This is a genomic window from Hymenobacter coccineus (assembly GCF_001816125.1).
GTDB lineage: Bacteria > Bacteroidota > Bacteroidia > Cytophagales > Hymenobacteraceae > Hymenobacter > Hymenobacter coccineus.
This window is the reverse complement of sequence record NZ_MDZA01000221.1, coordinates 1-43,401: the sequence shown is the minus strand read 5'-3', so window position 1 is coordinate 43,401 and position 43,401 is coordinate 1. Positions and strand designations below refer to the sequence as shown.

Sequence of the window (43,401 nt, the reverse complement as noted above, 5' to 3'; positions counted from 1 at the left end):
CCAGGTGCCGGCCGTGCCCGGGGCCCCGCTCACCGAGCAGCCTGGGGCCCCATCCACCGAGCAGCCCGAAGATTCGCTTGCCTTTGCCCCGCCCGACACGGTGCAAGACGACCCGCCCGCTGTGCGCCAGAAGCTGTTCGACGCCGTGCGGCTCGTTAACCGCTACAAGGATTCGGAAGCGCTGGCCGTGTACCAGGACGTGCTTAAAATCAGCCCGGCGCACTACCTGGCCCTGTGGCAGGCGGCCGTGCTGAGCGTGAAAATAGGGGCCCGGTACACCGACGAGACCCGCAAGGCGGCCTACTTCACCGCCGCCACTCGCTACGCCGATCGGGCCCTGGCCCTGCGCCCCGAGGGCGGCGAGAGCAACTACGCCGCCGCGCTGGCCCTGTTCAGCCAGGCCGGGCTGTACCGCTCCGAAAACCGCCTGGTGGCTTTCCGCGACCTGCGCTCCTACGTGTTTCTGGCCGTGGCCCAGCGCCCCGACTTGCCCGAGGCCTGGCAGCTGCTGGGCCGCTGGCAGTACCGCGTGGGCCACTACAACGTGCTGGAGCGCATTTACAGCAAAATCCTCTTGGGCGGGGTGCCGCCCGGCGGCAGCGTGGCCGACGCCATGCGCAGCCTTGAAACGGCCATCGGGCTGGATTCCACGCGGGCTTCGTTCTACTACGACCTCGCCCGGATGTACCGCTACCAGGGCCGCCGCCGCCGCGCCGTGGCCCTGCTGCAAAAAGCTGTGCGCCTGCCCACCTTCACCAGCGAAGACTTGACCATCAACCGCCTGTGCCAGCAACTGCTGGAGCCTTTGCAGCGGGCCACCACCCGCGGGGCCCGGCGGCAGCAGCGGATTCGGCAGCGGGCCGCCGCCGCCGCCGGGGCCCCGCCCGCGGTGCCGGTGCCCTGAGGGCGCGGCGGGCCGTACTTTTGAGTATGCGTTGCGCGCCGATTCTATTGCTTGCCGGGTTGCTAGCCGTGGCCTTGGGGCTGCCGGGCTGCCAATCGGCTCCCGCCGAGCGGCCCGATACCCTCGTGGACCTGGCCACCGTGCAGAGCGGGCCCCGCGTGCAGGCCGACGAGCTGAACGGGGCCCTGCGCCAGCAGCCCGGCAACGTGGCCTTGCTCTCGCGCAGGGCCGCCTTGCGCCTGGCCGCCGGCCAGCCTACGGCCGCCCTGCGCGACGCCGCCACTGCCCTCGACCTGGGCGATGGCGACAACGAGGGGCCCCTGTACTTCCTGCAAGCCCGCGCCCTGCGCATGCTGGGCCGCCTGCCCGAAGCCCTGGCCGCCGCCCGCCTGGCCGCCGACAACGGCTTCACGGGGCCCGAGCTGCCACTGCTGGTGGGCGAAACTCACCTGGCCGCCCACGACTACCCCGCCGCCCTCGACAACCTCGACCGGGCCCTGCGCCTCGACCCCGACCAGCCGGCGGCGCTCTTCTACAAAGGGCTGGCCTACGCCGCGTCGGCCGATACGGCCCAGGCCCTCGATTACCTGCGGGCGGCGCTGGCCCGCGAGCCGCGCCAGCCCGAGATTTTGCACCAGCTGGCTTTCCTCTACAACGCCCAGCGCAACCCCGAGCAGGCCGTGCGCTACGCCACCCGCGGCCTGCGCCTTGATACCGCCTCCGGGGCCCTGCACTACGACTACGGCCGCCAGCTGGAGCTAAAAGGCGTGGCAGATAGCGCCGCCTGGTACTACCGCCGCGCCCTCGTGCTCGACACCACGCAGTACCGGGCCGATTACCGGCTGGCGCTGGCCGCCGGAGCCTTGGGCCAGCGCCCGGCCACCATCATTCCGCACCTGGCCCGCGCCCTGCGCCGCAACCCGCGCCTGCCCGAAGCCCGCGCCCTGCTGGCTGAAGCCCTCGAAGCGCACAACCAGTTGCCCGCCGCCCTGGCCCAGTACCGCCTGCTGGTGGCCGAAAACCCCGGCAACGCGCACTGGACCTTCAAGGTGTGGAAGGTGGGCAACCGCGCCCGCCTGCTGCTGCCCGACAGCCTGCGCCCGGCCCTGCTCTATTACCCGGGGCCCCCGCGGGCCCGGCCCCCGGCTGTAGAGTCTCTGCCGCCATTGGGCGGCCTGCCACCCAGTTAGTTGGAGGTAGGGTGCCTGCGGTGCACGAAGCGGCTTTTGGTGGGCCTGCCACCCGGCAGATGGGCGCAACGGCCCGCATACACGTGGGGCGGGCGTAACTTGCACCTGCTTTGCGCTCATCGCGGGCACCAAGTACCTGGCCCAACTTAATTATCCGTTACTTCAGGGCAATAGTTTAACGACCAACAAGAAAGCGAGCAGCTGTTAGCTAAAGGCTAGTGGCTCAATACTTAGTATGCTGCACATCACCCTGCCCGACGGCTCGCCTCGCGAGCTGCCCGACCACGCCACCGGCTACGACCTGGCCGCTTCCATCTCCGAGGGCCTGGCCCGCAATGCGCTGGCCGTTACCGTCAACGGTGAAGTGCGCGACCTCCACCGCCCCCTGCCCGACAATGCCAGCGTGGCTATTCTCACTTGGAACGACGAAGCTGGCAAAGCCACCTACTGGCACTCCTCGGCCCACTTGATGGCGGAAGCGTTGGAGGCCCTGTACCCCGGCGTGAAGCTGGCCATCGGCCCGGCCGTCGAAAACGGCTTCTACTACGACGTGGATCTTGGTGAAGGCCGCACTATCAGCAGCACCGACTTCCCCGAAATCGAGAAGAAGATGGTGGAGCTGGCCAAGGCCAAAAGCCAGTATGTGCGCCGCGAAGTGCCCAAGGCCGAGGCCATTGCCTACTTCACCGAGAAGCAGGACCCCTACAAGCTGGAGCTGATTGACGGCCTCGAAGACGGCCAGATTACGTTCTACACCCAGGGCAATTTCACTGACCTCTGCCGGGGCCCCCACATCCCCGACACTTCCACCATTAAGGCCGCCAAGCTCATGAACGTGGCCGGGGCTTACTGGCGCGGCGATGAGAAAAACAAGCAGCTCACCCGCCTCTACGGCATCACCTTCCCCAAGGCCAAGGAGCTCACCGAGTACCTCGAGCGCTTGAAGGAAGCCAAGCGCCGCGACCACCGCAAGCTAGGTAAGGAGCTGAAGCTCTTTGCCTTCAGCGAGCGGGTGGGGGCGGGCCTGCCGCTGTGGCTGCCCAAGGGCACGGCCCTGCGCGAGCGGCTGGAGCAGTTCCTACGCAAGGCCCAGGTGAAGGCCGGCTACCAGCCGGTCGTCACGCCCCACATCGGGGCCAAGGAGCTGTACGTCACCAGTGGCCACTACGAAAAGTATGGCGCCGACTCGTTCCAGCCTATTCGCACGCCCAATCCCGGCGAGGAGTTTTTCCTCAAGCCGATGAACTGCCCCCACCACTGCGAAATCTACAAAACGGAGCCCCGCAGCTACCGCGACCTGCCCGTGCGCTACGCCGAATTCGGCACCGTGTACCGCTACGAGCAGTCGGGCGAGCTGCACGGCCTGACCCGCGTGCGCGGCTTTACCCAGGACGACGCCCACATCTTCTGCCGCCCCGACCAGGTGAAGGACGAGTTTAAGAAGGTGATTGACTTGGTGTTGTACGTGTTCAAAGCCCTGGGTTTTGAGGATTATACCGCCCAAATCAGCCTGCGCGACCCCGAGAACAAGACCAAGTACATCGGCTCCGACGAGAACTGGGCCCTGGCCGAAAGCGCCATTCAGGAAGCTGCCGCCGAGAAAGGCCTCACTACCGTCACGGAACTGGGCGAGGCGGCCTTCTACGGCCCCAAGCTTGACTTTATGGTGCGCGACGCCCTGGGCCGCCGCTGGCAGCTGGGCACCATTCAGGTCGATTACAACCTGCCAGAGCGGTTTGATCTGGAGTACGTGGCGCCCGACAACACCAAGCAGCGCCCCGTGATGCTGCACCGGGCCCCCTTCGGCTCGTTGGAGCGCTTCGTGGCCGTGCTCATCGAGCACTGCGCCGGCAACTTCCCGCTCTGGCTCACCCCCGAGCAGTTCATCGTGCTGCCCATTTCCGACAAATTCATTGACTACGCCCACGAGGTGAAAGCCCAGCTGGAAGCCGCCGACCTACGCGGCACTGTAGACGCCCGCGACGAGCGCATTGGCCGCAAAATCCGCGACGCGGAATTAGCCAAAACGCCGTACCTGCTGGTGGTAGGGGAGAAGGAGGCTGAAGCCGGGGCCGTGGGCGTGCGCCGCCACGGCGAAGGTGACTTGGGGGCCCTGTCGGTGGCCGAGTTCATCGCCAGTGTGCAAAGCCAGGTAGCCGCCGCCATTTAAGCAGCCGCCCGCGCTGGGACCTAAATTTTCACGAATGAGCCGCTGGGGCCCCAACAACTGGGTCGCCAGCGGCTTCATTTGTTGAAACATAACCGCGCTGGTTTGCCTTTACGAATAAAAATAACGATATTTGCCCCCTGATTGCCTGGGTTCACCCGGGCTAATCGCCTTAAAATCTATTCTCAGCCACTTTTTTCGCAGGAGGACCAAACCATAGCAACTCCGAATCGTCGGTACGTGCCCCGCCAGCAGGTGGAAGAGCCGTTCAAAATCAACCAGAAGATCCTGGCCCGCGAAGTTCGCCTAGTTGGCGACAACGTGCCCCAGGGTGTATACACTACAGACCAGGCCCGCAAAATGGCCCAGGAGCAAAACCTCGACCTCGTTGAGATTTCGCCCACGGCCACGCCGCCCGTTTGCCGCGTCATCGACTACTCGAAATTTAAGTACGAGCAGAAGAAGAAAACCCGCGAGCTGAAGGCCAAGCAGACCAAGGTCGTTCTCAAGGAAATCCGTTTCGGCCCCAACACCGATGAGCACGACTTCGCTTTCAAAGTGAAGCACGCGCAGGAGTTTTTGCGCGAAGGCGCAAAAATCAAAAGCTACGTGCACTTCGTCGGCCGGAGCATCGTGTTCAAAGAGCGCGGTGAAATCCTGTTGCTCAAGTTCGCCCAGGCCCTCGAGGACCTCGCCAAAGTGGAGCAGTTGCCCAAGCTCGAAGGCAAGCGTATGTTCCTCTACCTCGCGCCCAAAGCCGCCATCGTAGCCAAACCTGTGGCGAAACCCGCCGCAGCCGGCGATAAGCCCGAGAAAAAAGCTCCGAAGCCGGCCGTCGGCCAAGATGCTGCGCCTCAGCAAGCTGAAGCTGCGGCCCCTGCGGCTACCGATACCGAATAGCATATCCGGTTGCGGATGGCTTCCCGGCCCACGGTCGGTCAGCAATCAACAAACAATCAACAACCACCCCCAAACCCACTACAATGCCGAAAGTAAAAACGAAATCCGGTGCTAAGAAGCGGTTCACGCTCACCGGCTCGGGCAAGGTAAAGCGTAAGCACGCCTACAAATCGCACATTCTGACCAAGAAGAGCACGAAGCGCAAGCGCAACCTCACCCATGCCGGCCTTGTGAGCAGCGCCGACATGAACCGGGTGCAGCAGATGTTAAATATTTAATTTCCCCACCAGGCTTCCGGCCGCAATTCCAAGCCACTGCCACCGTGCAGTGACGCCGGCTGCCAAAAACAATCTAGGTTATGCCAAGAAGTGTCAACCATGTGGCCTCGCGCCACCGCCGCAAAAAAATCATGCGTTTGGCGAAAGGCTACTACGGCCGTCGCAAAAATGTGTGGACCGTTGCCAAAAACGCCGTTGAGAAAGGCCTGCTCTACGCCTACCGCGACCGCAAAGTAAAGAAGCGCGAATTCCGGGCCCTCTGGATTCAGCGTATCAACGCTGGTGCTCGCATGCATGGCCTATCGTACTCGCAATTGATGGGTGGCCTGAAAAAGGCCGGCATCGAGCTGAACCGCAAAGTATTGGCCGACCTCGCCCTAAATAGCCCGGCTGCCTTCCAAGGCATTGTGGAGAAAATTAAGTAATCCACACCCGGCCATTACACTGAGAAAACGCCGGTGCCGTAAGGCGCGGCGTTTTCTTGTTTTTGGGAAAGTTCTGGCCCTGTTTCCTGGTGATAACTGTTTCCCGGGTTACTAAAACGGCAGGTCATAAAAAAACCGTCCTGGCTCGAAGCCAACACGGTTTTTAAACGTAGCGGGAGGCGGGTACGATCCGCCGACCTCAGGGTTATGAATCCTGTGCTCTAACCAACTGAGCTACCCCGCCGGGTTTTGTGGGTGCAAAGGTAATGAAAAAAACGGCCTTCCTGCAAGTAGGGCCCCAAAATCATGGATTTTTATGTGCCACGGGCCTTTTGTCAGGCTAGGCCGCTCGTTCTTAATCGATAAGCCCTATGGATTTGCATGATACCCAAACAAAAACGCAGTTTACGGTGGATTACTCCATCAATGCGTCGCCCAAAATACTGTTTCCATACTTAGCTACGGCCTCGGGCCTGGCCCGGTGGTTTTGCGACGATGTGAACCACGTGGCGGGCGGGGGGCTGAACTTTGTGTGGGACCGCGAGAACCATTACGCGGAAGTAGGGCCCCAGCGTCTCAACCGCGCAGCCCGCTACGTTTTTTCGGGCCCCGAGCACGCCGACCCTAGCTACGTAGAGTTTACCCTGCATTCGTCGGCCGTGACGGACGAGGTGTTTTTGCACATTGTGGATTATTCTTCGGCCCAGGCCGCCGAGCAGCGCGAGCTCTGGGACGGGCTCGTGGCCAAGCTGCGCGGACAAGTAGGGGGTTAGGGGCCCAACGCACGATTTGGCCACCGGCCCCGTTGGTGGGGCATGGCCGCATTATTGTCTGGCCCTGCGCATGATCAAAAAACTCGACAAGCTTATTCTGAAGGCCTTTGCCGGGCCGTTTCTGCTCACGTTCGCGGTGGTGCAGTTTATCCTGCTCACCCAAACGCTGCTCAAGTACCTCGACGACATCATCGGCAAAGACCTAGGCCTGCCGGTTATCGGCAAGCTGCTGTTTTACCTGAGTGTGCTGATTGTGCCCACCTCGCTGCCGCTGGCTGTGCTGCTCTCTTCGCTGATGACGTACGGCAGCATGGGCGAGCACCACGAACTGACCGCCATTAAGGCTTCCGGCATTGCCCTTACGCGCATTCTGCGGCCAGTGCTGGTGGTGAGCGTGGGACTGCTGATGGCCTCGTTTTGGTTTAATAAGACCATCGTTCCTAAAGCCAATCTTAAAGCCTACAGCTTACTATGGGATGTGCGTCAACAAAAGCTGGCGTTGGATATTCGGGAAGGTGTATTCTATGGCGGCATTCCGGGCTACACCATTAAGGTGGACCACAAAACGGGCCCCAACAAGGACCGCCTGCACGGGGTGATGATTTATGACCATACCCAGCGCACTGGCAACGCCACGGTGATGCTGGCCGACTCCGGCCGCATGTTCACCCGTTTCAACGGGGCCTACTTGGGCCTGGAACTGTTTCACGGCCACAATTACGTGGAGCAACCCGATGCCCAGAACCGCGCCGGGGCCAGCTTTATCCGCCAGGGGTTTGACCACAATGTGGTAACGTTTTCGCTGGCCTCCTTTGATCTGAACCGCACGAAGGAGGAGCTGTTCCAGACCAACCGGATGATGCTCACCATTCCGCAGCTGCGCGCCGGCACCGATTCCCTCCAGCATAGCTTGGACCTGGCGCGCCAGCAAATGCCCCGCCAGCTCGACGCCTATTACACGTACCTGCGCTTCGACACGCTGGGGGCGGCGGCCAACCGCCGGGTGGCGCACTGGCAAGTGCCGGTGCGCCGCATGCCCAAGCTGACGGCCCCCATGGCAGAACAGGCGGCTAACCGAGCCCGCAATTTGCGCGAGTCGTTTAAGGTCACCGCCAACAAGCTTGATGATCTGGCCCGCAACTCGGCCCAGTACCGCGTCGAGATTTACAATAAGTACGCCCAGTCGGTGGCCGTGCTGCTCATGTTCCTCATTGGGGCCCCCCTGGGCTCCATCATCAAGAAGGGGGGGCTGGGCGTACCCATTCTGGTGTCCATTCTGTTCTTTATTGTGTACTACGTGCTCACTATTACGGGTACCAAGTACGCCAAGGAATTTGTGCTGCCTGTGGGTTTGGGCGTGTGGATGGCCAACCTGGTGCTACTGCCTGTGGGTTTGTTTTTGCTATTTCAGGCCTACAACGACTCGGGCTTACTGGAGGTGGACTTTTGGCGGCGCCTGCCTCGGCGCCTGGGCTTTCCGGGCCTGCGCCGGCTCACGAAGCCAAAGGGCGAAGAATAGGGCCCCAGTGCAATTTTTGTTGCTGTTTATTAATTAAACGGCGTACCTTTGCAGCACCCCGAAATGCGGGGTGCATTTTTTCATTTTTTAAATCCAAGACGGGGCCTGGCCCTATCCGCCGATGAAGCTTACCACCGAAGCAAAGCAGAATATTTTCGAGAAGAATAGCCTGCAACACGTTAAAACTGATACCGGCTCGGCCGAGGCCCAGATTGGCCTCTTCACCCACCGCATCAACCACCTGACGGAGCACCTGAAGGTGAACAAAAAAGACCACAGCACCCGCCTGGGCCTGCTGAAACTGGTAGGCAAGCGCCGCCGCATGTTGGACTACCTCCAGCACCGCGAAATTAACCGCTACCGCGCCATCATCAAAGAGCTGGGCATCCGTAAGTAAGTCCAATGCTTGAGAGTAGGGAGCCTTCCAGTGGGAGGTTCCCTACTCTTTTTTTGTCCTTTATTCTCCTTTGGAACTTAGAGCGAAGAACCAAGAGCTTAGACTTTTTTGGTCAAGCTTGCTGCTATTCATGGGTTTCGCTCGGAATATTTGCCTTCCCCATCCGGGCTCTAAGTTCTTGGCTCTAAAGTTCTAACTGTCCCTACTAAATGCCCGCCCCCCACGCCATTACCAAAACCCTGGCCCTGCCCGACGGCCGCCAGATTTCCATCGAAACTGGCAAGCTGGCCAAATTTGCCGACGGGGCCGTAGTGGTGCGCCTCGGCGATACCATGCTGCTGGCCACGGTGGTATCGGCCCCCAGCCAGCGCGACGGCGTTGACTTTCTGCCCTTGTCGGTTGACTATCAGGAAAAATTCGGTTCGGCCGGCAAAATTCCCGGCTCGTTTCAGCGCCGCGAAGGCCGCCTATCGGATTACGAAATCCTAATTTGCCGCCTTGTGGACCGCATCCTGCGGCCCATGTTCCCCAAAGACTACCACTACGAGGTACAGGTGATGATCACCCTTATCTCGGCCGATAAAGAAGTGCAGCCCGACGCCTTGGCTGCCCTGGCTGCTTCGGCTGCTCTCTCGATTTCGGATATTCCGTTTGCTGGCCCGATTTCGGAAGTACGCGTGGCTCGCATCGATGGCCAGTTCCAGATTAACCCCAAAACCTCCGACTTGGCCCGCGCCGATATGGACCTGATGGTGGGCGCTACTGCTGACTCCGTGGCCATGGTGGAAGGCGCCATGAAGGAAGTGAGCGAGGAAGAGATGGTTGCCGCCATCGCCTTCGGCCATGAAGCCATCAAGGCCCAGTGCCAGCTACAGAAGGACCTAGCCGAGGCCGTGGGGCGTACGCCCGAGTCGCAGCCCCGCGAGTACCCCAAATACGAGGAAAACGAGACGCTGAAAAAACTCATCAGCGATGGCGTGTACCAAGGGGCCTACGACGTGGCCCGCACCGGCAATACCAGCAAGGGCGGCCGCAAAGAAGGCTTCTCGGGGGTGAAAAAAGCCTTCCTGGACAAGCTGGTGGCGGAGCAGCCCGAGCTGGATATGAAGATGTTCAGCCGCTATTATTCATCGGCTGAGAAGAAGGCTATCCGTGACATGATGGTGAAGGAGCGGGTGCGCCTCGACGGCCGCCAGCTCACCGAAATTCGCCCCATCTGGTCGGAAATCAATTACTTGCCCGGGGCCCACGGCTCGGCCATCTTCACCCGCGGCGAAACCCAGAGCCTGACCACGGCCACGCTCGGCACCAAGCTCGATGAGCAAATCGTTGATCAGCCGCTGGCAAAGGGTTACTCCAAGTTTCTGCTGCACTACAACTTCCCCGGTTTCTCGACCGGCGAGGTGAAGCCGAACCGCGGCGCTGGCCGCCGCGAAATTGGCCACGGCAACTTGGCCCTGCGTTCGCTGCGCCAGGTGCTGCCCCCGGACGATGAGAACCCCTACACTATTCGCATCGTGTCGGACATCCTGGAGTCGAACGGCTCCAGCTCGATGGCTACGGTGTGTGCCGGTTCGCTGGCGCTGATGGACGCTGGCGTGAAGATCTCGGCCGCCGTGGCCGGCATCGCCATGGGCCTTGTGCAGGACAAGGAAACCGGTGAGTACGCCGTGCTTTCGGACATCCTGGGCGATGAGGACCACCTCGGCGACATGGACTTTAAGGTAACCGGCACGGAGAAAGGTATTTGTGCTTGCCAGATGGATATTAAGATCCAGGGCCTGAGCAATGAGATTTTGACCGCCGCGCTGCACCAGGCCCGCGAAGGCCGCCTGCACATCCTGCGCGAAATGGCCAAAACCATCAGCGCTCCTGCTGCTGAGTTGAAGGCCCACACGCCCCGCTCGCACAAAATGCTGATCGATAAAGAGTTTATCGGGGCCATCATCGGGCCAGGCGGCAAGGTTATCCAGCAGATCCAGAAGGATACCAACGCCACGGTCATCATCGAGGAGAAGGACGAAAAAGGCCACGTGAGCATCTACGCGGCCAACCAGACGGACATGCAGGGCGCCATCGACCGCATCCGGGCCATTGCGGCCCAGCCGGAAATCGGCGAAACCTACAAAGGCAAAGTGCGCAGCATTCAGCCCTACGGCGCGTTTGTGGAGATCATGCCGGGCAAAGACGGCTTGTTGCACATTTCGGAAGTGACGCACGAGCGCATCCAGAGCCTCGAAGGCTTGCTGGAAGTAGGCCAGGAAATTGACGTGAAACTGGTGGATATTGACAAGAAGACCGGCAAGTACCGCCTCTCGCGGAAAGTGCTGCTGCCAAAGCCTGAGGGCGCAGCCGCAGACAACGGCCAAGCGTAACACTAAGGCCCGAACTTTCGTCAAAGGAAGCCTGTTGGCTTCCTTTGACTCTCGGCCTATCGTTAGCTGTTATTCTTTGTCAACTATCAACCTAGTTATCGTCTTTACCTCTTTCCATGAGACAGTTAAAAATCAGCAAGCAGATTACCAACCGCGAAAGCCAATCGCTGGATAAGTACCTCCAGGAGATTGGCCGGGTGGATTTGCTCACCCCCGATGAGGAGGTGACCCTGGCCCAGCGCATCCGCGACGGGGACCAGCAGGCGCTGGAAAAGCTTACCAAAGCCAACCTGCGCTTTGTAGTATCGGTAGCAAAACAGTATCAGAATCAGGGCCTTAGCCTTGGTGATCTAATCAACGAGGGTAACTTAGGTTTGATTAAAGCGGCCAAGCGTTTCGACGAAACCCGCGGCTTTAAATTCATTTCTTATGCTGTGTGGTGGATTCGCCAATCCATCCTTCAGGCCTTGGCCGAGCAAAGTCGCATCGTGCGTTTGCCCCTCAATCGAGTGGGCTCGCTGAATAAAATCAGCAAGTCGTTCTCGGAACTGGAGCAGAAGTTCGAGCGCGAGCCTTCGCCCGAGGAAATCGCTGAAGTGCTGGAGCTGACTACCTCGGAAGTGGTGGACACGCTAAAGATTTCGGGCCGACACGTGTCGGTGGATGCGCCGTTTGTGCAAGGCGAGGAAAACCGCCTGCTCGACGTACTCGAAAATGAGGACGAGGAATCGCCCGACATGGCGTTGATGAACGACTCGCTCCGCAAGGAGGTGCAGCGCGCCTTGAGCACGCTCACCAAGCGCGAAGCTGACGTTATCACGCTGTACTTCGGACTGAACGGCGAAGCTGCTCTGACGCTTGAAGAGATCGGCGAGAAGTTCAACCTCACTCGCGAGCGAGTGCGCCAGATTAAAGAGAAGGCCATTCGCCGCCTGCGCCACACTTCGCGCTCAAAGGCGCTGAAACCTTATTTGGGTTAATTCTGCCTAATTTTGTACTGCATTAAAAACCCCGGCTGTAAGGTTGGGGTTTTTTGCTAGCGGCGGGGCTGCTGGCCCCGCTTTTTCATTTATCAGTCTTGGGGCCCCGGCCCCGCGCTATGGCCCCTGGGGCCCCTATTGCAACATGTCTGAACACCACAAGTGCCTGATCATTGGGTCGGGTCCCGCGGGCTATACCGCCGCTATTTACGCGGCCCGGGCCAACATGGCGCCCGTCATGTACATGGGCTTGCAGCCCGGTGGGCAGCTTACTATCACGAATGACGTGGAGAACTTCCCCGGCTACCCGGACGGCGTGATGGGCCCCGAGATGATGGAGGACCTGAAAAAGCAGGCTACCCGCTTCGGCACCGATATCCGTTACGGCATCGCCACGAAGGTGGATTTTTCGGGCCATCCGCACAAAATTACCATCGACGAAACCACGGAACTGACGGCCGACGCTGTGATTATTGCCACCGGGGCCTCGGCCAAGTGGCTGGGGCTGCCATCGGAAGCTCGGCTTAACGGTTCAGGCGTATCAGCCTGCGCCGTGTGCGACGGATTTTTCTACCGGGGCCAGGAAGTGGCCATCGTGGGCGCCGGCGATACGGCGGCTGAGGAAGCCACGTACCTGGCTAACCTGGCCAGTAAGGTGACCATGATTGTGCGAAAAGGCGAAATGAAAGCCTCGAAAATCATGCAAAAGCGGGTGCTCGATAACCCCAAGATTGAGGTACTGTTTGACACGGCAACCGATGAGATTTTGGGCGAGCACGCGGTGGAAGGCGTGCGGGTGAAGAACCTGCTGACCCACGAAATGCGGGAAATTGCGCTAACGGGCTTTTTCGTGGCCATTGGGCACGAGCCGAACTCCAAGATTTTCCAGCCTTACCTGCATCATGACGAGCAGGGCTACCTAAAAACGCTGCCTGGCACGAGCAAAACCAATGTGGACGGTGTATTTGCCTGCGGCGATGTGCAGGACTTCACCTACCGCCAAGCCGTGACGGCTGCTGGCACTGGCTGCATGGCCGCTCTCGACGCCGAGCGGTATTTGGCAACCATGGGCCTGCATTAATCCTGGTTTTCGCTTTGCCCCCTTGCTTTTGCTGAGTTTTAAATTAAATTTTCTGCGCTCCGTGGCGCTGCTCATGCTGCTGGCCGGCCTTGGCGCTGCTCCGGCAGGGGCCCAAACCCGGCGGCCCGCGCACCCCAAGAACGAGCGTACGGGCCGCCGGTCGGACTTTTTCCGGGTGAAAACCCCGCGCATGAAGTACGTGCGGCCCGACACCACGACCATCATCGAAACCGAGGAGATTCACGACGAAAACTCCGACGCGGCCAAATCGTTGCGCTTCAACCCGGCCAGGAAGCTGAGCATTGTGAGCGAGGATACGACCACGCTCAACGAGGGCGGGCAGGAGATTGTGGAGATGTCGGAGGAGGTGCTCATCGACTCGTCGTGGGTGAAGGTGGCGGGCTACTATTCCATCTGGGACACGCACAGCATCAACCCGTACCACGTGGACGGCCGCCGCTTCCGCGACTCGCTGAACCTGAAGCTGACCGACGCCAGCCGTGAGCGGTTCAGCCAGATGCCGATGGCGGCAACGCCCATCACGTCGGGCTTCGGCTTCAGGGGCTACCGCTGGCACTTCGGGGTGGACCTGGACCTGGAAACCGGCGACTCGGTGAAAGCCGTGTTTGACGGGGTAGTGCGCATTAGCAAATGGGACGGTGCGGGCTACGGCAACTACTTGCTGGTGCGCCACTACAACGGCCTGGAGACGCTGTACGGCCACCTTAGCAAGGCATTGGTGCCGGTGGGTACTTTCGTGAAGGCGGGCCAGCTCATTGCCTTGGGCGGGAGCACGGGCCACAGCTCGGGCTCGCACCTGCACTTTGAGGTGCGCTACCAAGGCAACCCCATCAACCCGATTCAGCTCTACGACTTCCCCGACAATAAGCTGCGCAAGGACAACTTCACCATCACCTCGGCGCTGTTTGACTACTACAGCCGGGCCTTGCAGCGTGGTGGGGGCAGCCTCACCGGCGGCCGGCGCAGCAGTGGCGGCAGTAGCCGCCGCAGCGAACCTAAGGCCGCTCGCGTGGTGGTAACGCACCGCGTGCGCTCCGGCGACACGCTCTCGGAGGTGGCCGAAAAGTACGGGGTGGGCCTGAGCACGCTCAAGCGCTTGAACCCGGGCGTCAAAAAACTGCAACCCGGTAAGAAGCTGCGCATCAAATAGAATCGCAGATTTTGCGGATTAACCGTGATTGCGCTGATTGCTGAGGTTGTGTTCTGCCTCCCTGGTCTACCCGTATTAGCACATTGACTCATTGTGCTTATTTCAATCAATTTCGTGATTGGGTGCGCAATGGATACGTAACGTGAAGGAATATCAACCTACAGCCGCGCACAAGATGCCTAGCACTGAGCACCAAATACCAAGCACCAAATTGGATATTCTGGCCCTGGGGGCCCATCCCGACGACGTGGAGATGTCGTGCGCCGGCACGTTGCTGGCGGCCCGCGCCGCGGGCAAAACCGTGGGCGTGGTTGACTTCACCCGTGGCGAGCTGGGCACCCGCGGCAGTGTAGAGATTCGGGCCGCCGAGGCTGCGGCGGCCAGCCAAATCCTGGGCCTGAGCGTGCGCGAAAACCTGGGCCTGCCCGACGGCTTCTTCCGCAACGACCGGGAGCACCAGCTGCCGCTCATCGCCGCGCTGCGCCGCTACCAGCCCGACGTTGTGCTGTGCAACGCCGTGGCCGACCGCCACCCCGACCACGGCAAGGGGGCCCAACTGGCCATCGACGCCTGCTTTTTGAGTGGCCTGCGCATGATTGAGACGCGGGACGAAAACGGCCAGCCCCAGGCCCCCTGGCGGCCCCGCAAGGTGTATCACTACATCCAGGACCAGCAACTGGTGCCTACGTTTGTGGTGGATATTACGCCGTACTGGCAGGGCAAGTGGGACGCCATCCACGCCTTCGGCAGCCAGTTCTTCAACCCCAATGCCGACCCCGGGGCCCCCGCCACGTACCTGTCGGGCCAGCAGTTCGAGCGCTTCATGGAAGCGCGGGCCCGCGAATTCGGTCACATCATCGGGGTAGAATTTGGGGAAGGCTTCACATCTGCCCGGCCGGTGGGCGTGCGCGAGGTGACGGAGTTGGTGTAGTTGTGGAAGCGGAGCTAGATACGAGTGGACTGTTTTTAATAAGAATTCACGTCCACTAGAAATAATAATTTAGTGGCAATCGTAGATTTAGAAACGCATAACGGTAATGAGCTGTTTTATAGCTTATCTAGTTATTTTTTTAAATTAAATCTTGATATGGAACCTACGATCGAAAAACCTCAAATTGATTTAGATAAGCTGTATCATTATTCTACACCAGGTGGATTCAATGGAATACTGCGAAGCAGATCTTTGTGGATGACTAATATTCAATATCAGAATGATATTGAAGAGTATAAATATGCTACTAAATTAGCTTTTGAAGTAATTAAGGAAGACTATCCGGGAATTAATCAGACAGCACTTTTTATAGATTCTAATATAGTGCATATTTATACATTCTCTTTAACAGAGCAAAATGATCTACTGTCTCAATGGCGAGGATATAGCCCTAACGGAGGTTTTGCTTTCGCCTTCAATAAAGAATTATTGGAAAGTGTTGTGAAAGATAATAACTTAGAATTGGTCAGGTGTATTTATGATAAAGATGAACAGAAGGAATATATTCGTTCTAAAGTAATAGGTATGCAACCTGCTGACTTTTTAGAGATGCAAGCGAAATCTGCTCAAGTATCACATGATAATAATACAGGCGAAGGTTATCGATATAATATGTTTATTCGTGGAATGCGAGCTTTAACTATATCATACCATGCAGCACGCCTTAAGCATCCAAAATTTGCAGAAGAGAAAGAATGGCGGCTGATAAAAAGACTTTCTGAGTCTGAAATAGATAATGTGAAATTGAGGGAAGGAAAAGATATACTTATTCCTTATGTAGAAATTCCGTTAGTAGATAAAGACAAGCAAATTAAGTTTTCATCCATAATAGTTGGTCCAGGGTCACGACAAGATTTAGCAAAGCAAGCTTGTAGCTTAATTCTGTGTGATGACATAATAGCCTCAGATATTCCTTACAGAAATTGGTAAAATTAAAAAGATATGTAAGAAAAAAGGATTAATTAATGTAAACAATTAGGGCCCCGACATATTTGGCGGGGCCCTAATTGTTTACGCAGATTTCAATACCCTATTCCCATTCCCGCGGGCCAGCTTTGCCAAGTCGGCGTGGCCATTTGTAGACCGTTGAGGAAGGCTTTGCCGGGGGCATTGGGAGATGGAAAACAGCCCGCAGCCGAAACCGCAAGTAGCCACAGCGGCTTCGAGCGGCGAAGCGTGAACCCTACCCCAGGGCCCCTACACGGACCTATTTCCCTCCCTCAATGCCCCACTGCTCGTTGGGCTGGGGCCCCATGGTGAGCACCAGCGAACCGCCGCGCAGCAGTTCGGTAGCGGGGAAGTGGAAGGATTGCAGGGGCTTGCCGTTTAGCGTGGCGGCTTGCACGTAGAGGTTGCGGCGGGAAGCGCCTTTGGCTTCGATGGTAAACTGCTGGCCGCGCCCGAAGCGCTGGCCTAAGTCAATTTCGATTTTTGGGTAGAGTGGGCTGCCAATCTCGTACTGGGGGGCGGCGCTGGTACCGCCGTCGGTTTGGAACAAGCCCAGGGCGGCCATCACCAGCCAGGCGCTCATTTGGCCCTGGTCCTCGTCGCCGAGGTAGGCGTTGCCCACGCCGTAGCCGTAGTAGCGCGCCAGGATGGAGCGGCTCCACTTTTGGGTAGACCACGGCTTGCCGGCCCAGTTGAATAAAAAGGCGAAGTGCATGGATTGCTGGTTGCCCTGCACCACGGGGTAGTTCCAGTACTGGTCGTTCAGGCCGTTGTAGCGCCACGGCTCGCTTTCGCGGAAGCCCCATTCCAGCCGGTCGGTAAAGGCTTGCCGGCCCACCCGGCCGACCAGCGCGGGAACGTCCTGGGGCACGAAAAATGTGAGCTGCCAGGCGTTGCCCTCTACGTACTGCTCGTTGGCGCCGCTGCGGAACGGGTCGAAGTTCTTCGTCCAGGCGCCGCTGCTGAGGCGGGTGTGGCTGTAGCCGGCGCTGTCCAGGGTGTTCTGCCACCAGTAGCCGCGGGCGTTGAACTGCTGGTACACGTCGGCCTGGCCCAGCGATTTGGCCAACTGCCCCACCGTCCAGTCGTCGAACGAGTATTCCAGGGAATTGGAAAACCGGCCTTTGTCGGCGGGGACGTAGTGGTATTGCTGGTAGGCCAGCAGGTCGCGGTTGCCGGCAAAGCCGGTGAATACTTTTTGCGCCGGGGTGGTCTGCATTTTGACGGCGGCGGCCAGCACTTTGTCGGCGTCGAAGTCGCGGATGCCCATCTGGTAGGCCCCCACCATTTGCGGGATTTCGTGCTCGGCCACCATCACCGGCACGTAGTTCAGGCCGGCGGGGCCCTTGGCCAGCCAGCCGTAGGCGTCGTAGAGCGCCAGTTGCGAGCGCACCCAGCGGCTGCTCCACTCCGGCGTCAGCAGGTTCCACACCTGGTTCAGGTTCCAGAAGGTGTTCCAAAAAGCATCGCAGCCCAGGGCCACGTCGTCGGGCTGGGGCAGGCGGTGGGCCTGGCCATCAGTGCCGCGCCAGTCGCCGTTGGTGTCGCTCCAGGTGTTGCGGCTGCACAGCGAGCGGTACAGAGCGTTGTAGAAGCGTACTTTTTCCAGGCGGTTGGTGCTCGTGATGCGCACGCGGTTGAACAGCTCGTTCCAGGCGTCGAGCTGGTGCTGGCGCACGGCTTCGAAGCGCCAGCCGAAGGGCCCCGTTACCTCCGTTTGCAGGTTTTGGGCGGCGTTGGCAATGCTGACCAGCGACAGGCCGGAGCGCACCTGCACCACCGGGTGCGCGGCGGCGTCAAACTCGGCAAACAAGCCGGCTTCCTTTAAGTCTTTCGCGCTGAAGGTGGTGCCGTACTGAACGCGGCCGTCGAGCCAGCCGCCGAGCCGCTTGATGGGCTGGTCGAACTCCACCACAAAGTGCAGCGTGTAGTCCTGCGACGCATCGTTGCTCCACACGCCCGCCGAAAACTGGTGGACGGCGCCCTCCAGGCGGTACGCACTCACCTGCTTGACCTGTACTTCTTTAAGCTGGTAGTCGTACTCGGCCGGAATGTGAAAATCGAGCAACACGCGGGCGCTGTCGCGGTTGGCGGGGAAGGTGAAGCGCTCCATGCCGCAGCGGGTGGTGGCGGTAACTTCCGCCCGAATGCCGTAGTCGGCCAGCTGCACCTTGTAGTAGCCGATGGGGGCCTCTTCCGTCCGCTTATCAATGCGCGAGCGGTAGCCCGGCCCCGGCCGCAGCTCGTCGCCGATGGTGGTTTGGAGCTTGCCATTGGTGGCAAACACGCCCAGGCCAGCCATCGTCCACTCGTGCACGTGGCTGAAGGTGCCCACGCTCTCGTAGGTGGGCTGGTAGCCGGCCTGCCAGCCGGCGTTCTGGTTGTCGGGACTCATCTTCACCATGCCGAAGGGCATCCAGGGGCCCGGCGCAATCATCCAGCGGGAGTGGGCCGTGCCCAGGCGGGTATCCACGTAGTTGGCCAGGGTTTGGGCCGGCTGGGGCCCCCGGCGCACCGTGCCTTCCTCGATGAGCTTCCCATTTTCCAGGACCCGGTACTGGCTACGGGTAGGGGCGGCCACCGCGGGCATCGGGGCTTCAAACTCGTAGCTGCCCTGCTCCACGGTTTCGCTGAAAATCGTGCGGCCGTCCAGCTGCACGCTCAGGGTGGGGGCCCCCCGGATGTGCTCCACGCCCACCAGCAAGGGCTGCTGCCGTTGGCCCGGGGCCCCCAGCTCGTAGGCCGCCGGGGCCACGCGGCGCACGAACAGTTGCCGGGGCGGCTGCACGGCCACCGGCGCGGTGCTCAGCAAGCTCACCTGGTCGAAGAGAATCCACGAGCCCTCCGTCACGGTGATGACCACGCTGTTGCCGCCCGGTCGGAGCACCCCCGCGCCGATGGGAATTTCGACGATTTTGGGGGTGGCTGCGGCCAGGTTGCCACTGAGGGCGGCGGTGTCAACGGCGGGTTCGGTGAGGGTGGGGCGGCGCTGCTGGCGCACGTCGTAGCCGGCCGCGCTCAGCTGGAGGCGTTCCTCCTGGCCGTTGATGCTGACTTTGAGCAGCGGCAAAAACGTTTTAGCATAATCAGCCAGCCGAATGACGAGCTTGTATTTGGCCGCGGCGGGCAGCTGTGGTAGAGTAAAGAGCAGGTTCACCTGGTTGGTGCGCCAGCCAGCGGTGTTCCAGGTGCCGCCCCACGTGTCCACGGGGCCCGGCAGCACGTAGGGGAAGTCCTGCCGCGCCCGGGAAGCGCTGATGAAAAAACACTTGTCCTCGTAGCCAAAGTCGCGGCCCACAAACTGGCGAAAGCCAGCGGGGGCCAGCGCAAATTCGGCCCCCGACTGATCGGCCCGGCCCACTTGCCACACCACGCGCTCCTGGGCTTGCGATGTGCCGATGCTGCCCGAAAGCATCAGGAGCAGCCAGAAAAGATTTTTTTTCATGCGTGGCTCCTCGGGAATGCGTTGGTGACCGGACAAAGTAAAAGGCTTCGGTAGCGTGGGAGCGTTTGGGAGGGGTGTTTTTTAAAGGGGGTGAAGGTAAGTTACTTAGGTAATTTAGCAGGGCAGGACTGGGGCCATATTCACAGCACCAGCTTCAGTACCCGGTCGGCGTTGCCGTGGGCCAGCTTTTCCAAGTCGGCGGGGGGCATTTGCAGGCCGTCGAGGAAGGCTTTGCCGGGGGCGTTGGGGGCGAAGGGGTAATCGATGGAAAACAGGATGCGGTCGAGGCCGAAGGTGGCCAGGGCGGCTTCGAGCGGCGGGCTGGTGAAAATGCCGCTGGTGGTGAGGTACACCTGGTCGCGCAGGGTTTGGGACACGGTGCGCGGGAGCTGGGTTTCGGCCTGGGGCATCACCTGGTCGCAGCGGGCCATCATCACGGGCAGGGTTTCGCCCATGTGGCCGATGATGAGCTGGAGGCGCGGGTACCGGTCGAGCGTGCCCGAGAGGACGAGGCGCAGCACGTGCACGGCGGTTTCGGCGTGCCAGCCGAAGCCGGCCATGGCCAGGCGCTGGTCGAGGCCGTGGGGCAGGTGGCTGTAGTAGGCGTCGCGCACGGCCTGGGGCGGGATGCCGGGGTGCAGGTACAGCGGCACGCCCAGGGCCTCGGCCCGGGCCAACAACGGGGCAAACTGCGGGTCGTCGAGAAACAAGCCGTTGATGGTGCCGCTCAGCAGGGCCCCCACGAAACCGTGGGTTCCACGGTGCGGGCCAGCTCGTCGGCGGCCGCGGCGGGGCGGTGGTGGGCAGGTGCGCAAAGCCGGCGAAGCGGCTGGGGTGCGCGGCAATGGCCTGGGCCAGGCGGTCGTTGTATTCGCGGGCGAAGGCGGGGCTCTCGGTGGGCGGCAGCAGCTCGGCGCCGGGCCCCGCCACCGACAGCACTTGCACCGTGACGCCGGCCTCGTCCATCAGGCGCAGGCGCAGGGGCCCTATTTCTGCTAGTTTTTCCTGCTGCGCGTGCACCGGCGAGTTGGGGGCATCGGCGGTGGGCCAGCCCGCTTGCGCCCGCACGGCGGGGCTGATGCGGTCGACCAAGTCGGGAAAGGAAACGTGTTCTTCGAGGGCAACGATGCGCATGGCCGGGAGGGGGGTTGGTAGACGAAGGGATGCTTCGGTTGAACGGCCGGCCGGGCGGCGGGTTGGGGCCCTGCGCCGGGCCCTGAGGGCCCAACTTCATCAAGCCCGACGGTTGGGCCGAGTACCTTGCGGCCTCCCCCTTAACTTGAAATTTGAGCCCCGCATGGAAAAACTTGTGCTGCTGCGCCACGGCGAAAGCGTATGGAACCAGGAAAACCGCTTCACGGGCTGGACCGACGTGGACCTGACGGAAGCCGGCCGCCAGCAGGCCGTGCACGCCGGCCAGCTGCTGAAAGCCAACGGCTACGCCTTCGACCTCGGCTTCACGTCGGTGTTGAAGCGGGCCATCAAAACGCTCAACATCGCGCTCGAAGAGATGGACCAGCTCTGGGTGCCGGTGCAGAAATCGTGGCGCCTGAACGAGCGGTTCTACGGGGCCCTGCAAGGCCTCAACAAGGCCGAAACCGCCGTCCAGTACGGCGACGAGCAGGTGCAGCAGTGGCGCCGCGACCCCCACGCGCACCCGCCGGCCATCACCCCCGACGACCCACGCTTCCCCGGCCACGACCTGCGCTACCAGCACCTCACCAACCGCGAGCTGCCCCTGACGGAAAACCTGGCCGAGACGATGGCGCGCGTCATGCCCTTCTGGACCGAGAAAATTATGGGGGCCCTGCGCCGCAACCAGAAGGTGATTGTGTGCGCCCACGGCAACAGCCTGCGCGCCCTGGTGCAGTATATCGACCACCTCTCGGACGAGGAAGTGACCAACCTGGACATCCCCACCGGCGTGCCGCTGGTGTATGAGCTGGACGATAATCTGGACCGGATTCGGCACTACTATTTGCAATAACGAGCAAGCAAACGCCCCCGGCCGATTCGGCCGGGGGCGTTTGCTTTTGGGTAAATGCGGGCCGTGCTTACCGCACGCCCAGGCGGTTGCGCCGCCAGCCGGAGGCGGCTGGGGCCCCCGCGGCGTCGGCGGCGCCGGGGCCTGGGGTTGCTTGGTTTCGAGCAGCATGGCCACCAGGGCGGCGGCTACCTGGGCGGTGGCCTCGTCGGGGGCGGGCGGGGTGAGGGCCCCGGCGGGGAAATGGTCGCGGATGAAGTTGGTGTCGAACTGCCCGCTCACGAAAGCGGGGTGGCGCAGCACGTAGGCCCCGAAGCCCAGCGTGGTTTCGATGCCCGTAATCTGGTACTCGTCGATGGCGCGCAGCATCCGGGCAATGGCCTCGGCGCGGTCGGCCCCAAAAGTCACCAGTTTGGCAATCATCGGGTCGTAGTAAATCGGGATTTCCATGCCCTGCTCGAAGCCGTCGTCGACGCGCACGCCGGGGCCCTGGGGGCGCACGTAGGTCGTGAGGGTGCCGATGTCGGGCAGGAAGTTGTTCTGCGGGTCTTCGGCGTACACGCGCAGCTCCAGGGCGTGGCCCTGGATGGTCAAATCTTCCTGGCGGAAGGGCAGGGGCTGGCCCTCCGCGATGCGGATTTGCTCCTTCACCAGGTCGAGGCCCGTGATTTGCTCTGTCACGGGGTGCTCCACTTGCAGGCGCGTGTTCATCTCCAGGAAGTAAAACTTGTGGTTTTCGTCGAGCAAAAACTCTACTGTGCCGGCCCCGGTGTAGTTGCAGGCGCGGGCCACGTCCACGGCCGCGCGGCCCATTTCGGCGCGTAGCTCCGGCGTGAGCACCGACGACGGCGCTTCCTCAATCACCTTCTGGTGGCGGCGCTGGATGCTGCACTCGCGCTCGAAGAGGTGCACAATGTTGCCGTGCTCGTCGCCGAGTACCTGGATTTCGATGTGGCGCGGCGAGCCGATGTACTTCTCGATGAACACCGCCCCGTCGCCGAACGCCGACGTGGCCTCCGACACCGCCAGCTGCATTTGCTCCACAAATTCGGCCGCGTGGTTCACCACGCGCATGCCCTTGCCGCCGCCACCAGCCGAAGCCTTGATGAGGATCGGGAAGCCGACTTGTTCGGCAATGGCCTGGGCGGCGGGCACGTCGGTAATGGCCTCCTCGGTGCCCGGCACCAGCGGAATGTCAAAATCGGCCACCGCAGCCTTGGCGGCCAACTTGCTGCCCATCAGCTCCATGGCCTCGGGCGAGGGCCCCACGAAAATGAGGCCCGCCGCGCGCACGGCGCGGGCAAAGCCGGCGTTTTCGCTCAGGAAGCCGTAGCCGGGGTGGATGGCGTCGACGCCTAATTCCTTACAAATTTCGATGATTTTGTCGCCCCGCAGGTAGCTGTCTTTGGAGGCTGGGGGCCCCACGCACACGGCCTCGTCGGCGTAGCGCACGTGCAAGGCGTTGCGGTCGGCTTCGGAGTAGATGGCGACCGTCTGGAGGCCCATTTCCTTGGCCGAGCGCAGCACGCGCAGGGCAATTTCGCCGCGGTTGGCAACAAGCAGTTTGGTGATTTTTTTCATGCGGCGGGTGGGAGAGCGGGCAGTGTAGGCGCAAAGAAAGCGGCAAACCGCGCCGCCGCCGCTAAACCCTGGCGGGCCGAGCGGGTTGTTAAGCCTAAATTATGTACAACCCCGGCCCGGGGTTATCTTTGTAATTGGCCTTATTATAAGACAGCGCTTCAAGTTGGCCCGCCGGGCCTCCCCTTCCTTTTACCATCCATTTTACCACCCGTTTTTCTGTGGATATTTTTGACCGCATCGCCGCCAACCGGGGCCCGCTGGGCTCGCACTCGCACTACGCCGACGGCTATTTCGCATTTCCGAAGCTGGAAGGTGAAATTCAGCCCCGCATGATGTTCCGCGGCAAGGAAGTGCTCACCTGGAGCCTGAACAACTACCTCGGCCTGGCCAACCACCCCGAAGTGCGGCAGGCCGACATCGACGGCGCCGCCGCCTACGGCATGGCCTACCCCATGGGGGCCCGCATCATGAGCGGCAACTCGACGCTGCACGAGCAGCTCGAAATCGAGCTGGCCGACTTCGTGCACAAGCCCGCCGCGCTGCTGCTCAACTTCGGTTACCAGGGCGTGGTGAGCATCATCGATGCGCTGGTGAGCCGCCACGACGCCATTGTGTACGACGCCGAGTCGCACGCCTGCATCATCGACGGGGTGCGCCTGCACCAGGGCAAGCGGTTTGTGTTTACCCACAACGACATGGCCAGCCTCGAAAAGCAGCTCGAGCGCGCCAAGCGCCTGACCGACGAAACCGGCGGCGGCATTCTGGTCATCACCGAGGGCATGTTTGGCATGTCGGGCAACCTGGGCAAGCTGCCCGAAATTGTGGCCCTGAAGGCTAAATTCGACTTCCGCATCTTCGTCGACGACGCCCACGGCTTCGGCACGCTGGGGCCCACCGGAGCCGGCACGGCCGAGCATTTGGGCGCCATCGAGGGCGTGGACCTAATCTTTTACACCTTCGCCAAGAGCATGGCCAGCATCGGCGCATTCGTGGCAGGCACCAAAACGGTTATTGAATATTTGCGATACAACATGCGCAGCCAGATTTTCGCCAAATCGCTGCCCATGCCGCTCGTAATAGGGGCCCTGAAGCGCTTGGAGCTAATTCGCAGCCACCCCGAGTACCGCGAAAAGCTCTGGACCGTGGTGCGGGCCTTGCAAAGCGGCTTGCGCGAAAAAGGCTTCAACATCGGCACCACCGAATCGCCGGTAACGCCGGTGTTCCTGAACGGGGAAATATCTGATGCAACGGCTCTTACCTTCGATCTACGCGAGAATCACGGCATTTTCTGCTCCATCGTGGTGTACCCCGTGGTGCCCAAGGGCGTGATTATGCTGCGCCTGATTCCCACGGCCATGCACTCGCTGGCCGACGTGGAGGAAACCATCCGGGCCTTCGAAATCATGGCCGCCAAGCTCGACAAGGGTTTGTACAGCAATGCCGCTCTGCCGGTCTAATTCGCCATTGCCTTGCGCTGCGCGCCGGCTGCCCGAGGGGTAGCCGGCGCGTTTGTTTTAGCACTATGCCAAGATGGACGAGCGGAGAAGAATTCGCTGCGTTGGCGGTTTTTCAACTAAAAACTGCTTTTCTGCGTAATGCGGGGACATTGAAAAAATAACTAAAAGTTGCTTGCATTTGAAATCCCTGTATATTAGGGCCGTCTAAATACTTCAACCTGTTTCTTTCCCCCATTCCAACCCCCCAAATCTCCATGAACAACTTTGCAAAACTGAAAGACCTGGTACTCTCGCTGGAAGGCGATTTCGACAAGTTTTACGATAAGCACAACGCTGCCGCCGGCACCCGCGTCCGCAAGGGCATGCAGGAGCTGAAGACGATGGCCCAGGAGTTCCGCACCGAGGTGCAGAACATGAAGAACACCACTGAAGCCCCCGCTGCAGCTCCCAAGGCCGCTGCTAAGAAGGCTGCTCCGGCCGCTGCCGCCAAAAAGGCAGCCCCCGCTGCCGCCAAGAAAGCCGCTCCGGCCAAAAAGAAGTAAGCACTCGGCCACTTCGGCCCCAAAAAAGGGTCCCACCATCCGGTGGGGCCCTTTTTTTGGAGCCTGTTCCGTCTGGGCGGGGCCCTAGGTCAGCTCAACGAGGTAGTAGTTTTTCTTGCCGCGCTGCACCACCAGGTACTTGCCGTGCAGCAGGGGCAGCTCGGCCACCGGCGCGTCGGGCGAGGTGGCTTTCTGGCCGTTCAGGCTGAGGCCGTTGGCCTGGATGAGCTTGCGCACTTCGCCGCGCGAAGGAAAGATTTGCTGGCCCGTGGCTTCGCTCAGCAGCACGGCTATGTTTAGGGCCCCAGCGTCGGCGCGGGGCACGCGCAGGTGGGGCACGCCGGCAAACACGTCGCGCAGGGTGGCCTCGTCCAGGGCCCCCAGGTCGCCGCCGCCGAAGAGCACCTGCGAGGCGGCCAGTGCCGCTTCGTAGGCCGCCGCGGAGTGCACGCGGATGGTGACGTCCTGGGCCAGGGCCTTTTGCAGCGTTTTCGCGCCGGGGTTTTGGGCGTGTTGGGCCTCCAGGGCGTTGATTTCCTCTTCGTTCAGCAGCGTGAACACGCGGATGAGGCGGGGCGCGTCGGCGTCGTCGGCGCGCAGGAAAAACTGGTAGAACTGGTAGGGCGACGTCAGGGCCGGGTCGAGGAACACGGCCCCGCTCTCCGACTTGCCGTACTTGGTGCCGTCGGCCTTGGTGATGAGCTGGCCGGTGAGGGCGTAGGCCTTGGCCTCGGGGCCCCCGAGGCGCCGAATCAGCTCGGTGCCGGTGGTAATGTTGCCCCACTGGTCGCTGCCGCCCATTTGCAGGGTGCAGTTCAGTGACTTATACAGGTGGAAAAAGTCGTAGCCTTGCAGCAGTTGGTAGCTGAACTCGGTGTAGCTGATGCCCTCGCTGCCCCCGGCGGCGGCGCCGTCCTCGGGGCCCCCAATGCGGCGCTTCACCGAATCCTTGGCCATCATGTAGTTCACGGTGAGGTGCTTGCCCACGTCGCGCAGGAAATCCAGGAAGCTGAACGCCTTGAACCAGTCGTAGTTGTTGACCACCAGGGCCCCGGTGGGCGAGTCGTTGAAGTCCAAGAACTTCTCCAGCTGGCCTGGATGCCGGCCTGGTTGGCGCGCAGCGTGGCCTCGTCGAGCAGGTTGCGCTCGGCCGACTTGCCACTGGGGTCGCCGATCATGCCGGTGGCGCCGCCCACCAGGGCCACGGGGCGGTGGCCGGCGCGCTGCAAGTGCATGAGCAGCATGATGCTGGCCAGGTTGCCGATGTGCAGCGAGGCCGCCGTGGGGTCGAAGCCGATGTAGCCCGACACGGGCGCGGCGCTGGCCAAGTGCTCGGCGGTGCCGGGCATGGCGTCGTGCAGCATGCCGCGCCAGGTCAGTTCGTCAATGAGGTTCAATTGGTAAATGAGTGAATGAGTGAATGAGTGAATAAGCCGGGGGCCCTACTCGGAAAAATGTGCGTCGGAAACGCCGCGCCAAAGGTACTAGGCGGCTTTACCTTTGCCGATAGGGAATGAGCGGGCCGCCTATTCATTCACCCATTCACCCATTCACTTATTCACCCTTGGTACAAGACGCCGACGCCATTTTTAAGCAGCTGCGGCAGCGGCAGTACCAGCCCGTGTACTTTTTGCAGGGCGAGGAGCCGTACTACATCGACGTGGTGGCCGATTTGATTGAGAAAATGGCCCTGCCCGAGGCCGACCGCAGCTTCAACCAGGCCATCATTTACGGCAAGGATGTGGACGTGGCGGGCGTGCTGGGCCAGGCCAAGCGTTTCCCGATGATGGCCGAGCGCACGGTCGTCATCGTAAAGGAGGCCCAAACCATTGCCGACCTGGAGCAGGACCGGAGCTGGCCCTTCCTGGAAGCCTACCTCAAAAACCCGCTCGCCAGCACCGTACTGGTGCTCTGCTACAAGCACAAAACCCTCGACAGCCGCAAGAAGCTTGGCAAGCTGCTGGCCGGCAAAGACGCCCCCGGCGCGGTGCTGATGACCAGCAAGAAGCTCTACGACAGCCAGGTGCCGGCCTGGCTCACGGCCCACGTGCGGGGCCTGGGCCAGCAGATAACCGGGCAAGCCACGGCCCTGCTGGCCGAGTACATCGGGGCCGATTTGAGCCGGTTGGCCAACGAAATCGACAAGCTGGTGCTCAACCTCCAGCCCGGCCAGGCCATCGACGAGGACCTGGTGCAGCGGCTGGTGGGCATCAGCAAGGAGTACAACATCTTTGAGCTGCAAAAGGCCCTCGTGCAGCGCGACGTGCTGAAGGCCAACCGCATCCTGGGCTACTTCGCCGCCAACCCCAAAGCCAACCCGCTCATCCCCAACCTCACGCTGCTCTTCGGCTTTTTCAGCAAGCTGATGGTGCTGCACCAGGCCGGCCCCAACCCCACGGACGGCGTTTTTAAGGGTCTGGGCATCATGAACGGCTTCGCTCAAAAGGAGTACCAGCACGCCTTGAAAGCCTACCCCGCAGCGCGGGTCGTGGACATCATCCACCTCATCCGCCGGGCCGATGCCCAGAGCAAAGGCATCGAAAGCGGCAGCATGGACGACGGCGAAATCCTGCGCGAGCTGGTCTGGCTGATTCTCCACGCCGTGCCGGCCGGCGTGGTAGCGTAGCAAGAGGGGTAGCGTGGACGCTGCAAGTCGCGCGTTTCGTCCCGCCGTGCAGCGACCGTTCAAACGCGCGGACTTGCAGCGTCCACGCTACAGCTTACGAGCCGTTTTGGGGCCCTGGCACGGCCGCCCGGGCCCCGTCAGCAGGGCCAGCGGGTAGGCAAACATGACGGGCAGAGGCGAAGAAAGCACGTCGAGCACCCGGTGGCCGGTGAGCGCGGCGAAGGGTAGGCTGGCCCGCTGCCCCAGCCACAGCAGGCCCGCGCCGGCCACGTAGCCCGCGGCGTAGCCCAGCACGGCGGCCACTGTGTAGCGGCCGCGCAGCAGCAGGTGCAGCAGGGCCACGTTCAGCACGGCGTAGAGCAGGCGGTAGCTGATGGCCACAGCCCAGCCGTGGGTGGTGAGGCCGGGCACAGCTACCGGGGCCCCACCGGGGTGCCAGAGGTGGCCCAGCGCGGCAAAAACTTCTTCTTCAAACAGGCCCAATCCCAGCAGCAAGGCTACCAATACGGACACCAATAGGCGGTAGGGCCCCGGTGGGCAGGCGGTGCTAGCGGGCACCTTGCAGGGCAGGCGTGGCCGCCAGCAAGCCGCCGGCGTTGCGCCGCGCCCACAGCATCCACAGGGCCCCGATGGCCCCGTACACCACGAAGGTGAAGGTGTAGTGGTGGTTGAAATCGACGGAATGGTACCAGTAGGCGTGGTTGAGGGCCAGCAGGGCCACGCGCCCCACGTTGAGGGCGTAGATGGCCAGAATGCCCACCGGCACAAACCAGAGCTTGTGCCGCCAGGGCCCCGGAAACGCCACTACGAAGCCGGCAAACAGCGCGTACATCAGCAGCCCGTTGCACGGGTTGCCGACGGATACCACCGGCTGGCCGTTGAGCACCACCAGCATGGGGTGGGCGGGGGCGGTACCAGCGGCGAAGCCCAGGCCCCGCAGCAGGGCCCCGGCGGTGGCCGCCAGGTTGGCCGACAGGGCGTGGTCGAGGCGGCCGTCGGGGCCCGCCAGGCCGTCGTAGCCCAGCGCCCAGAGGGCGTAGAGGGCGGCAAATACCAGCAAGAAGCGCAGCACAGGTCGAACTGGCTGCGCAGGGAAGGGTAGCGGAGGGTTCATGAGCGCGCAATTATCAGTTGTTAGTCAACAAGCCTGGTTCCTCTAAAAGGGAGTGGTGAATTGGGCCGTCGTGCTCATCCGGTATGGCCGGCAAGCCTGAAGGAAACACCGGCCATAAATACCAAGGCCCGACAGGGGCCCTACCGAATGCAGTGGGGCCCCGCCGGGCTCGGGGCAACGTAGCGGTGGCTATTTTTTGCGGCGGCGGCGCAGCTCCCGCACGCCGTAGGCCACACCGCTGGCCAGCAGCAGCGAGGCACCCCCGTCGAGGGGCACGGCCGTGGGCGGGGTAACGGGCGGATCGGTAGGCGTAGTGGGGTCGGTAGGAGTGGGGCCGGTGGAGCCCTGGGCCCGGGCTTGCAGGGAAGCACCAGCGGCGAGTGCCAGCACGGCACCAACGGTGATAGTGCGGAACGAAAGGGAGAATAAACTTTTCATTATCAGGGATAAAGCAAACAGGAGAGAAAGAATGACTTGAGCCCGGACCCTGGGGGCCCGGGCTCGTAGCCAATGGCAATTTACTCGACGATGAGGCGCTTGTTAACCGTGCCTTCGGCCGTGAGCAGGCGCAGCGTGTACACGCCGCGGGCAACGCTGGGCAACGCCAGCTGCGAGGTGGCGCCGGCGGGCAGCGTGGCGCGCAGCACCGTTTGGCCCAGGGCATTCACCAGCGTGGCGTCGATGTTTTGGCGCGCCAACGAAGCGGGCAGGCCCACCGACACCGTGCCGCGGGCCGGGTTCGGGAATACGTTCACTTGCTTGCTGAGGGCCGCGGGGGCCGTGGCCAGCACGGCCTGCGTGGTGAGCAGCAGGCTAAAGCGGCCGGTAGCCGATGCGCCGGCCGTTACCGCAAACGGGTAGCTGGGCTGCTGGGCCAGGTCCGTCACGCTGCCGGTGAGGGCGTCGCGCAGGAAGGCCTTCGTGCCCGTGGGCAGGCGCAGTAACTCGGCGGCGGCGAGGGTGTAGCTGCCGGCTTCGGCCTGCACCGACAGCGGCACCAGCACGTCGGCGGGGCCGAGGGCGGGGCGGGCGTCGATGGACAGCGCCTCGGTGCCGGCGGTGGCCAGGCCCATCGTGGCCCCGGCGGGGTCCAGCTTGTAAGCGTCAAGGGCGGCGTCGAAGCCGGCGGTGGCAGTGGCGTCGAAGTACACCACGGCCTCATCGGCACGGCCGGCGGCGTTGCGCAAAGCCAGGCGCACGAGCGGCGCCGTGGTGGCATCGCCGCGCTGGAAGGCCGGGCTGGCGTAGGTGGTCAGGCGGCCGCTGTTCTTGAAGGTGAGGGCCCCGGGGGCGCCGGCGGCGGCTACCCGCACGAAGAAACCCTGGCCGGTGGCAATGTTGTCCATGCCGCCGTTGGCACCCACACCGTTCACGTAGCTGGCGTAGCCGCCGGCGTACTGGCCGGTCGATTTCACCACGTACACGGCGTTGTTCAGGCCGGTGGCACCGTCGTTATAGGTCGTGGTCCAGCTGATGGGCGAAGGGTAGGGGTTGCCCAGCAACTGCCAGCCTGACTCGGTTTGGCTGCCGCGGCTGAGGCCGGTGCGGGCCACGTCGCCGTTGTTGAGCGTACCCACAAAGTCCACCGTTTCTGCGGCGTTGATGTTCACCACGTAGCCTTGGCCGGGGGTGAGGGCATCCGTCAGGGCCCCGGGCGAGAAGAAGCCCTTGTCGAAATCCTGCGGCGAGGGATTGCCGCTGGTGTTGATGCGGGCTTCGTCGAAGCCGAATACCGTGGGGAAGGGCCGCACCTGGCTGGGGATGGCCGCCGAGTTGTAGGCGGGGTTTACGACGGGCGCGAAGCCGGGGGTGGCCAGGTCGGCCACCGTGGAGCCCGCCACCGGCGAAGCGTAGTGGCGGTAGCCCGGGCCGCTGTTGATACTACCGTCGATGTAGCGCTGCACCGTGACGGGGCCCGTGACGGTACCGGCGGCGTTCACCACGTGGGCCGAGTTGGCGGCGTTGGAGAGCAGCGTGAGCGACTGGCCGGTGGTGGTCAGGTTGCCGTTGAGCAGCAGTACGCGCTGCACCGCGGCGGGGCCCGCCAGGCTGGTGGCGGCCGTGCCCACGGTCAGGTTCTGGAAGGCCGAGGTGCTGGTGCCGCCGATGACCTGGGCGGCGGTGCCGGCCAGGGCAATGGTGCCGGACCCGGTGCCCGCCAGCGTGCCGCCGTTGTTGGTGAAGTTGCCGCCCACGGCCAGGGTCGAGCCGTCGTTACTCTTCAGCGAAGCGCCAGTGTTTAGCACCACGTAGCGGGCCGCCTGGCTGCCGGTCACGGCGGGCTGGTTGGGCGTGCCGCCGGGGATGGTCACGTCGTCCACGTTAGTGGGCACGCGGTTGGGCGTCCAGTTCGCGGCCGTGGCCCAGTCGGTGCTGGCCGAGCCGTTCCAGGTGAGGCCCGTGCCGGTTTCGATGAAGGCGGTGAGGCCGCTCACGTTGCTGCCCAGGCCGATGCGGCCGGCCGAGGCCGTGGTGCCCGCAGCCAGGTCCACGGTGTAGAGGTTGTCGAAGTTGGGGGCCCCGGCCGCGCCGCCGGGCGCCAGGGCCAGGAAGGCTGCGTTGGTGGTGGTGCCGCGGGTATTGAAGATGTCAAAGTCGGCCCCGTCGGTGCTCATGGGGCCCCCGGCGCCGCCCACGGCCACGAGGGTGCCGTTGTTGGGTGGGTTCTGGAGGTAGAGCTGGCCGGTGGTGGTGTCGTAATCGTAAAGGGAGGTGCTGTTGGCGGCGCTGCTGCTATTGGTGTAGGCGGCGGCGCTTCCCGCGGTCGCAACCGTCAGGTTGCCGTCGGTGAAGGCAAGAGCCCCGTTGTTGGGGTTGAGGCGGTAGTCGTTGCCGTTGGTGGCCAACACGCGAATGCGGTCCACGGTGGGGTTGAAGTCGAAGCCTACCCGGTCGGTGGCCGCGCCCAGGGCCAGGGCAATGGCCGGGCCGGCGGCGGTGAAGCCCCCGGTGGTCAGGTTGACAGCGTACACCGTGGCGGTGCCGGCCGTCGCGTTGTAGCCCAGGGCGTAGAGCTGGCCGGTGGCGGGGCGGAAATCAATGCCTACCGTGGTTTCGCCAGGGGTAATGCCGCCGGCGAAGTTTACCGCCGAGCGGATGTTCCCCGGAGCCCCCGAATCAAAAGAAATCAGGTTGCCGCCGGCCACCGCGTACAGCAGTTGCCCCACCAGTGCCGGCTGGGTGGGCGCGGCGATGGCCACCGCAATGTCGCGGATGTCGAAGGGGGTGGACGTGGAGGCGGGTACTGTGTTGCGCTTGTTAGTGGCGGCGCCGGTGGCCACGTCAAAATTATAGAAGTTGCTGCTCGACACGCCGTCGCCGTTGCGGGCGGTTACCTCCGTGAGGTAGCCCTCGTTGAGACCGGTAGCGGGGTTGAAGTACACGTCTACGCCCACAGCCACGGGGTCGCCGAATGCGTCGCCATCCAGCGTCACCGCCTTGGAGGTGGTGAGGGTGCCGTTGTTGGGCGGGTTTTGCAGCGACAGCAAGCCGTTGTTGACCGTGGTGAGGTCTAGTTGACCGGTACCCGCGCCGGGCGCGTCGAGGGCGTAGAGGGCGGTGCTGGTGCTGCCTGCGTAGGAGTTAGTGTAGGCTACCGCGGCAATGAGCGGGGTGGCGCTGAGCGCGGCATAGCTCACGTTGCCGTCGGTGAAGGCAATGGCCCCGTTGTTGGGGTTGAGGCGGTAGTTGGCCTGGGTGGTGCCGCCCTCCACCCGGATGCGGTCCACGGTGGGGTTGAAGTCAAACCCGATGCGGGTCGCTACCATCCCCAGGTTCAGTGTGATGGGGCCCGCGCCTACCGGCGTGGCCACCGCCGAGGCGGGGTCCAGGGTGTAGAGGCGGGCGTTGCTGGTCGTCAGTGTGGGGTCGTAGCCCAGGGCGAAGAGCTGCCCGGTGTTGGGCCGGAAGTCCATGCCCACCAGCGTTTGCCCAGCGGCCACGCCAGTTACAACAACGGGAAAGCCGACGGCAAAGCCTGAGGTTGCGTCAATAGCAAGCAACCCTTGCGTTCCCGCCGGGAGCCCCTGAAGGCTTGGTGGAACCAAGGCGTTGCTTGGTGCATCCTGGCTCAGCGTGCCCAGGCCGTAGATGGTGGGGGTTTGGGCGAGGGCGGGGGTGGCGGCCAGCAGGCCCAATCCGAGGCCGAGGGTGGCGAGCCAGGGCCGACTCGAAAAATTGTGCGACGGTGTAAACAGTACGGATGCTTTCATGAAAAAAAAATGGGGAGTGGGAATTAACAACTGCCTGATATAGGCAAAGTCCTGTATTTTAAATCCTGGATGCAACCGCACCCAGGATTTTACTGCGCTAAAAGCGTACAACTGTACGAGGTGCAGCAATATACGGATGTGCTGTTAATCACCTACTCCTGGCTTTTTTCATTAAATTTTCATTAAAGAAATTAACTGCCCGGGTCGCTTCCCCGGCGGTGTGGGGCCCCTAGGCGCGCCCCGCTTTGTACAACTTTATCCCGTATATAAACACTACCACGTAGCAGATGATGGGCAAGTAGTAGGCGTGGGCCACGCTGGCGTTGGCCACGGGCCCCATCACGAAGCGCGGAAACAGCGCCGCGCCCACCACGCCCATCACGATGAACGACGAGGCCAACTGCTTGTGGCGGCCCACATCCTTTAGGCCCAGGCTGTAAATGATGGGGAACATGACGCTGAAGAAGAAGTTGAGCCCGATGAGGGCCCCGAACGACACCCAGCCCCAGTGCTGGGCCACGACGAGGCACATGACAATGTTGGCCGCCGCCGCGAAGGCCAGCAGGCGGTTAGGGGCAATGTACTGCATGAGGTAAGTGCCCAGAAAGCGTCCCAGCATCATGCCCACCAGGCTGAGGGAGAAGAAGTAAGCCGCCACTTCGCCCGCCAGGTGGGGCAGGCCGGGCGCCAGGCCCACGGTGCGGCTCAGGAGCGTGCCCACCTGCCAGAACCCGTGGATTTCCGGCCCCGGCTTCAGGGCCATGTAGTCGGTGCCGTAGTTGATGAAATAGGCCCAGGTGCCGCCCTGCGCCGCCGTGTTGAAGAGCTGCGCCACGCAGGCCCACACGAAATGCTTGTGCTGGAACAGGCTCTTGTCGGCCACCAGGTTGGTGGGGGTTTCGTTGGGGGCCCCCAGGCGCGTTTCGGGGGTGTGCTCGGCGTTGAGCTGGGGCACCTTCACGAAGGCAAACAGCAGCCCGATGCTGCCCACCACCGTGCCGATGATGGTGTAAAGGGTTTTCACGGAAGATAAGTCGCCGGCCGCGTGGGTGCCGCGCAGCACGAAGTAGCCCCCGATGAGGGGCCCCGACACCGCCCCGATGCCGTTGATGGCGTGCGAGAACGTGATGCGCCGGTCAGAGCTGGCCGGGTCGCCGAGGCCGTCCAGGAACGGGTGCGCCACGGCTTCGAGCGTGCCCAGGCCGCAGGCCAGCACAAACAAAGCCATGAGCAGCAGCGTGAACGAGGCGGCGTTGGCGGCCGGCACCATCAAGAAGGCCCCGGCGGCGTACAGCCCCAGGCCCAGAATCACGCCCTTCTGGTAGCCGAAGCGCTTCATGAACCAGCCCGCGGGCAGGCCCATTATGAAGTAGGCCCCGAAGGTGGCGGCCTGCACGTAGGCCGAGTTGGCCTTGCTCACGTGCAGCACCTGCTGGAAGTGCTTATTAAGGATGTCGGCCATCGTGACGCCCAAGCCCCAGAGCATGAACAGCGACACGACGAAAATGAGGGTGACGACGTAGCGCCGCTCGGTGAACGGCGGCGGCGCCAGGGTAGGAGTAGCGGTAGGAAGCGCCATAGAAGCGGAAAGGGGGCAAAAAATGAAATGAGGTCCCGGTGAAGGTACCGGGCTGGCGGCAAACAAGCGGCAACCCCCCAAATGGTTTTCGGCCGGCCCACCCCAGGGCCCCTGCACCCGGTTCGGCCCCGCGCAACCGGCCGCAAAAAGCCCCGGCCCAACATGGGACGGGGCTTCGGAAAGCAACGCCGGGCGGGCCCCGGGGCAATGCACGTTTTCAAAGAAGTTAAAAATTGAGGGTTAAAAGTTAAAAATCTGTCTTGCAGCAGTTTTAGCTTTTAACCCTCAATTTTTAACTGAACCCATATTAACCGATTCCATTAACTAAATCACCGCGCCAAAAGGGCCCCCGCGGCCCCCGGCTAGCCGATGGGGACAAGCCGCTTCTCCAGCTGCGGCCGCAGGTGCTCGTGCTTGGTGGGCAGCATGAGGTGGGTGCCAAGCTCGGCCAGCGGCTCGTCCACGGTGAAGCCGGGGTTTTCGGTGGCAATCTCGAAGAGCACGCCGCCCGGCTCGCGGAAGTACACCGAGTGGAAGTAGTCGCGGTCAATCTGCGGGGTGGGCTGCAAGCCGCGCTCCAGCAGCTTCTTGCGGATGTAGAGCTCAGCTTCGTCGTCCTTCACCCGGAAGGCGATGTGGTGCACCGAGCCGCCGGCCGTGACGCTGCGCGCCTCGCCGGGCACTTCCACTAGGTCGATGTACGCGGCGTCTGGCACCGCATCGGTCACGTAGCGGCTGCGGTTGACGTGCTTTTCCAGCAACGCGTAGCCGAACACGTCGGTCAGGATTTCGGCCGTGGCCGCGGCGCTGGCCAGCGTGAGCGTGACGGTGTGGAAGCCGCGGGTGGCCACGGCGGCCCCCACTTCGGGCGTGGTCCAGGGTGTGCGCGCGTCGGGCGTTTTCGACTCAATCAGCTCAAACTTCAGGCCGTCGGGGTCGAGGAAGGTGAGGTATTTCTCGCCGAATTTTTCGCTCGGCTTGTTGTAGGTGATGCCGTTGGCGTCGAAGCGCTGCATCCAGAAATCGAAGCTGCCGGCCGGCACCGAGTAGCCAATTTCGGTGGCCTGCCCAGTGCCGCGCCGCCCGGGATTGACGTGCTCCCAGGGGAAAAACGTGAGGATGGTGCCCGCCGAGCCGGTTTCATCGCCGAAATAGAAGTGATAAGTGCCGGGGTCGTCGAAGTTGACGGTTTTCTTGAGGAAGCGCAGGCCCATCACCCGCGTGTAAAAATCGTAGTTGCGCTGCGCACCGCCGGCAATGGCCGTGACGTGGTGCAGGCCCAAAATGCGTGGTTCCATGGATAGGAAAGGGTTAAAGTGAAAGGTTTGTGGCTTAAAAAGCGGTTGCGAACCGATGGCTAAGCCAGCGGTTGCGCGAAAATGAGCTGGTTCGCCAGGTCGATTTCGGCTTGTGAAATGGTGTGGCCCAGGTTGGGGTAAATCTTCTCCGTGACTTGGGCCCCCAGGCGGCCGAGCAGCGCCGTGGAAGCGCGCACCCGCTCGACGGGCACGTGGAAATCGGGGTCGCTGGTGCCAATGAAAACGGGCGTGCCAGCGAAGTCGCCGGCGTAGTTTTCCGCTTGCACTTGGTCGCCGATGAGGCCCCCGGTGAAAGCCACCACGCCGCCGTAGCGGGCCGCGTGCCGGGCCACGTACTCCAACGTAAGGCAAGCGCCCTGCGAGAAGCCTAGGAAGTAGATGTTTTCCGGCGCCAGGCCCGCGCCCTCGGCGGCGGCCACGGCGCGGCCCACCGCGGCCAGCGCGTCCGACAGGCCGGGCTCGTTTTGGGCCGGCGGGGCCAGGAAGGAGTGGGGGTACCAGGTGCCCTGGGTGGCTTGGGGGGCCAGCAGCGCAAAGCCTGGCACGTGCAGGTGGGTGGCCAGCGAAAGGATGTCGGCGGCGCTGGCGCCCCGGCCGTGCAGCATAATGAGGGCCCTGGTTGCCGTGGCCAGCGGCTGGCCGGCGGTACGAAACGGTTCTTGGTGCATAAAATAAATTGTTAGGGGCTTAGGCAAGCCGGGCGCGCTGCGCCGCCCCCGGGGTTGGTTGCCGGGGCAAAGTAAGCGCCTCTTACGACGCGGCGCCAGGTGCATAACCAGCAAACGCGGGTGTATGGCCTGCAGCTGGGGCCCCGGAGGCCGGGCGCCTGCACCAGTCATAACCTCGGCGGTGCCTGCCGCCGCCAGGGCCCCCGGGGCTACTGGTCGGAGGCCGCAGCCAGCGGTTTCAGCTCGCCGAACACGGTCGGAATCAGCTCGGCCACGGTGGGGTGGATGAAGACGTTGCGGCGCATAAAAGCGGCCGTTTGCCGGGCGTACATGGCCGTGATGACGCAGTGGATGGCCTCGTCGCCGCCCACGCCCACGATGCTGGCGCCCAGAATCTGGTCGGTTTCGGCGTGCACCAGCACTTTCATAAAGCCTTGGGTTTCGCCTTTTTCCACGGCCCGGCCCACCTTCGTCATCGGGCGCTTGCCCACCAGGGCGGGCGTGCCGGCGGCGCGCACCTCGGCCTCCGTAAGGCCAACTTTGGCGAAGGGCGGGTCGACGTAGATGGCCGACACGGGCAGCCGGTCGCTAACGCGGCGCGGGTCGTGGTCGAGCAGGTTGGCGGCCACGATTTCGAAGTCGTTGTAGGCTGTGTGCGTGAAGGCGCCGCGGCCGTTGCAGTCGCCCAGGGCCCAAATGCCCGGCACGGCCGTTTGCAGCTGCTCATCAACCGGGATGAAGCCGCGGGCGTTGGCGCGCAGGCCGGCTTTGGCCAGGTCCAGGTCGTCGGTGTTGGGCTGGCGGCCCATGGCCAGCAGCAAGTGCGAGCCGCGGGCCGGGGAGGCGTCGTGTTCGCAACTTACCTGCACCACCGGCTGCCCTTCTTCCTGGCTCAGGCTGATGCACTCGGCCCCGAGGCGCAGCGTAATGCCTTCACTGGTAAGAATATCGTGCACGGCGGCGGCCACGTCCTCGTCGTCGTGCGGGAGCAGGCGCGGGCTGCGCTCCACGATGGTGACCTGCGCGCCTAGCCGCCGGAACAGCTGCCCAAACTCCATCCCCACGGCCCCCGCGCCCACGATAATTAGGTGCGCCGGCAACTCCTTCAGCGCCAAAATGCTGCTGCTGGTGAGGTGCGGCACCTGCGCCAGGCCGGGCAGCGGCGGGCTGACGGGCCGGCCTCCCACGTTCAGGAAAATGTGCTTGGCCTCCAGCACGTCGTCGCCCACCCGCATGGCGGTGGCCGACTCAAACCGGGCGGTGCCCCGGAACACCGTGCAGCCGGCCATGTGCGTCAGCCACTTTTCGAGTCCGTCGCGCGAGGCCCCCACCACGGCGTCTTTGCGGGCCTGCACCAAGGCCAGGTCCACGGCAAAGTCGCCCACCGGCGGCAGGCCGTAGGCCGCGGCCTGGCGCAGCGTATGCGCGGCCTTGGCGCTGGCGATGAGGGCCTTGGTGGGCGTGCAGCCGGTGTTGACGCAGGTGCCGCCGAAGTCCTGGCGCTCCACCAGGGCCACCGTCCAGCCCGCGGCCGTGAGCCGGCCGGCCAGCGAGGGGCCCGCCTGGCCAGCCCCAATGATCAGCGCATCGAAGGAATGATTCATGGCTAGCAGCTTTGGTTAAGCGAGGACAACAGACGGCCCGCGGGTTCGGGCCGACGAGCTTCGCAAAGTAGAAAATTGCGCGCCGGGGCCCCAGCCGCGCCGGTGCCCCGCAAAAAAGCCCACCCGGTTATACCGGGCGGGCTTTTTCAACAAAAAACGAACGGGCTATTTGGCCAGCTTCGCCTTAAGGTTCTCGTCAATGGCCTCCAAAAACTCCTCGGTGTAGAGGAAGTCCTTGCCGTGCTGCACCTTGTTGCCGTGGATGCAGACGGCGAGGTCCTTGGTCATTTTGCCGCTTTCCACCGTCTCTACGCACACGGCCTCCAGGGCCTTGCAGAAGTCGATGAGCTCCTGGTTGCCGTCGAGAATGCCGCGGAACTCCAGGCCGCGCGTCCAGGCGAAGATGCTGGCGATGGGGTTGGTGGAGGTGGGCTTGCCGTTCTGGTGGTCGCGGTAGTGGCGCGTCACGGTGCCGTGGGCGGCTTCGGCCTCCATGGTTTTGCCGTCGGGCGTCACCAGCACGGAGGTCATCAGGCCCAGCGAGCCGAAGCCCTGGGCCACGGTGTCGCTCTGCACGTCGCCGTCGTAGTTTTTGCAGGCCCACACAAAGTTGCCGTGCCACTTCAGGGCCGAGGCCACCATGTCGTCGATCAGCCGGTGCTCGTAGGTGATGCCCGCGGCCTGGAACTTCGCGGTGTAGTCCTGCTCGTAAATCTCCTGGAAGATGTCCTTAAACCGGCCGTCGTACTTCTTCAGGATCGTGTTTTTGGTGCTCAAATACAGCGGCCAGCCCTTCATCAGGGCCTGGTTGAAGCAGGCGTGGGCAAAGCCCCGGATGCTCTCGTCGGTGTTGTACATGGCCAGGGCCACGCCGTCGCTCTTGAAGTTGAACACCTCGAACGACTGCGTTTCGCCGCCGTCTTCGGGCTCGAAGGTGATGGTGAGCTTGCCCTTGCCCTTGGTGAGGAAATCGGTGGCGCGGTACTGGTCGCCGAAGGCGTGGCGGCCGATGCAAATCGGGGCCGTCCAGTTGGGCACCAGGCGGGGCACGTTGCCCATCACGATGGGCTCGCGGAACACGGTGCCGTCCAGGATGTTGCGGATGGTGCCGTTCGGCGACTTCCACATCTGCTTGAGGTTGAACTCCTTCACCCGGTCCTCGTCGGGCGTGATGGTGGCGCACTTGATGCCCACGCCATATTGCTTAATAGCGTTGGCCGAGTCGATGGTCACCTGGTCGTTGGTCTCGTCGCGGTACTCGATGCCCAGGTCGTAGTACTTGATGTCGAGGTCGAGGTACGGGGTAATGAGCTTGTCCTTGATGAATTTCCAGATGATGCGCGTCATCTCGTCGCCGTCAAGCTCGACGACGGGGTTGGCTACTTTGATTTTGGTCATTGCCTTGGGAATGTGGCTGGTAAGGGTGGGAGAATGGGGCCTCACGCGGAGTGGGGCAGCGCGGGGAACAGCGCAGCGCGCCATTCCCCGCGCCAATATTAAGCAAGGTTTGGTGCCAAAAAATAACCGCGGCCACCCGCTGCCGCCCTACCAGGGGCCCCAGAGCAGTTTTCAAACTAGTGTGCAACGTGCGGAAGGCGTGTAGCACGGAGTGGCACTCCGTTCGGCGGCCGCACGGCAACGGAGTGCCACTCCGTGCTACGCTAATACCGACAGGGCTTCCGGGGCCCTAGCGCCGCAGGTAGCCGCCCAAATCGGAGATACTGGCGATGCCCAGGGCTCCGGCCTGCTGCCGCCGCATTAGTAGGCAGTAGGCGTTGTTGAAGCCCAGCGGGGCGCGCCACTCCAGGCCGTAGCGGCGCCGGAACTCGGCCCGCACGTACTGGAACACCGCCGCCGGCCGGCCCCCCAGCGAGTCGAGCACCGCCGCCGAGGGCTGGAGCAGCACTTGCAGGCCGGTGCCGGTGTACTCGGGGTAAAGGTCGATTTCGCCCCCGCGCAGCGCCTCGAAGCAGATGGTGGTGCCCCCCAGGCCAGTTTTGGTGGCCACGCCCAAATCGGTATTGCCGCGGATGAGGGCGGCGTACATCTCCACCAGAATGTACTGCTCGGCAAAAATCTTCGAGCCCAGGCGCACCACCGGGGCCCCGGGCGGCAGCGGGCGCGGCGCTTTCCAGAGGCCCTGGCGGCGCAGCCAGGCCAGGGCCACGGCCCGCGGCTCGCGGTGCAGGTAGTCCACCTGGTAGTTCAGGTTCGTCATGGTCGAGTCGGAGAGCTGGCCGCTGAGCTGGTCGAGCACGGGGCCCAGCTCGGGGTGGGCGCGCAGCAGGGCGGGGCGCACCACGGGCGCGGCAAAGTAGGGCGGCAGGGCGTGGCGGTCGTCGCGCAGCACCTGCAGGCCGTAGGCCCGGATGCGCCCGTCGGTCGAGTAGCCGTCGATGACGTCCACGTTGGCGGCGCGGGCGGCCTCGTACACCAGGGCCGGGGCCAGCACCACATTGGGCAAGTGCGTGAGGCCATAGGCGTGGGTGAGGCCCGGCAGGCAGTCGGCTCGCCCGATGAACTCCGGGCTGAAGCCCGCCCGCAGCCGGCCCGCGGCCTGGGGCAGCCAGTAGCCGGCGGCCAGCACCGGTAGGGCCAGTAGCAGGGCCCCGCCCACCGCCCGCAGCCGCCGGGCCGAGAGCTTTTCCAGGGCCCCCAGGCCGGCGTCGAAGGCCAGGGCCAGGGCGGCGGCCGGAATGGCGCCGGCCAAAATCATGGCCGGGTTGTTCAGCGCAATGCCGCCGAAGATGAACTCGCCCAGGCCGCCGGCCGCCACGTAGGCCGCCAGCGTGGCCACCCCCACGTTGATGACCGTGGCCGTGCGGATGCCGGCCATCAGCACGGGCAGGGCCAGCGGCAGCTCTACGCGCCGCAGAATCTGGCCGTCGGTAAAGCCCAGGCCCCGAGCCGCTTCCACCACGGCCGGCGGCACGCCCTGCACCCCGGCCACCGTGTTGCGGATGATGGGCAGCAGCGAGTACAGCAGCAGCGCCAGGATGGCCGGCGCCGCCCCGATGCCCATGAGCGGAATCAGAAAACCGAGCAGGGCGATGCTGGGCACGGTTTGCAGCACGCCGGCCGCGCCCAGCACCGCCGGGGCCCAGCGCGGCCGCCGCGTGAGCCACAGGCCCACGGGCACGCCCACGGCCACGCCCAGCAGCAGGGCCGCGGCCGTCAGGGCCACGTGCTGGAGAGTTTGCTGGCCCAGCTTGCCGGCTTGTTCGTGCCAAAAGGCAAAGAGTTCGGTCAGGGTGTTCATGGGTGAATGGGCGAATGCAGGAATGAGCGAATGCAGGAATGGAAGAATGGGTGAACGTCATGCAGAGCGCAGCGAAGCATCTTTTTCGCGTAACTAATTCTGATTACTGGCGCCAGAAAGATGCTTCGCTGCGCTCTGCATGACGTTCACCCATTCCTTGATTCACTAACTCACCCGCCGCCCAGCCGCTGCTGAAACGCGTCGAGGAACTGCCCCACGTGGTAGCCGTCGGCCAGGCCGTGGTGCACGGCCACGGCCACGGCCATGCGCAGGCCGGTGCCGTGCGCGTAGGCCTGGCCAAAGGAAAGCTTCGGGCAGCTGTCGGGGTGCTGGAAGCTGCGCGCGTGGGTGAGGCCCGTGAAGCGCGCCCACGGCACGGCCGAGCAGTGCAGCACGTCGGGCCGGCCGGTGCGCTCGGTTAGGTTGAGGCCCCGCGTGGCCTGCACGGCCGCAATTTCGCGCTGGGCCCCGGCCACGAACTCGGCCAGGTCGGGTTGCTGCTCGATGAAGGAAAAGCCGAACGTGTGGTCGGGCCGGCCGATGGTGGCCGAGGCGTGCACCCGGTCGTAGGCCACCACCTGGCCCGGCTCGATGCGGTGCCGGAACTCAGGTACCGCGTTGGCGGCTTCTATGGCGTGGTGGAGGTAGTAGAGGAAAAACGACACGCCCAGCCGCCGGGCCTCGGCGCGGGCGGCGGTGACGTCCACGTCGGCCACGAGCCCAAAAAACGGCTCGTCAAACTTTGAAAAGAACTCAAAATGCTCGCGGCGGGGCCAGGTGGCCAGGTCAATCGGCTGCTTCATGGGGCGCAAGTTCGGTACTTTTGGGCCCTGGCTGGCCCGTGGGGGCCGGTTTGTCCGCTCACGCTTCCCCTATATGCCCCGGCCCCAGCTCATTGCCTTCGACGCCGACGACACGCTCTGGCCCAACCAGCCGCACTTCGACCACGTGGAAACCCAGCTGGCGGCCATCCTGGCCCGGTGCGGCGCGGCCGATGCCATAGGGGCCCGCCTCTACGCGGTGCAGCGCGCCAACATGCACCTGTTCGGCTACGGCGCCAAATCGCTGATGCTGACCATGATCGAAACGGCCATCCAGCTCACCGACGGGGCCGTGACGGGGCGCGAGATTCAGCTGCTGCTCGACTTGGGCAAGCGCCTGCTCGACTTCCCCATCGAGCCGCTGCCCGGCGTGGTGGAGGTATTGAGCGAGCTGCGGCGGCGCGGCGAGCGGCTGATGGTGCTCACCAAGGGCGACCTGTTCGACCAGGAAAGCAAGCTGGCGCGCTCGGGCCTGGGCGATTTTTTCGACCACGTGGAGATTGTGAGCGAGAAGGACGAGGCCACCTACCGGCGCATTCTGGCTCGGCACGGCGTGGCCCCGGCCGATTTCCTGATGATCGGCAACTCCCTCAAGTCGGATATTCTGCCGGTGCTGGCCTTGGGGGCCCCCGCCATCCACGTGCCCTACCACACCACCTGGATCCACGAGGAAGTGCCCGCCGAGCGCCTGGCCGGCCTCAACTTCCACCGCGTCGAGCATTTGGTGGACGTGTTGGCCTACCTGGATTTGCTGGCGGGCTAACGGCCCCTAGCGGAGGCTACCTGAGCAGGAATTGTCATGCTGAGTTTGCGAAGCGCCTCATCGCCGCTGAACGGCCTGTTCTACGCTGATAGGATGCTTCACTTCGTCAGCATGACAGCGCTTATGCAAATAGCTTCTTGGTGAGGTCCCCCCCGGGCTACCCCAGAGCCCGCCCGAAGGCGGCCAGCAGCTGCCCCAGCGTCAGGGGCTGCGGGGCCCCGGCGATGCGCAGGTGGGCCGGTGCCGGTGTCGCCGAGTAGCGCCACGGCGGCCTGCACGCTGGCGGTGCCGGGCAGCTCGGGGGCCCCAGCGGCGGGCGGCCGCGGGGC

31 protein-coding genes, 1 tRNA gene and 4 pseudogenes are annotated in these 43,401 nt (G+C 63.1%); 20 read left to right on the top strand and 16 right to left on the bottom strand.

Translation table 11 applies throughout. The features are described 5' to 3' along the window. The 6 genes and pseudogenes from BEN49_RS27985 to rplT form a co-directional block, all read left to right on the top strand. Positions 1-904: tetratricopeptide repeat protein (locus BEN49_RS27985; RefSeq protein WP_158022909.1), on the top strand; the 904-nt coding region annotated here is incomplete at its 5' end. A gap of 68 nt (positions 905-972) precedes the next feature. After that, positions 973-2,094, top strand: coding sequence for a tetratricopeptide repeat protein (locus BEN49_RS13210; protein ID WP_158022907.1), 1,122 nt, complete (start codon positions 973-975; stop codon positions 2,092-2,094). A 235-nt stretch (positions 2,095-2,329) separates the two neighbouring features. After that, on the top strand, positions 2,330-4,264 hold the full coding sequence (gene thrS / locus BEN49_RS13205; RefSeq protein ID WP_070744134.1) for a threonine--tRNA ligase: 1,935 nt from the start codon (positions 2,330-2,332) through the stop codon (positions 4,262-4,264). Positions 4,265-4,477: 213 nt separating this feature from the next. Beyond that, a pseudogene (gene infC, locus BEN49_RS13200) lies at positions 4,478-5,035 on the top strand (translation initiation factor IF-3); the annotation flags it as partial. Between the two features lie 209 nt (positions 5,036-5,244). Next, positions 5,245-5,439: a 50S ribosomal protein L35 gene (gene rpmI, locus BEN49_RS13195; RefSeq protein ID WP_070744131.1), complete on the top strand. Its 195-nt coding sequence runs from the start codon at positions 5,245-5,247 to the stop codon at positions 5,437-5,439. Between the two features lie 80 nt (positions 5,440-5,519). Further along, positions 5,520-5,864: a 50S ribosomal protein L20 gene (gene rplT, locus BEN49_RS13190; protein WP_070744129.1), complete on the top strand. Its 345-nt coding sequence runs from the start codon at positions 5,520-5,522 to the stop codon at positions 5,862-5,864. A gap of 170 nt (positions 5,865-6,034) precedes the next feature. Here rplT and BEN49_RS13185 read toward each other — a convergent pair. Beyond that, positions 6,035-6,108 (bottom strand) — tRNA-Met (locus tag BEN49_RS13185). Positions 6,109-6,235: 127 nt separating this feature from the next. Between BEN49_RS13185 and BEN49_RS13180 the strand changes: the two genes are divergently transcribed. The 9 genes from BEN49_RS13180 (at position 6,236) to BEN49_RS25710 (ending at position 16,081) form a co-directional block, all read left to right on the top strand. After that, complete coding sequence (locus tag BEN49_RS13180; RefSeq protein ID WP_070744127.1) at positions 6,236-6,637, top strand: START-like domain-containing protein; 402 nt, start codon at positions 6,236-6,238, stop codon at positions 6,635-6,637. Positions 6,638-6,707: 70 nt separating this feature from the next. Further along, a complete protein-coding gene (locus BEN49_RS13175) occupies positions 6,708-8,156 on the top strand; it encodes an LptF/LptG family permease (RefSeq protein WP_239691928.1) in 1,449 nt (482 codons plus the stop codon). 121 nt (positions 8,157-8,277) lie between these two features. Continuing rightward, the gene (rpsO, locus tag BEN49_RS13170; RefSeq protein ID WP_070744125.1) at positions 8,278-8,553 is read left to right on the top strand and encodes a 30S ribosomal protein S15; all 276 of its coding nucleotides are present in this window, start codon (positions 8,278-8,280) and stop codon (positions 8,551-8,553) included. A 209-nt stretch (positions 8,554-8,762) separates the two neighbouring features. Next, a complete protein-coding gene (gene pnp, locus BEN49_RS13165; RefSeq protein ID WP_070744123.1) occupies positions 8,763-10,928 on the top strand; it encodes a polyribonucleotide nucleotidyltransferase in 2,166 nt (721 codons plus the stop codon). A gap of 116 nt (positions 10,929-11,044) precedes the next feature. Then, a complete protein-coding gene (locus BEN49_RS13160; protein WP_068231931.1) occupies positions 11,045-11,908 on the top strand; it encodes a sigma-70 family RNA polymerase sigma factor in 864 nt (287 codons plus the stop codon). 145 nt (positions 11,909-12,053) lie between these two features. Continuing rightward, positions 12,054-12,989 carry a thioredoxin-disulfide reductase gene (gene trxB / locus BEN49_RS13155; RefSeq protein ID WP_070744143.1) on the top strand — a complete coding sequence of 312 codons (936 nt, stop codon included), beginning with the start codon at positions 12,054-12,056 and terminating at the stop codon, positions 12,987-12,989. 61 nt (positions 12,990-13,050) lie between these two features. Next, positions 13,051-14,160, top strand: a complete 1,110-nt coding sequence (locus BEN49_RS13150) for a peptidoglycan DD-metalloendopeptidase family protein (RefSeq protein WP_239691927.1) — start codon at positions 13,051-13,053, stop codon at positions 14,158-14,160. A gap of 175 nt (positions 14,161-14,335) precedes the next feature. Then, positions 14,336-15,091 (top strand): bacillithiol biosynthesis deacetylase BshB1, encoded by a 756-nt coding sequence (gene bshB1 / locus BEN49_RS13145; protein ID WP_070744121.1) that lies wholly within the window; start codon positions 14,336-14,338, stop codon positions 15,089-15,091. Positions 15,092-15,163: 72 nt separating this feature from the next. After that, positions 15,164-16,081, top strand: coding sequence for a DUF2971 domain-containing protein (locus tag BEN49_RS25710; RefSeq protein ID WP_125916850.1), 918 nt, complete (start codon positions 15,164-15,166; stop codon positions 16,079-16,081). A gap of 277 nt (positions 16,082-16,358) precedes the next feature. On the opposite strand, the gene BEN49_RS13140 is transcribed toward BEN49_RS25710, so the two are convergent. Next, a complete protein-coding gene (locus BEN49_RS13140; protein WP_070744120.1) occupies positions 16,359-19,544 on the bottom strand; it encodes a GH92 family glycosyl hydrolase in 3,186 nt (1,061 codons plus the stop codon). Between the two features lie 140 nt (positions 19,545-19,684). Then, complete coding sequence (locus BEN49_RS13135) at positions 19,685-20,359, bottom strand: amidohydrolase family protein (protein ID WP_204376109.1); 675 nt, start codon at positions 20,357-20,359, stop codon at positions 19,685-19,687. Positions 20,360-20,388: 29 nt separating this feature from the next. Here BEN49_RS13135 and gpmA point away from each other — a divergent pair, with 29 nt between their 5' ends. After that, positions 20,389-21,531, top strand: coding sequence for a 2,3-diphosphoglycerate-dependent phosphoglycerate mutase (gene gpmA / locus BEN49_RS30570; RefSeq protein WP_317040450.1), 1,143 nt, complete (start codon positions 20,389-20,391; stop codon positions 21,529-21,531). A 67-nt stretch (positions 21,532-21,598) separates the two neighbouring features. Here gpmA and accC read toward each other — a convergent pair. Next, positions 21,599-23,109, bottom strand: a pseudogene (gene accC, locus BEN49_RS25705) (acetyl-CoA carboxylase biotin carboxylase subunit). Between the two features lie 218 nt (positions 23,110-23,327). Between accC and BEN49_RS13115 the strand changes: the two are divergent. Then, positions 23,328-24,566, top strand: a complete 1,239-nt coding sequence (locus tag BEN49_RS13115) for an aminotransferase class I/II-fold pyridoxal phosphate-dependent enzyme (protein WP_070744114.1) — start codon at positions 23,328-23,330, stop codon at positions 24,564-24,566. A gap of 254 nt (positions 24,567-24,820) precedes the next feature. Next, positions 24,821-24,994 (top strand): annotated as a pseudogene (locus BEN49_RS30565) (BF3379 family histone-like protein); the annotation flags it as partial. A 198-nt stretch (positions 24,995-25,192) separates the two neighbouring features. Here BEN49_RS30565 and tyrS read toward each other — a convergent pair. Next, positions 25,193-26,505 (bottom strand): annotated as a pseudogene (gene tyrS, locus BEN49_RS13105) (tyrosine--tRNA ligase). Between the two features lie 167 nt (positions 26,506-26,672). On the opposite strand from tyrS, the gene holA reads away from it, so the two are divergent. Beyond that, positions 26,673-27,734: a DNA polymerase III subunit delta gene (holA, locus tag BEN49_RS13100; RefSeq protein WP_070744112.1), complete on the top strand. Its 1,062-nt coding sequence runs from the start codon at positions 26,673-26,675 to the stop codon at positions 27,732-27,734. 87 nt (positions 27,735-27,821) lie between these two features. On the opposite strand, the gene BEN49_RS13095 is transcribed toward holA, so the two are convergent. From BEN49_RS13095 to BEN49_RS13045, 11 genes are all read right to left on the bottom strand, one after another. Beyond that, positions 27,822-28,247, bottom strand: a complete 426-nt coding sequence (locus BEN49_RS13095) for an XrtX-associated membrane protein (RefSeq protein ID WP_239691926.1) — start codon at positions 28,245-28,247, stop codon at positions 27,822-27,824. A 34-nt stretch (positions 28,248-28,281) separates the two neighbouring features. Next, positions 28,282-28,848: an exosortase X gene (gene xrtX / locus BEN49_RS13090; RefSeq protein ID WP_083326068.1), complete on the bottom strand. Its 567-nt coding sequence runs from the start codon at positions 28,846-28,848 to the stop codon at positions 28,282-28,284. A gap of 189 nt (positions 28,849-29,037) precedes the next feature. After that, a complete protein-coding gene (locus BEN49_RS13085; RefSeq protein ID WP_070744106.1) occupies positions 29,038-29,286 on the bottom strand; it encodes a PID-CTERM protein-sorting domain-containing protein in 249 nt (82 codons plus the stop codon). A gap of 80 nt (positions 29,287-29,366) precedes the next feature. After that, a complete protein-coding gene (locus BEN49_RS13080; RefSeq protein WP_070744104.1) occupies positions 29,367-33,059 on the bottom strand; it encodes a DUF4394 domain-containing protein in 3,693 nt (1,230 codons plus the stop codon). A gap of 229 nt (positions 33,060-33,288) precedes the next feature. Continuing rightward, positions 33,289-34,638, bottom strand: a complete 1,350-nt coding sequence (locus tag BEN49_RS13075; RefSeq protein ID WP_070744102.1) for an MFS transporter — start codon at positions 34,636-34,638, stop codon at positions 33,289-33,291. 362 nt (positions 34,639-35,000) lie between these two features. Next, complete coding sequence (locus BEN49_RS13070) at positions 35,001-35,936, bottom strand: ring-cleaving dioxygenase (RefSeq protein WP_070744100.1); 936 nt, start codon at positions 35,934-35,936, stop codon at positions 35,001-35,003. A 59-nt stretch (positions 35,937-35,995) separates the two neighbouring features. Further along, positions 35,996-36,625 carry an alpha/beta hydrolase gene (locus tag BEN49_RS13065; RefSeq protein ID WP_070744098.1) on the bottom strand — a complete coding sequence of 210 codons (630 nt, stop codon included), beginning with the start codon at positions 36,623-36,625 and terminating at the stop codon, positions 35,996-35,998. Between the two features lie 209 nt (positions 36,626-36,834). Next, positions 36,835-38,229 (bottom strand): FAD-containing oxidoreductase, encoded by a 1,395-nt coding sequence (locus tag BEN49_RS13060; RefSeq protein ID WP_070744096.1) that lies wholly within the window; start codon positions 38,227-38,229, stop codon positions 36,835-36,837. A 165-nt stretch (positions 38,230-38,394) separates the two neighbouring features. Continuing rightward, positions 38,395-39,627 (bottom strand): NADP-dependent isocitrate dehydrogenase, encoded by a 1,233-nt coding sequence (locus tag BEN49_RS13055; RefSeq protein ID WP_070744094.1) that lies wholly within the window; start codon positions 39,625-39,627, stop codon positions 38,395-38,397. A 289-nt stretch (positions 39,628-39,916) separates the two neighbouring features. Beyond that, positions 39,917-41,488 carry an ABC transporter permease/substrate-binding protein gene (locus BEN49_RS13050; RefSeq protein WP_070744092.1) on the bottom strand — a complete coding sequence of 524 codons (1,572 nt, stop codon included), beginning with the start codon at positions 41,486-41,488 and terminating at the stop codon, positions 39,917-39,919. Between the two features lie 170 nt (positions 41,489-41,658). Beyond that, positions 41,659-42,291 (bottom strand): chloramphenicol acetyltransferase, encoded by a 633-nt coding sequence (locus BEN49_RS13045; RefSeq protein WP_070744090.1) that lies wholly within the window; start codon positions 42,289-42,291, stop codon positions 41,659-41,661. A 73-nt stretch (positions 42,292-42,364) separates the two neighbouring features. Between BEN49_RS13045 and BEN49_RS13040 the strand changes: the two genes are divergently transcribed. Further along, the gene (locus tag BEN49_RS13040; RefSeq protein WP_070744138.1) at positions 42,365-43,072 is read left to right on the top strand and encodes an HAD family hydrolase; all 708 of its coding nucleotides are present in this window, start codon (positions 42,365-42,367) and stop codon (positions 43,070-43,072) included. Positions 43,073-43,401: the final 329 nt, after the last annotated feature.

Bases quoted from the DNA above. Each gene is read 5' to 3' on its own strand.
- bshB1 (WP_070744121.1), top strand. From the start codon at position 14,336: ATGCCTAGCACTGAGCACCAAATACCAAGCACCAAATTGGATATTCTG.
- BEN49_RS13175 (WP_239691928.1), top strand. From the start codon at position 6,708: ATGATCAAAAAACTCGACAAGCTTATTCTGAAGGCCTTTGCCGGGCCG.
- pnp (WP_070744123.1), top strand. From the start codon at position 8,763: ATGCCCGCCCCCCACGCCATTACCAAAACCCTGGCCCTGCCCGACGGC.
- BEN49_RS13075 (WP_070744102.1), bottom strand. From the start codon at position 34,638: ATGGCGCTTCCTACCGCTACTCCTACCCTGGCGCCGCCGCCGTTCACC.
- trxB (WP_070744143.1), top strand. From the start codon at position 12,054: ATGTCTGAACACCACAAGTGCCTGATCATTGGGTCGGGTCCCGCGGGC.
- BEN49_RS13065 (WP_070744098.1), bottom strand. From the start codon at position 36,625: ATGCACCAAGAACCGTTTCGTACCGCCGGCCAGCCGCTGGCCACGGCA.
- BEN49_RS13080 (WP_070744104.1), bottom strand. From the start codon at position 33,059: ATGAAAGCATCCGTACTGTTTACACCGTCGCACAATTTTTCGAGTCGG.
- BEN49_RS13055 (WP_070744094.1), bottom strand. From the start codon at position 39,627: ATGACCAAAATCAAAGTAGCCAACCCCGTCGTCGAGCTTGACGGCGAC.
- BEN49_RS13060 (WP_070744096.1), bottom strand. From the start codon at position 38,229: ATGAATCATTCCTTCGATGCGCTGATCATTGGGGCTGGCCAGGCGGGC.
- BEN49_RS13140 (WP_070744120.1), bottom strand. From the start codon at position 19,544: ATGAAAAAAAATCTTTTCTGGCTGCTCCTGATGCTTTCGGGCAGCATC.
- thrS (WP_070744134.1), top strand. From the start codon at position 2,330: ATGCTGCACATCACCCTGCCCGACGGCTCGCCTCGCGAGCTGCCCGAC.
- rplT (WP_070744129.1), top strand. From the start codon at position 5,520: ATGCCAAGAAGTGTCAACCATGTGGCCTCGCGCCACCGCCGCAAAAAA.
- BEN49_RS13040 (WP_070744138.1), top strand. From the start codon at position 42,365: ATGCCCCGGCCCCAGCTCATTGCCTTCGACGCCGACGACACGCTCTGG.
- BEN49_RS13085 (WP_070744106.1), bottom strand. From the start codon at position 29,286: ATGAAAAGTTTATTCTCCCTTTCGTTCCGCACTATCACCGTTGGTGCC.
- BEN49_RS13045 (WP_070744090.1), bottom strand. From the start codon at position 42,291: ATGAAGCAGCCGATTGACCTGGCCACCTGGCCCCGCCGCGAGCATTTT.
- BEN49_RS13160 (WP_068231931.1), top strand. From the start codon at position 11,045: ATGAGACAGTTAAAAATCAGCAAGCAGATTACCAACCGCGAAAGCCAA.
- BEN49_RS13070 (WP_070744100.1), bottom strand. From the start codon at position 35,936: ATGGAACCACGCATTTTGGGCCTGCACCACGTCACGGCCATTGCCGGC.
- xrtX (WP_083326068.1), bottom strand. From the start codon at position 28,848: ATGAACCCTCCGCTACCCTTCCCTGCGCAGCCAGTTCGACCTGTGCTG.
- BEN49_RS13180 (WP_070744127.1), top strand. From the start codon at position 6,236: ATGGATTTGCATGATACCCAAACAAAAACGCAGTTTACGGTGGATTAC.
- gpmA (WP_317040450.1), top strand. From the start codon at position 20,389: ATGGCCTGGGCCAGGCGGTCGTTGTATTCGCGGGCGAAGGCGGGGCTC.
- rpsO (WP_070744125.1), top strand. From the start codon at position 8,278: ATGAAGCTTACCACCGAAGCAAAGCAGAATATTTTCGAGAAGAATAGC.
- rpmI (WP_070744131.1), top strand. From the start codon at position 5,245: ATGCCGAAAGTAAAAACGAAATCCGGTGCTAAGAAGCGGTTCACGCTC.
- BEN49_RS13050 (WP_070744092.1), bottom strand. From the start codon at position 41,488: ATGAACACCCTGACCGAACTCTTTGCCTTTTGGCACGAACAAGCCGGC.